The organism is Streptomyces sp. NPDC000151, from assembly GCF_040301705.1.
GTDB lineage: Bacteria > Actinomycetota > Actinomycetes > Streptomycetales > Streptomycetaceae > Streptomyces.
This window is the reverse complement of sequence record NZ_JBEPFC010000006.1, coordinates 56,193-112,803: the sequence shown is the minus strand read 5'-3', so window position 1 is coordinate 112,803 and position 56,611 is coordinate 56,193. Positions and strand designations below refer to the sequence as shown.

51 protein-coding genes, 1 tRNA gene and 3 pseudogenes (2 of these 55 only partly in view) are annotated in these 56,611 nt (G+C 69.2%); 23 read left to right on the top strand and 32 right to left on the bottom strand.

The features are described from left to right. The 4 genes in view from ABT381_RS03935 to ABT381_RS03920 are tightly spaced (at most 45 nt apart) and all read right to left on the bottom strand, a layout consistent with a single transcriptional unit that may run on beyond the window. Positions 1 to 827: the 5' portion of a glycoside hydrolase 5 family protein gene (locus tag ABT381_RS03935; protein WP_351587289.1), read on the bottom strand. 394 nt of this gene lie to the left of the window's left edge; the window shows 827 of its 1,221 coding nt (coding positions 1–827); its start codon is at positions 825 to 827; its stop codon lies off the left edge, out of view. 45 nt (positions 828 to 872) lie between these two features. Further along, positions 873 to 1,703 carry a carbohydrate ABC transporter permease gene (locus ABT381_RS03930; protein WP_351587287.1) on the bottom strand — a complete coding sequence of 277 codons (831 nt, stop codon included), beginning with the start codon at positions 1,701 to 1,703 and terminating at the stop codon, positions 873 to 875. Further along, positions 1,700 to 2,578 carry a carbohydrate ABC transporter permease gene (locus ABT381_RS03925; protein WP_351587285.1) on the bottom strand — a complete coding sequence of 293 codons (879 nt, stop codon included), beginning with the start codon at positions 2,576 to 2,578 and terminating at the stop codon, positions 1,700 to 1,702. Before ABT381_RS03925 ends, ABT381_RS03930 begins: the two co-directional genes overlap by 4 nt. 3 nt (positions 2,579 to 2,581) lie before the next feature. After that, on the bottom strand, positions 2,582 to 3,895 hold the full coding sequence (locus ABT381_RS03920) for an ABC transporter substrate-binding protein (RefSeq protein WP_351587282.1): 1,314 nt from the start codon (positions 3,893 to 3,895) through the stop codon (positions 2,582 to 2,584). 208 nt (positions 3,896 to 4,103) lie between these two features. On the opposite strand from ABT381_RS03920, the gene ABT381_RS03915 reads away from it, so the two are divergent. Further along, positions 4,104 to 5,219 carry a LacI family DNA-binding transcriptional regulator gene (locus tag ABT381_RS03915; RefSeq protein WP_351587280.1) on the top strand — a complete coding sequence of 372 codons (1,116 nt, stop codon included), beginning with the start codon at positions 4,104 to 4,106 and terminating at the stop codon, positions 5,217 to 5,219. Between the two features lie 306 nt (positions 5,220 to 5,525). Continuing rightward, complete coding sequence (locus tag ABT381_RS03910; RefSeq protein WP_351587278.1) at positions 5,526 to 6,857, top strand: formimidoylglutamate deiminase; 1,332 nt, start codon at positions 5,526 to 5,528, stop codon at positions 6,855 to 6,857. On the opposite strand, the gene ABT381_RS03905 is transcribed toward ABT381_RS03910, so the two are convergent. From ABT381_RS03905 to ABT381_RS03890, 4 genes and pseudogenes are all read right to left on the bottom strand, one after another. Next, entirely contained in the window at positions 6,835 to 8,250 is a 1,416-nt protein-coding gene (locus ABT381_RS03905; RefSeq protein WP_467753765.1) for a GH1 family beta-glucosidase, read from the bottom strand. The two genes, ABT381_RS03910 and ABT381_RS03905, sit on opposite strands and share 23 nt — an antisense overlap. Continuing rightward, the gene (locus tag ABT381_RS03900) at positions 8,247 to 9,110 is read right to left on the bottom strand and encodes a carbohydrate ABC transporter permease (protein WP_351587274.1); all 864 of its coding nucleotides are present in this window, start codon (positions 9,108 to 9,110) and stop codon (positions 8,247 to 8,249) included. Before ABT381_RS03900 ends, ABT381_RS03905 begins: the two co-directional genes overlap by 4 nt. Continuing rightward, positions 9,103 to 10,011, bottom strand: a pseudogene (locus ABT381_RS03895) (carbohydrate ABC transporter permease); the annotation flags it as partial. The pseudogene ABT381_RS03895 and the gene ABT381_RS03900, both read right to left, overlap by 8 nt. 16 nt (positions 10,012 to 10,027) lie before the next feature. After that, positions 10,028 to 11,344 (bottom strand): ABC transporter substrate-binding protein, encoded by a 1,317-nt coding sequence (locus tag ABT381_RS03890; protein WP_351587272.1) that lies wholly within the window; start codon positions 11,342 to 11,344, stop codon positions 10,028 to 10,030. Positions 11,345 to 11,485: 141 nt separating this feature from the next. Between ABT381_RS03890 and ABT381_RS03885 the strand changes: the two genes are divergently transcribed. Beyond that, the gene (locus tag ABT381_RS03885; protein ID WP_351587270.1) at positions 11,486 to 12,733 is read left to right on the top strand and encodes an ROK family transcriptional regulator; all 1,248 of its coding nucleotides are present in this window, start codon (positions 11,486 to 11,488) and stop codon (positions 12,731 to 12,733) included. 24 nt (positions 12,734 to 12,757) lie between these two features. Here ABT381_RS03885 and ABT381_RS03880 read toward each other — a convergent pair. After that, a tRNA-Met gene (locus ABT381_RS03880) sits at positions 12,758 to 12,831 on the bottom strand. A gap of 104 nt (positions 12,832 to 12,935) precedes the next feature. Further along, positions 12,936 to 13,856, bottom strand: coding sequence for an alpha/beta fold hydrolase (locus ABT381_RS03875; protein WP_351587309.1), 921 nt, complete (start codon positions 13,854 to 13,856; stop codon positions 12,936 to 12,938). A gap of 167 nt (positions 13,857 to 14,023) precedes the next feature. Here ABT381_RS03875 and ABT381_RS03870 point away from each other — a divergent pair, with 167 nt between their 5' ends. Then, entirely contained in the window at positions 14,024 to 14,689 is a 666-nt protein-coding gene (locus tag ABT381_RS03870) for a TetR/AcrR family transcriptional regulator (protein WP_351587268.1), read from the top strand. 38 nt (positions 14,690 to 14,727) lie between these two features. Here the strand turns inward: ABT381_RS03870 and ABT381_RS03865 are convergent, their stop codons facing one another. Then, positions 14,728 to 15,639, bottom strand: coding sequence for a LysR family transcriptional regulator (locus ABT381_RS03865; protein WP_351587266.1), 912 nt, complete (start codon positions 15,637 to 15,639; stop codon positions 14,728 to 14,730). A 73-nt stretch (positions 15,640 to 15,712) separates the two neighbouring features. Between ABT381_RS03865 and ABT381_RS03860 the strand changes: the two genes are divergently transcribed. Then, a complete protein-coding gene (locus tag ABT381_RS03860) occupies positions 15,713 to 16,558 on the top strand; it encodes an EamA family transporter (protein WP_351587264.1) in 846 nt (281 codons plus the stop codon). Positions 16,559 to 16,568: 10 nt separating this feature from the next. Here the strand turns inward: ABT381_RS03860 and ABT381_RS03855 are convergent, their stop codons facing one another. From ABT381_RS03855 to ABT381_RS03800, 12 genes and pseudogenes are all read right to left on the bottom strand, one after another. Next, positions 16,569 to 17,117 (bottom strand): hypothetical protein, encoded by a 549-nt coding sequence (locus ABT381_RS03855; RefSeq protein ID WP_351587262.1) that lies wholly within the window; start codon positions 17,115 to 17,117, stop codon positions 16,569 to 16,571. A gap of 72 nt (positions 17,118 to 17,189) precedes the next feature. Continuing rightward, positions 17,190 to 18,317, bottom strand: a complete 1,128-nt coding sequence (locus tag ABT381_RS03850) for an aminotransferase (RefSeq protein WP_351587260.1) — start codon at positions 18,315 to 18,317, stop codon at positions 17,190 to 17,192. Between the two features lie 117 nt (positions 18,318 to 18,434). Further along, positions 18,435 to 19,610, bottom strand: coding sequence for an RNA polymerase sigma factor (locus ABT381_RS03845; protein ID WP_351587307.1), 1,176 nt, complete (start codon positions 19,608 to 19,610; stop codon positions 18,435 to 18,437). A gap of 20 nt (positions 19,611 to 19,630) precedes the next feature. Next, on the bottom strand, positions 19,631 to 20,038 hold the full coding sequence (locus ABT381_RS03840) for a YciI family protein (RefSeq protein ID WP_351587258.1): 408 nt from the start codon (positions 20,036 to 20,038) through the stop codon (positions 19,631 to 19,633). A 159-nt stretch (positions 20,039 to 20,197) separates the two neighbouring features. Further along, entirely contained in the window at positions 20,198 to 21,115 is a 918-nt protein-coding gene (locus tag ABT381_RS03835; protein WP_351587256.1) for a helix-turn-helix transcriptional regulator, read from the bottom strand. A gap of 115 nt (positions 21,116 to 21,230) precedes the next feature. Further along, positions 21,231 to 23,417, bottom strand: a complete 2,187-nt coding sequence (gene helR, locus ABT381_RS03830; RefSeq protein WP_351587254.1) for an RNA polymerase recycling motor ATPase HelR — start codon at positions 23,415 to 23,417, stop codon at positions 21,231 to 21,233. 398 nt (positions 23,418 to 23,815) lie between these two features. Beyond that, complete coding sequence (locus ABT381_RS03825) at positions 23,816 to 24,343, bottom strand: DinB family protein (RefSeq protein ID WP_351587252.1); 528 nt, start codon at positions 24,341 to 24,343, stop codon at positions 23,816 to 23,818. Positions 24,344 to 24,509: 166 nt separating this feature from the next. Continuing rightward, positions 24,510 to 24,926, bottom strand: coding sequence for a tellurite resistance TerB family protein (locus ABT381_RS03820; RefSeq protein WP_351587305.1), 417 nt, complete (start codon positions 24,924 to 24,926; stop codon positions 24,510 to 24,512). Positions 24,927 to 25,157: 231 nt separating this feature from the next. Continuing rightward, a pseudogene (locus ABT381_RS03815) lies at positions 25,158 to 25,367 on the bottom strand (ArsR/SmtB family transcription factor); the annotation flags it as partial. Positions 25,368 to 25,560: 193 nt separating this feature from the next. Beyond that, on the bottom strand, positions 25,561 to 25,947 hold the full coding sequence (locus tag ABT381_RS03810; RefSeq protein WP_351587250.1) for a VOC family protein: 387 nt from the start codon (positions 25,945 to 25,947) through the stop codon (positions 25,561 to 25,563). After that, positions 25,944 to 26,237 carry an ArsR/SmtB family transcription factor gene (locus ABT381_RS03805; RefSeq protein ID WP_351587248.1) on the bottom strand — a complete coding sequence of 98 codons (294 nt, stop codon included), beginning with the start codon at positions 26,235 to 26,237 and terminating at the stop codon, positions 25,944 to 25,946. Before ABT381_RS03805 ends, ABT381_RS03810 begins: the two co-directional genes overlap by 4 nt. Positions 26,238 to 26,356: 119 nt before the next feature. Then, positions 26,357 to 26,818, bottom strand: coding sequence for a nuclear transport factor 2 family protein (locus tag ABT381_RS03800; protein WP_351587246.1), 462 nt, complete (start codon positions 26,816 to 26,818; stop codon positions 26,357 to 26,359). A gap of 113 nt (positions 26,819 to 26,931) precedes the next feature. Here ABT381_RS03800 and ABT381_RS03795 point away from each other — a divergent pair, with 113 nt between their 5' ends. Then, complete coding sequence (locus ABT381_RS03795) at positions 26,932 to 27,498, top strand: TetR/AcrR family transcriptional regulator (RefSeq protein ID WP_351587244.1); 567 nt, start codon at positions 26,932 to 26,934, stop codon at positions 27,496 to 27,498. A gap of 136 nt (positions 27,499 to 27,634) precedes the next feature. On the opposite strand, the gene ABT381_RS03790 is transcribed toward ABT381_RS03795, so the two are convergent. The 3 genes from ABT381_RS03790 to ABT381_RS03780 form a co-directional block, all read right to left on the bottom strand. After that, a complete protein-coding gene (locus ABT381_RS03790; RefSeq protein ID WP_467753756.1) occupies positions 27,635 to 28,312 on the bottom strand; it encodes a restriction endonuclease in 678 nt (225 codons plus the stop codon). Between the two features lie 164 nt (positions 28,313 to 28,476). Then, positions 28,477 to 29,880: a sensor histidine kinase gene (locus tag ABT381_RS03785; protein ID WP_351587242.1), complete on the bottom strand. Its 1,404-nt coding sequence runs from the start codon at positions 29,878 to 29,880 to the stop codon at positions 28,477 to 28,479. Between the two features lie 32 nt (positions 29,881 to 29,912). After that, entirely contained in the window at positions 29,913 to 30,602 is a 690-nt protein-coding gene (locus tag ABT381_RS03780) for a response regulator transcription factor (RefSeq protein ID WP_351587240.1), read from the bottom strand. 226 nt (positions 30,603 to 30,828) lie between these two features. On the opposite strand from ABT381_RS03780, the gene ABT381_RS03775 reads away from it, so the two are divergent. The 6 genes from ABT381_RS03775 (at position 30,829) to ABT381_RS03750 (ending at position 37,411) form a co-directional block, all read left to right on the top strand. Next, positions 30,829 to 32,148, top strand: a complete 1,320-nt coding sequence (locus ABT381_RS03775; protein ID WP_351587238.1) for a glycosyltransferase family 4 protein — start codon at positions 30,829 to 30,831, stop codon at positions 32,146 to 32,148. 82 nt (positions 32,149 to 32,230) lie between these two features. Then, positions 32,231 to 33,718 carry a hypothetical protein gene (locus ABT381_RS03770; RefSeq protein ID WP_351587236.1) on the top strand — a complete coding sequence of 496 codons (1,488 nt, stop codon included), beginning with the start codon at positions 32,231 to 32,233 and terminating at the stop codon, positions 33,716 to 33,718. A 143-nt stretch (positions 33,719 to 33,861) separates the two neighbouring features. Further along, positions 33,862 to 35,046 carry an MFS transporter gene (locus ABT381_RS03765; protein WP_351587301.1) on the top strand — a complete coding sequence of 395 codons (1,185 nt, stop codon included), beginning with the start codon at positions 33,862 to 33,864 and terminating at the stop codon, positions 35,044 to 35,046. A 200-nt stretch (positions 35,047 to 35,246) separates the two neighbouring features. Then, entirely contained in the window at positions 35,247 to 35,765 is a 519-nt protein-coding gene (locus ABT381_RS03760) for a COG4315 family predicted lipoprotein (RefSeq protein WP_351587234.1), read from the top strand. 553 nt (positions 35,766 to 36,318) lie between these two features. Further along, complete coding sequence (locus tag ABT381_RS03755; protein WP_351587232.1) at positions 36,319 to 36,861, top strand: hypothetical protein; 543 nt, start codon at positions 36,319 to 36,321, stop codon at positions 36,859 to 36,861. Between the two features lie 415 nt (positions 36,862 to 37,276). Then, entirely contained in the window at positions 37,277 to 37,411 is a 135-nt protein-coding gene (locus ABT381_RS03750) for a LuxR C-terminal-related transcriptional regulator (RefSeq protein WP_351587299.1), read from the top strand. Between the two features lie 19 nt (positions 37,412 to 37,430). Here the strand turns inward: ABT381_RS03750 and ABT381_RS03745 are convergent, their stop codons facing one another. After that, positions 37,431 to 38,084: a response regulator gene (locus tag ABT381_RS03745; RefSeq protein ID WP_351587230.1), complete on the bottom strand. Its 654-nt coding sequence runs from the start codon at positions 38,082 to 38,084 to the stop codon at positions 37,431 to 37,433. Continuing rightward, a complete protein-coding gene (locus ABT381_RS03740; RefSeq protein WP_351587228.1) occupies positions 38,081 to 40,078 on the bottom strand; it encodes a histidine kinase in 1,998 nt (665 codons plus the stop codon). The genes ABT381_RS03745 and ABT381_RS03740 overlap by 4 nt, the downstream gene beginning before the upstream one ends. 747 nt (positions 40,079 to 40,825) lie before the next feature. Between ABT381_RS03740 and ABT381_RS03735 the strand changes: the two genes are divergently transcribed. From ABT381_RS03735 to ABT381_RS03715, 5 genes are read left to right on the top strand one after another with little or no spacing between them, the layout of a single operon-like run. Then, the gene (locus ABT381_RS03735) at positions 40,826 to 40,954 is read left to right on the top strand and encodes a keywimysin-related RiPP (protein ID WP_351587226.1); all 129 of its coding nucleotides are present in this window, start codon (positions 40,826 to 40,828) and stop codon (positions 40,952 to 40,954) included. A 16-nt stretch (positions 40,955 to 40,970) separates the two neighbouring features. After that, the gene (locus ABT381_RS03730) at positions 40,971 to 42,827 is read left to right on the top strand and encodes an asparagine synthase-related protein (protein ID WP_351587224.1); all 1,857 of its coding nucleotides are present in this window, start codon (positions 40,971 to 40,973) and stop codon (positions 42,825 to 42,827) included. Between the two features lie 26 nt (positions 42,828 to 42,853). Then, the gene (locus tag ABT381_RS03725) at positions 42,854 to 43,090 is read left to right on the top strand and encodes a lasso peptide biosynthesis PqqD family chaperone (protein WP_351587223.1); all 237 of its coding nucleotides are present in this window, start codon (positions 42,854 to 42,856) and stop codon (positions 43,088 to 43,090) included. Further along, on the top strand, positions 43,087 to 43,599 hold the full coding sequence (locus ABT381_RS03720; RefSeq protein ID WP_351587222.1) for a lasso peptide biosynthesis B2 protein: 513 nt from the start codon (positions 43,087 to 43,089) through the stop codon (positions 43,597 to 43,599). Before ABT381_RS03725 ends, ABT381_RS03720 begins: the two co-directional genes overlap by 4 nt. Beyond that, positions 43,586 to 45,439, top strand: coding sequence for an ABC transporter ATP-binding protein (locus ABT381_RS03715; protein WP_351587220.1), 1,854 nt, complete (start codon positions 43,586 to 43,588; stop codon positions 45,437 to 45,439). Before ABT381_RS03720 ends, ABT381_RS03715 begins: the two co-directional genes overlap by 14 nt. A 665-nt stretch (positions 45,440 to 46,104) precedes the next feature. Here ABT381_RS03715 and ABT381_RS03710 read toward each other — a convergent pair. From ABT381_RS03710 to ABT381_RS03700, 3 genes and pseudogenes are all read right to left on the bottom strand, one after another. After that, positions 46,105 to 46,840 (bottom strand): annotated as a pseudogene (locus ABT381_RS03710) (transposase). Between the two features lie 190 nt (positions 46,841 to 47,030). Continuing rightward, a complete protein-coding gene (locus tag ABT381_RS03705) occupies positions 47,031 to 47,411 on the bottom strand; it encodes a hypothetical protein (protein WP_351587218.1) in 381 nt (126 codons plus the stop codon). Positions 47,412 to 47,937: 526 nt separating this feature from the next. Continuing rightward, positions 47,938 to 48,612, bottom strand: coding sequence for a response regulator transcription factor (locus ABT381_RS03700; RefSeq protein WP_351587216.1), 675 nt, complete (start codon positions 48,610 to 48,612; stop codon positions 47,938 to 47,940). 245 nt (positions 48,613 to 48,857) lie between these two features. Between ABT381_RS03700 and ABT381_RS03695 the strand changes: the two genes are divergently transcribed. The 5 genes from ABT381_RS03695 to ABT381_RS03675 all read left to right on the top strand — a co-directional run bounded on the left by ABT381_RS03695 (position 48,858) and on the right by ABT381_RS03675 (position 55,303). Further along, complete coding sequence (locus ABT381_RS03695; protein WP_351587214.1) at positions 48,858 to 50,840, top strand: ATP-binding protein; 1,983 nt, start codon at positions 48,858 to 48,860, stop codon at positions 50,838 to 50,840. A 764-nt stretch (positions 50,841 to 51,604) separates the two neighbouring features. After that, positions 51,605 to 52,507: a hypothetical protein gene (locus ABT381_RS03690; protein ID WP_351587212.1), complete on the top strand. Its 903-nt coding sequence runs from the start codon at positions 51,605 to 51,607 to the stop codon at positions 52,505 to 52,507. Positions 52,508 to 52,589: 82 nt separating this feature from the next. Next, a complete protein-coding gene (locus ABT381_RS03685) occupies positions 52,590 to 52,967 on the top strand; it encodes a hypothetical protein (protein ID WP_351587210.1) in 378 nt (125 codons plus the stop codon). After that, on the top strand, positions 52,964 to 53,632 hold the full coding sequence (locus tag ABT381_RS03680; RefSeq protein ID WP_351587208.1) for a response regulator: 669 nt from the start codon (positions 52,964 to 52,966) through the stop codon (positions 53,630 to 53,632). Before ABT381_RS03685 ends, ABT381_RS03680 begins: the two co-directional genes overlap by 4 nt. Before the next feature lie 570 nt (positions 53,633 to 54,202). Next, entirely contained in the window at positions 54,203 to 55,303 is a 1,101-nt protein-coding gene (locus tag ABT381_RS03675; RefSeq protein WP_351587206.1) for an NADH:flavin oxidoreductase/NADH oxidase, read from the top strand. A 97-nt stretch (positions 55,304 to 55,400) separates the two neighbouring features. On the opposite strand, the gene ABT381_RS03670 is transcribed toward ABT381_RS03675, so the two are convergent. Beyond that, positions 55,401 to 56,507 (bottom strand): alkene reductase, encoded by a 1,107-nt coding sequence (locus ABT381_RS03670; RefSeq protein WP_351587204.1) that lies wholly within the window; start codon positions 56,505 to 56,507, stop codon positions 55,401 to 55,403. Between the two features lie 86 nt (positions 56,508 to 56,593). Here ABT381_RS03670 and ABT381_RS03665 point away from each other — a divergent pair, with 86 nt between their 5' ends. Further along, positions 56,594 to 56,611, top strand: partial view of a MerR family transcriptional regulator gene (locus ABT381_RS03665; RefSeq protein WP_351587202.1) — the 5' end (the start) only. It continues 393 nt past the right edge of the window; 18 of the gene's 411 nt are visible here — the first part of the coding sequence; the start codon lies at positions 56,594 to 56,596; the stop codon falls past the right edge of the window.

The window sequence follows — 56,611 nt, the reverse complement described above, 5'->3', positions numbered from 1 at the left end:
CGTACGAAGCCGGGCGCGTGCTCGGCGGGAATGTGCGGCGCCGGCGCGCCCACCTCCTGGAGCCACACCGGCCGGCCCGTGTCCGCCGCCCACGCCTTGGACAGCTCGATGAGGTACGCGGCGTGCTGGGCCGTGGCCGTGGACTCGCGCCCGTACCGCTGTGCCGTCCCGTTGAACACCCACGCGTGCACGGCGGTCAGCGCGCCGAGCGTGGCGGAGTGACCCGGCGTGAACGGATGCCCGTCGAGGTACCAGGCCGCGTCGTACGAGGCATGCAGGTGCAGCCGGCCGGGTGCGCCGCGCTCGCAGGCCGCCAGCATTCGCTCCAGCCAGGCGGTGGCCTGCGCGGGAGTGATGCGGTCGGGGTCGGGGTGCGGGTCGCCGGAGAACTGGTTGGTCTCGTTGCCCAGGGTCATGCCGAGGAAGTTCGGCCGGTCGGCGAGCGCCGCGGCCAGCGTCTCCAGGTACGCCGCCTGGCCGTCCAGTACATCGGGGTCGCTGAAGAGGTTCCGCCGGTGCCAGGTGGTGGTCCAGGCGGGCACGAAGTCGAAGCTGGACAGGTGGCCCTGGAGGCCGTCGACGGCGACGTCCAGGCCGCGTTCGGCGGCCGCGTCGGCCAGGGAGACCAGCTGGTCCACCGCGCGCGGGCGGATCAGGGTGCGGTTGGGCTGGAAGAGCGGCCACAGGGGGAAGACCCGGACGTGGTCCAGGCCGAGGGCCGCGATGGAATCGAGGTCGGCCCGGACCTCGTCCAGGTCGAAGTCGAGCCAGTGGTGGAACCAGCCGCAGGTGGGCGTGTAGTTCACACCGAAGCGGAGCGGGGGCATACGGGTCCTGTTCGACGGAGAAGGGGGAGCGTCGCTTACGGCGGGTCAGCCCTTGACCGCGCCCTCGCCGACGCCGCGGAAGAAGTACCGCTGCAGGCAGGCGAACATCACGATCAGCGGCGCGACCGCGATGATCGTGCCGGCGGCGACCACGCGTGGCTTGTCGGCGAAGGTGCCGTGCAGGAAGTTCAGGCCGACGGTGAGCGTGAAGTGGTCCGGGTCGGAGAGCACGATCAGCGGCCAGAGGAAGTCGTCCCAGGCGCCCATGAACGCGAAGATCGCGACGACCGCGAGAGTGCCCTTGACCGACGGCAGCGCGATGCGCAGAAAACGCTGCCAGACGTTGGCGCCGTCCACGACGGCCGCCTCCTCGATCTCGTACGGGATCGCGCGGAAGGCGTTGCGCATCAGCAGCACGTTGAGCGCGCCGACGCTGCCCGGCAGGACGACGGCGACCAGCGTGTTGTTCAGGCCCAGGTCGCGCATGGTGGTGAACTGCGCGATGACGATGGACTCCAGGGGGACCAGCAGCGCGGCGACGAAGAGCAGTCCGGCCGCCGTACGGCCGCGGAAGCGCAGCCGGGCCAGCGCGTATCCGGCGAGCGAGGCGCCGACGCAGTTGGTCAGGACGTTGGCGGCGGCGACCTTCAGGGAGTTCAGCGCGTAGTCCCAGACCGGGATGATCCGGGCCACCTCGGCGTAGTTGGCGAGGGTCGGGTCGTGCGGGACGAACGACGGCGGCGAGGGATAGATGTTCTCGGCCGGGCCCTTGAGCGAGGTGGACAGCTGCCACAGGAAGGGCCCGACGGTGATCGCCAGCACGGCGAGCATCAGGAGGTAACGCACGACCCGCTCCGTGCGGCCGAGGCGGGTCATGCGGCGTTCTCCTTACGGTCGGCGCGCAGTACGAGCAGCATCAGCACCAGCGCGATGCAGAAGATGACGAGGGAGAGCGCGGAGGCGTAGCCGACCCGGCCCGAGAGCCCGGTGCCGGAGCGCTGGACGAGCATCACGAGCGTGCTGTCCTCCCCGGCCGGGCCGCCGGTCGGCCCGGCCAGCAGATACACCTCGGAGAACACCTTGAAGGCGGCCACCGAGGAGAGCGCGCCGACCAGCACCATCGTGGAGCGCACGGCGGGCACGGTGACGGTGACGAAGCGGCGCAGCGGCCCTGCGCCGTCCACGGCGGCCGCCTCGTGCAGCTCCTTGGGCACCTGTGCCAGCGCCGCCAGGTAAATGATCATGTAGTAGCCGAGGCCCTTCCAGACCGTCAGGGCCATCGCGCACAGCAGCACCAGCCAGGCGTCGCCGAGGAAGGACACCGGGCCCGCGCCCAGCATCTCCAGCATGCTGTTGAGCAGCCCGCGGTCGTCCAGCATCCACACCCAGATCAGCGCGACCACGACCACGGACGCGACCACCGGCGTGTAGAAGGCCGCGCGGAAGAAGACGACGCCCTTGAGCGGCTTCTCCACGAGCAGCGCGAGCAGCAGCGGCAGCAGGACCGTGCACGGCACGACGACCACGACGTACAGCAGGCTGTTGCGCAGCGCCGTCCAGAACTGGCCGTCCGCCAGCATCTCCTGGAAGTTGCGCAACCCCACCCACACGCCGGGGGTGAGGGTCCGCGCGTCGGTGAAGGCGTGCTGAACGGTGCTGAGGAAGGGATACAGGATGAAGGCCGCGACCACGGCCAGGCCCGGCAGCAGGAACAGCCAGGGACTGGCCGTGCGATGGGTCCGTACGCTCATGGCTCAGCCCTGCTGCAGCAGCCGGTCGCTCTGCGCGACCGCGTCGTCCAGCGCCTGCTTCGGCGACTTGTCGCCCTGCAGCGCCTTGGCGACCTCGTTCTGCAGGACGGTCTTCATCTCGTCCGTCATCACCACGGGCGTGTAGTTGACCGCGCCGTCCAGCATCTTGGCCGCGGCCACCCGCACCCGGCCCTCGTCGGTGCCGTCGTCCTTGGTCCAGTACGGCTTGTCGAGGGAACCCTTGGTGCTGGGGAAGACCGCGACCTCGTGCGCGAAGGACTCCTGGTTGCGCTGGTTGGTGACGAAGCGGGCGAAGGCGATGGCGGCGGCCTTGTGCTCACTGCGGTCGTTCACGCCGAGGCCCATCACGTACATATTGGGCTTGCCGGTGTTGGCCGGCGCGTCGGTGATGCCGAGGTTCTTGTAGAGCTCGGGCGCGTTCTCCTTGAAGTCCACGAGGTCGGGCGCGCTGCCCGGGTTCATGGCGACGCGCCCCTGGAGGAACTTCCGCCCCGCGCTCTCCGGAGTGGCGCTCAGCGCCTGCGAGTCCAGCCCGCCGCTCTTGAACAGCTTCTTGTACTCGGTGAGCAGCTCCACGCCGCGCGGCTCGTTGTACGTGAACTTCGTGGCGTCGGCGTTCATCAGCTTCACGCCGTACCGCCCGAAGTCCTCGATCGCGGGCACCCCGGCCAGCGTGGCGACCTTCCCGCCGGAGGACTTCGCCATCTTCCCGGCGTCAGCGAACAGCTCGTCGTACGTCGTCGGCGGCTTCTCCGGGTTCAGCCCGGCCTTCTTGAACAGCGCCTTGTTGTAGAAGAGCGGGCCGGTGCTGAGGTACCAGGGGAAGGCGTACGCGCCGTCCAGGCCCGGCAGTTCGTTGCCCGCCCAGGCTTCCGGCGTGTATGTGCTCTTCGCCTTCGCGGTGACCGGCTCCTTGTCCAGGTTCATCAGCAGCCCGGCCTTGGCCAGCGGATAGGACAGGTCGGGCGAGACGTTCACCACGTCGGGCAGGGTGCCGCCGCCGGCGTCCGCGCTGAGCTTCTCGGGGTAGTTCTCGGCCGGCTGGTCGATCCACTTCACCTTCGTGCCCGGGTGCTGCTTCTCGAACCGGTCGATGAGGCCGTTGAAGTAGTCCTTGTACTGGGCGCGCAGGTTCCACGTCTGGAAGGTGATGTGGCCGCTCACCTTGCCGTCGGCGCTGCTGCCGCCGGTGGAACCGCCGCCTCCGCCGCAGGCGCTGAGGACGAGCGCCGACGCCAGCAGTGGTACGGCGATCCGGGCGGATCTGGGCACACGGGTGCCTCGGGAAGTGCGCATGACCGCAGGGCTCCTTCGATCGGGCCGGAGTGGCGACCCAAAAGGTGCCCGCAGCCCCCGAGTTACGTCAACACTTTTCGCGCGAATTTCTTTTCTGCGTGCTGAAACCCCAGGTCACAGCGGTAAGTTCGGGCCTGTTGCGCGAAGTGCTAATGCGCTTTAGTCTCTCCGTACTCAAGCGCATTAGTAGCGAAGCGGAAGAGGGAGCATGCGCCCTACGCCGGCCCGGCGGCCGACCATGAAGGACATCGCCCTGCGCGCCGGGGTGTCCGAGAGCGCGGTCTCCTTCGCGCTCAACGACCGCCCCGGCGTCTCGCCGGTGACCCGGGACCGCATCCGCCGGGTAGCCGAGCAGCTCGGCTGGCAGCCGCGCGCCGCGGCCCGCGCGCTGTCCGGCGAGGGCTCGGCGACGGTCGGACTGGTACTGGCCCGGCCGGCCCGCACCCTCGGCGTGGAGTCCTTCTTCCTCCAGCTGGTCTCCGGCATCCAGGAGGAGCTGTCCCAACGCAAGCTGGGGCTGCTCTTCCAGGTCGTCGAGGGGCTGGACGCGGAGTGCGCGACCTACCGCCGCTGGTGGGCCGAGCACCGCGTGGACGGCGTCCTCGTCGTCGACCCGCGCCAGGACGACCCCCGCCCCGACCTGCTGGGCGGCCTCGGGCTGCCCGCCGTGATGATCGGCGCCCCCGCGCCGGCCGTCGTGGACGGTGAGAGCCCGGCCGTCTCCACCCTCGGCGCCGACGACGCGGGCATCATGGCCGCCCTCGTCGGCCATCTCCACGCGCTCGGCCACCGCCGCATCACGCACATCGCCGGACTGCCCGAATTCGCCCACACCCAGCGCCGGATCGCCTCCCTGCGCGCCGAGGCGGCCCGCCTCGGCCTCACCGAGGTCGCCTCGGTGACCACCGACTACTCCGACAGCGAGGGCGCGGCGGCCACCCGCCGGGTGCTGGACCACCCCCGGCCGCCCACCGCCCTGATCTACGACAACGACGTACTGGCCGTCGCCGGGCTGGGCGTCGCCGCCGAGCGCGGCATCCGCGTCCCCGACCGGCTCTCCCTCGTCGCCTGGGACGACTCGGTCCTGTGCCGCAGCGTCCACCCGGCGCTGACCGCACCGGTGCGCGACACCGCCGCCTTCGGCCGGCACGCCGCGCAGGCCCTCACCGCCCTCCTGGACGGCGCGCCCGCAGGGCACACCCAGGAGCCGCTGCCCCGGATCCAGCCGCGGGGCAGCACGGGCCCGGTCCCGGCCGCGGCGTCGGCTCCGGAGCCGGCCCCGGCGCCGCAAGAGGGCCCTTCCGGCCCACCACGGTCATCCTGAACTCGCCCATGGCACAGGCATCTTGACGCCACGTCCGCACGAGGCGTTCCCAGTCGTTCGGAGATCAACTACCGTTGACGGAGAGCTCCGTGGTCGCCGCGGTGCGTGACCGGTCGCGGCGGACCGTCGTCGGAGCCTGTGTCATGGCCCTGGTCGGATCAGCGAACGTCGTCTGGTGCGTGCGATCGCAAGGCGGAGGAGGGAGTCGACGCGGAGCGTCGGCGACCGACGACAACGCCGCGAGCGTGCGTGCCAGGCGGCGGGCGCCCGGCCGGGGCCATGACACAGGCTCCCTAGGGAGGCCGGATGACGTTTCATTGCGAGTACGCCTGGCTCGGCGGGGCCGGCGTCGCCGAGCAGGTCCTCATCGACGTGGCCGACGGCCGGATCACCCGCGTCACCGACAACACCCCGGCACCGCCCGGTGCCCACCGACTGCCCGGACTCACCGTACCGGGCCTGGCCAACACCCACTCCCACGTCTTCCACCGCGCCATCCGCGGCCGCAGCCAGAGCGGCGTCACCGACTTCTGGCGCTGGCGCGATGTCATGTACGACGCCGCGGGACACCTCGATCCCGACCGTATGTACGCCCTCGCCCGCGCCACGTACGCCGAGATGGCGCTGTCCGGCATCACCGCCGTCGGCGAGTTCCACTACGTTCACCACAACCCGGACGGCACACCGTACGACGACCCCAACGCCATGGGCCACGCGCTCGCCCGCGCCGCCGCCGACGCGGGCATCCGGCTCACCCTCCTCGACACCTGCTACCTCATGGCCGACATCGACGGCAGACGGCTGGAAGGCGTGCAGCGGCGGTTCAGCGACGGCAGCGCCGAGGACTGGGCCCGGCGCACGGGCGCCCTGCGGGACGGCGACCGGCTCCGCATCGGCGCCGCCGTGCACAGTGTGCGGGCCGTGCCGCGCGAGGCGATGACGTTCGTCGCCGCCGACGCCCGCCGCCGCGGCGTCCCCCTCCACGTCCACCTCTCCGAACAGCCCGCCGAGAACGCCGCCTGCCGCCAGCGGTACGGCCGCACCCCCACCCGTCTGCTGCACGAGAAGGGAGTACTGGGCGAGGGCGCGACGGCCGTGCACGCGACCCATCTGGACTCCGCCGACATCGCGCTGCTGGGCGGCTCCGGCACCGGCGTCTGCCTGTGCCCGACGACCGAACGCGATCTGGCCGACGGGATCGGGCCCGCCGGGCGGCTGGCGGCGGCCGGCACGCCGCTGAGCCTCGGCAGCGACGCGCACATGATGATCGACCTGTGGGAGGAGGCCCGCGCCATCGAACTGGACGAGCGGCTGATCAGCGGCCGCCGCGGCCACTGGACCGCCGCCGAACTGCTCACCGCCGCGACCTCGGCGGGCATGGCGGCGCTCGGCTGGAACGCCGGCGCGATCGCGGCGGGCCGGCTCGCCGACCTCGCCACCGTACGGCTGGACTCGCCGCGCACGGCCGGGGCGCGGGCCGGCGATCCGCTGGCCCACACCGTGTTCGCCGGCACCGCCGCCGACGTCAGCCATGTCGTCACCGGCGGCGAACTCGTCGTCGAGAACGGCCGGCACCGGCACATCGAGGACGTCGGCGGCGCGCTGGACAAGGCCATCACGACCTTGCTGGCCGATTGAACGCCACTCGTGGAACCGGGCCCACCCGGGCCCGGTGTGCGGCGATCAGGGCGGCGTACCGGTGTCCGCTGCTCTTGATCGTCCGCCGCTGCGTCCCGTAATCCACATGGACCAGCCCGAACCGCTTGTCGTAGCCGTACGCCCACTCGAAGTTGTCCAGCAGTGACCAGGCGAAGTAGCCCGCCAGCGGCACCCCTTCGGACACCGCGCGGGCGCAGGCCGCCAGGTGCTCCTCCAGATAGCGCACCCGCTCCGGGTCGTCGACCCGCCCGTCGGGGCCGACGGTGTCCGGGTAGGCGGAGCCGTTCTCGGTGACGTACAGGCAGCGCGCCCCGTAGTCCTCGGTCAGCCGCCGCAGCGTCGCGACGAGACCCTCCGCGTGGACCTCCCAGCCCATGGCGGTGCGGCGCGCGCCGGGGACGGCGGTCTGCCGGGCGTGCGGCACCGGGCCCGCCGGATCGTCGGCGACGACGTTGCGGAAGTAGTAGTTCAGGCCGAGCCAGTCCAGCGGCGCGGCGATGGTCTCCAGGTCCCCGGCGCGGGCCGGCGGCTCGGTGCCGTACAGCGCGACCATGTCCTCGGGATAGCCGCGGCCGTGCAGCGGGTCCAGCCACCAGCGGTTGGTGTGGCCGTCGGAGCGGCGCGCGGCGGCGTGGTCGGCCTCGCGCTCGCTCGCCGGCTCGCAGTGCGTGAGGTTGTTGACGATGCCGATCCGGGCGCCGGGCACCGCGGCCCGGATCGCCTGCGTCGCCAGGCCGTGCCCGAGGTGCAGGTGGAAGGAGGCGCGGACGGCGGCGGTGAGGTCGGTCAGGCCCGGCGCCATCCGGCCTTCGAGGTGGCCGATCCAGGCGGAGCAGAGCGGCTCGTTGAGCGTGGCCCAGTGCTGGACGCGGTCGCCGAGCCGCTTGGCGACGACCGCGGCGTACGACGCGAAGTGCTCGGCGGTCTCCCGGGCCGGCCAGCCGCCGCGGTCCTGCAGCGCCTGCGGCAGATCCCAGTGGTACAGGGTCGGGTACGGCGTGATCCCGGCTTCCAGGAGCGCGTCGGTGAGCCGGTCGTAGAAGTCCAGGCCCGCCTTGTTGACCGGTCCGTCGCCGCCCGGCACGACCCGCGGCCAGGCAACGGAGAAGCGGTACGCGTCCACCCCGAGGCGCCGCATCAGCGCGATGTCCTCGGGCCAGCGGTGGTAGTGGTCGCAGGCCACGTCCCCGGTGTCGCCCTTGTCGACCGCACCGGGGGTGTGGCTGAAGGTGTCCCAGATGGACGGCGCCCGGCCGTCCTCGGCGACCGCGCCCTCGATCTGGTACGCGGCGGTGGCCGTCCCCCACACGAAGCCGGCGGGGAGCGCGGCGAGCTGGCTGTCGGACACGGAAGTCCTTCCGTAAGGCGTCATTTGACGGCGCCGGCGGTGAGCCCGGCGACGAGATAGCGCTGGAGCAGCAGGAAGCCCGCGACGACGGGGACGCTGACCACGAGCGAGGCGGCCATGATCTGGTTCCAGTACACCTCGGTCTGGGTGGCGTAGCCCTGCAGGCCGATCGCGAGCGTGCGGGTGACGTCGTTGGTCATGACCGAGGCGAAGAGCACCTCGCCCCAGGCGGTCATGAAGGAGTAGATCGCCACGGCCACGATGCCCGGCACGGCCGCGGGCACGACCACCCGCAGCAGCGCGCCGAGCGGCCCGCAGCCGTCGACCTGCGCCGCCTCGTCCAGATCGCGCGGGATGGAGTCGAAGTAACCCACCAGCATCCAGATGGACAGCGGCAGGGTGAAGGTCATGTACGTGAGGATCAGGCCGCCGCGCGAGCCGTAGAGCGCGATGCCGGTGGCGTTCCCGATGTTGACGAAGAGCAGGAAGAGCGGGAGAAGGAAGAGGATGCCGGGGAACATCTGGGTGGACAGCACCGTCACCGTGAACAGCCGCTTGCCCCGGAAGGTGTACCGGCTCACCGCGTACGCCGCGAACACCGCGATCACCACCGAGCAGGCGGTCGCCGCGCTCGCCACGATGAGCGAGTTCACGAAGTACCGGCCCAACGGCACGGTCCGCCAGATGTCGAGATACGGCTGCACCGTCAGGTGGCTGGGGAACCACCGGAAGGCGCCGGTCACGTCCCGCAGCGGCTTGAGCGAGCTGCTCAGCATCACATACAGCGGGGTGGCCGTGAACAGGGCCAGCAGGGTGAGCAGCACGCGCCGGGTCCAGACGAAGGACCGGGGCGGCGCGGTGGGCGACTTTACGGCCTCAGCCATGCCCGCCCCTCCTTCCACGGCCGGTGACCAGCAGATATACGGCCGTCACCACGAGCAGGAACAACAGCAGCAGGACGGACATCGCCGAGCCCGAGCCGAAATTCCAGGTCTCGAAGGACGCCTGGTAGATGTGGATCGAGATCAGGTCGGCGGCCTCCGGCGCGGCCTTTCCGAAGAGTACGTACGGCACATTGAAGTCATTGAAGGTCCACAGAAAGAGCACCAGCACCAGCACCTGATTGACGGGACGGAGCGCGGGCAGCGTGATGTGCCGGATCTGCCGCCGGATCCCGGCCCCGTCCAGCTGCGCGGCCTCGTACGACTCCCGGGGAATGTTCTGCAGCGCCGCCGTCAGCATCAGAAAGGCGAACGGCCAGGTGCGCCAGACCGAGGTGACCACGAGCGCGAGGAAGCTGTTGTCGCCGACCAGCCAGAACGTGGGCGAGTCGGTCAGCCCGAGCTGGTCGTGCAGGACGTGATTCACCAGCCCGTTGTCCCGCTGGAGCAGGAAGGACCAGGTGATCACGGCGGTGTAGACCGGCAGTGCGTACGGGGTGAGGAACAGCGCGCGCAGCAGGCCGCGGCCCCGGAACGCGTCCTGCATCAGGATCGCGGCCGTCACACCGAGCAGCCAGGCCAGGCCCACGGCGAGCACGGTGAAGGCGCAGGTGACCGCGAAGGAGTGCAGCAGCGCCCGGCCGGCCGGCGCGTCGAAGTCGACCGCGAGCCGGAAGTTGTCCAGCCCGGCCCAGGGCGCCGCGCCCCAGTTGCCGATGTACTCCTGGGTGAGCCGCTTGAAACTCATCGCGATGCCGATGACCATCGGCACGAGATGGATGAGCAGTTCGAGAGCGAGCGCCGGGAGCAACAGAAGATACGGCAGGCCGCCGCGCCGGATACGGGCGATCATCGCCGCCTCACCGCTGCATCTGCTGCTGGGCCGCGGTCAGCCGGGCCCGTACGTCCGCCGTGGTGATCTTCTTGCCCGCGGCGGCGTCGGCGAACAGCTCCTTCATCGCCCCGCCGACCAGCGTCTCGAACTGCGCCTCGTCCGGAACCTGCGGCAACGGCTCCGCACTCTTGGCGAGTACGTCACGCAGCACGGCCTCGTCCGGCGTCCGCGGCGCGTGCTTCTGCACCGCGAGCACGGGCGACAGCGACCCGTACGCCGTCGTCAGCACATTCTGTTCATCCGTCGAAGTCATGAACTTCACGAACTTCAGGGCACCGTCGAGGTTGTCGGTGTTCTTGAAGACACCGATGTTGATGCCGGCGGCCATGGAGTTGATGTTGCGACGGTCGGCAGTGTCGGCGGACCGGAAGGGGACGGGCGCGACACCGTACTCCTCCGGCTTCATGCCGTGCGCGAGCAGCGAGGTGCGCGCGGCCTGCCACAGCAGCATCCCGGCCTTGCCGGTCGCGAAGTCCCGCACGGACTGGTTCTGGGCGTACTCGGCGTTGCCCGGCGCGGCGATCCGGTCGGCGGCGAGCAGGTCGATGTACTGCTTGACGGCCGCGACGTTCGCGGGCTTGTCGAACGTGGGCTTCCCGGCGGCGTCGAAGAAGTCGGCGCCGTGCTGCTTGCCGAAGACGAACGCATGGTGGGCGTTCTCCACCGGATTGCCGCCCTCGACGGCCAGCCCGTACGTCCCGCCCTTGGTCAGCTTCTTCCCATCAGCGACCAACTCCCCCCACGTCGTGGGTGGTTGAGCGATCCCGGCCTCCCGGAACATCTTCTTGTTGTAATAAAGCGCATACGTCAGGGAGTACAGCGGGACCGCCGCCGGGTCCTGTCCGGCGGCGCCGGTCGCGGCCATCGGCGCGGTCGCGAACCGGTCCTTGCCGCCGATTTTGGTGAACGCCTTGCCGTCGAAGGGCAGCAGTGCGCCGCTCTTCTGCAGCGAGGCGGACCAGGTGTTGCCGATGTTGAGCACGTCGGGCCCCTGCCCGGAGGAGGCCGCGGCGAGGATGCGGTCCAACAGTGTGGCCCAGGGCACGACTTCGAGATGAACCTTGATGCCGGTCCGCCGCTCGAACTTCTTCAGCTCGGGCGCCAGCACCTTCTTGTCGGCCTCCACGCTGGAGCCCTGGTTGGTCGCCCAGTACGTCAGCTCCTTCGGGTTGTCGTTGCCGGCCGCGCCGCCGGGCGCTGTGCCACCGCCACAGCCGGTGGCGAGGGCGGCGGTCAGTGCGGTGGTGAGCGCGGCGGCTGCCGCCATACGGATTCTGCGCATGGTCGTTGAGGCCCCTCTGGGAGGTGAGCGTCAAAGCTCTGAACGCGGCTCGGTCTTAACTCAAGGCGTGAGTTAAGTAGTGAGAGAAGGGGCCGTCAAGACGCCGGACGCCGGTAAGTTGGCGTGGAGGGAAGGAGCCACATGCCCGAACGCCACCGCAGGACGGTCCGCGATCTGCGCCGCGGCAACCGCGCGACACTGCTGCGCCGGCTGTACTTCGAGGGACCGCTGAGCCGTCAGGAACTGGCCGCGCACACCGGCCTGAGCTCGGCGTCCATCAGTAACGTCACCGCCGAACTGCTCGCGGACGGCCTGCTGGAGGAGGCGGGTTCCGTCGACTCCGACGGCGGCCGCCCGCGCACCCTGCTGCGGGTCCCGCCGGGCGCCGGCTCACTCATCGGCGTGGACGTCGGCGAAACCCGAATTCGCGTGGAACTCTTCAACCTCTCCATGACCGAACTCGCCCGCTCCGAACACCCGTTGAAGGACGGCGGTCATGACGTCACCCACGTCGTACGGCTCATCGCCGAGGGCCTGGAGGCGGTGCGCGGCGCGGACGTCCCGCGCGGCCCGCTGCTCGGCATCGGCGTCGGCGTCCCCGGCATCGTCGCGGAGGACCCGGCCACCGGCGGCGCCGTCGTGCACGCCCAAACCGTCGGCTGGGACGCCGCCCCGCTCGAATCCCTCCTCCGCACCACCGCCCAACTCACCTCGAACACACCACTGTTCATCTCCAACGGGGCCAAGACGCTCGGTCAGGCCGAGATGTGGTTCGGCGCCGGTCGAGGGGCACGCAACGCCGTCATCGCCCTCATCGGCTCCGGCGTCGGCGCCAGCGTGATCACCGACGGCAGCGCGTACGGCGGCGCCGCACAGGGCGCGGGGGAGTGGGGCCACACCACCCTGCAGCTGCGCGGCCGCCGCTGCCGCTGCGGCGCCCGCGGCTGCCTTGAGGCGTACGTCGGCGCCGAAGCGGTACGGGAACGCTGGCGGGAGGCGGGCGGCGGAGGCGCGCCCGGCGCGGACGAGGAGTCCGCGCTCGCCGCGCTGCTGGCCGCCGACGGTCCGGCCGCCGCCGAAGTCCTGGCGGAGACCGCCGAATACCTCGGCGCGGGCATCGCCGACCTGGTCAACCTCTTCAACCCCGAGCGGATCGTACTGGCCGGCTGGGCCGGCCTCCTCCTCGGCGCCCGCCTGCTGCCTGCCGTACGCGAGGCCACCGCGGCATACGCCCTCCGGTACCCGGCAGCCCGCGCCACGATCGAACTCGGCCGCCTCGGCACGGACGCGGTAACGGTAGGCGCCGCGACACTGCCCCTGAACCGCTTCCTCACCACAGGCGGAGCACCGGGAGCCCGTACACGCAAAAGCCCCGGGCCCGGCGGATGATATTCCGCCGGGCCCGGGGATCAGTAGCGGGGACAGGATTTGAACCTGCGACCTCTGGGTTATGAGCCCAGCGAGCTACCGAGCTGCTCCACCCCGCGTCGGTAGCTGCAACTCTACGCGGCCCGAGCCCGCACACCTAATCGGCGAGCGGCCCCGCATCCCGCCGGGACCGCAGCCAGGCCCGGCTTCGAGAACCGGCTGATCAGTCGACGGACTCCAGGAAGCTCAGCATCCGCCGGTTGACCTCCTCGGCATGGTCGATCTGCGGTCCATGGCCGGTGTGGGAGACGATCTCGGCCCGGGCGCCCGGTATCAGACGCGGGACACGCTCCACTTGCCGCTGCGGGTGCACGAGCAGGCTGCGCTTGCCGAGTATCAGAGAGAGCGGGGTGCGGATGCCGGACAGTTCGGCATCGGAGAGGGGCAGCGGCGCCGGGCGGCGGATGCGATAGGCGCGTACGCCGAGCCTGATCATCGCGCGGAGCTCCGGCACGACGAGCACCGGCTGCTCCAGCCAGGCCGCCAGCCGTGGCCGCAGCGCCTTCGGCGCGAAGGTCGCGAAGAGGCTGGCGAAGATCCAGACGAAGAAGCGCAGCCCCACCTTCTCCAGGCCGCCGGGGTCGAGCAGGGTGACCGAGGCCAAGCGGTTGGGCCCACGGTGCGCCTGGTTCAGGGCGAGCCATCCGCCGTAGGACGAGCCGACGAGGTGCACGCGGTCGAGCCCCAGCCCGGCGAGCGTTTCGTCCAGCCACTGGGCGGCGCGGTCGGGCTGGTGGATGGGCGCGCGCTGCACGCTGCGGCCGGGGTCGCCCGGCGTGTCGATCGCGTAGACCGGTCGCTCGGCGCTGAGTGCGGGGGTGTTGGGGTACCACATGGCGGAGCAGGAGCCCGCTCCGTGCACCAGGACGATGGGGGTGCGGCGGCGGGCGGCCGGGTCCGCCGGGCCGTAGCGGTAGACGTGCGTGGTGCCGAAGGACGTCGTGACGTCCTCTTCCGCCAGCGCGGGCGCCCCCAACGCGTAGACCGCGTCGCAGGCGGCGAAGTAGCGGTCGCGCCGGACGTCGCTCACATAGCGGCCGACATCGGCCTGGGCGCGGACTGCAGTGGTCTCGGGCACGGCCACCTCCGGGTAGTCGAACGTCGTAGTACGGACGTCGTGATACGAACGTACCACGATGGTGGTACGGCTGTATCATCAAGGGGGCCGCTGGAGCCCGCACCCATGCCAGCCCATGCCAGCCCCCGCCAGCCCATGCCAACTCATGCCAACGAGAAGCGGAGAGCCGGACGATGCCCAAGCGCGTGGATCACGCAGAGCGCCGGACCGAGATCGCCGAGGCGCTCGTCCGGGTCGCCGCCCGGCGCGGGCTGCATGCCGTGGGGATGCGCGACGTGGCGGCGGAGGCGGGGGTTTCGCTTCGGCTGGTGCAGTACTACTTCGAGACCAAGGAGAAGCTGCTGCTCTTCGGGCTGCGGCAGCTGACCGAGCGATTCGGCGAGCGGGTCGCCGCCAGGCTCCGGGCCGCCGGGGACCACCCGGGGCCGCGCGCGACGATCGAGGCGCTGCTGATGGCGGCACTGCCGACCGACGAGGAGAGCCGCACCTTCCACCACCTCTACACCTCGTACGCCGTCCTGGCCGTGAACGACCCGGCGCTCGCGGCCCAGCCGTTCATCAAGGACCCCGACGCCGCCGAGGCCGCCCTGGCCGGACTCCTCCGGCAGGCGCAGGAGTCCGGTCTGCTGCGGCCCGGTGTGGACCCCCGGGCGGAGGCGGTCAGCCTGCTCGCCATGTCCGCCGGGCTCGGCACCAGTATCCTCGTCGGCCAGCGCGGCCCGGACTCCGCCACCGCGATCTTCGAGTACCACCTGGACCGGATCTTCCGCCCGGACAAGCACCGCGCTCCGACTCGACAGACACGAAACGGTACGGGGAAGGGTGCGGCCAGGAGCTGAGCCGCTTCCTCGTATCCGTGTCCATCCGGGCCGTGGTGTCAGCCGCCAACAGCGTGGGTCGACGCCGCGTTGCGCAGCGCGTCCAGTCCGGCCTTGACGAGGGGGTGTGCGGCGCTGCCTCGCCGCACGGCGGTCAGCAATTGCCGCACGGGAGTCGGTTCGCCCAGCAACGGGACCCGCACAACGGCGTGTTGGGGCAGCGGAACAATTCTGGGCATGAGGCAGACGCCGAGCCCTTCGGCGACGAGTGAGGAGACTGCGTACCACTCCTTGACCTGGTGGACGATGCAGGGAGTGAACCCGGCCGCCGCACACGCCGCAGTCACCAAGGGGTAGGTGTCATTGTTGTGTTTCTTCACGATCCACGGCTGATCGGCGGCTTCCGCGAGTTGGACTCCCTCGGGTCGGGCGAGCCGGTGTCCCTCGGCGACCAGCAGGTCCTGGCGGTCGGTCGTCAGTGGTGTCTGCTCGAAACGGGCGTCGGTGACGGGCGGCGCGTCCGGGCCGGGCAGCACCAGGGCCACGTCCGCCTCGTCGGCGAGCAGCAGCCGGTAGCACTCGGCGCTCTCTTCCTCGAAGATCAGCGGCTCCACCAGCGGGTGCGTCTTCCGCAGCCGGGCCAAGGCCGGGGCTGCGAGCGCGGCCAGCGCGGAGGACACCCCGCACAATCGCAGCGTGCCCCGGAGGACAGTGCTCTGCTGAGCGAGTTCCGCCTGGGCCGCCTCCCACTGCATCCGCAACGTGTCGGCGTGCCGGAGCACGATGTGCGCGGCCGGTGTCAGCCGCACTCGCCGCCCCTCCGGCCGCAGCAGTTCCACCTCCAGATCACGGGCCAGCAGACGCAACTGCTGGGAGACGGCCGAGGGGGTCAGGTGCAGGACAGCGGCGGTCGCGGTCACTGTCCCGTGCTCGGCGAGCGTCCGCAGAACGTGCAGCCGATGGTCAATCATGCAGTCAAGCCTAAACAGTTACCTGCAAAAACCTTTGCTGGACCTGGATGCTCACGGCGCCGAGCCTGGAGCCATGACGAAGCCTCCCGCTCCCGCGCTGATGCTGGGAAGCGTGCTGAGCATCCAGTTCGGGCAGGCCATCGGCAAACAACTCTCCGGTGCGGTCGGCGCGCCGGGAGTCGTGACCTTGCGTCTCGGACTGGCCGCGGTATTCCTGCTGCTCCTGTACCGGCCTTCGCTGCCGCGCAGCCGTACGGACGCATTGGTGGTACTCGGCTTCGGCACGGCCATCGCGGGGATGAACTTGATCTACCCCGCGTTGCTCCTCCTGCCCCTGGGCCTGGCCAGCGCTCTCCAACTCCTCGGACCGATCACCCTCGCCCTCCTCACCTCGCGCCGCCTGCGTGACGCGGGCTGCGCTGTCCTGGCCGGAGGCGGCGTGTGGCTCTTCCACACCCCGCACGGCACCCACTTCCCGCTCGCCGGCGTGCTTCTCGCCCTGGCCGCAGGCGCCTGTATGGCCGCCTACCTGCTACTGAGCAAGAAAGCGGGTGCCGGCAGTACGGGAGGGGGCCTACTCGCTCTTGCGGTCGCCTGGGCAGCCGTGCTGACGGCACCGCTGGGCGTGCTGCGTCAGGGGACGGAACTGCTTGCCCCGCGAGTGCTGTTGACCGGAGTGGTGGTGGCGATGCTCTCGGCGGTACTCCCGTACTCGCTGGAGCTGGCGGCCCTGCGGCGGCTGCCGACGAGGACGGTGGGCGTACTGACCAGCCTGGAGCCGGCGAGCGCGGGCCTTGCGGGAGTGCTGGTCCTGGCGGAACACCTGAGCGTGGTGCAGTGGGTGGCCCTGGCCTGCGTGGGCACGGCGAGTGCCGGGGCGGTGGTCGGAGGGGATGAGGAGAGAGCCCGTCCGTTGTGAATCCGCACGGTCAGCGTGGGATCAGCGAGCCCTCTTTCGTGACCGTCAGGTGTGCCTGATGGTTACCCGGTGCGCAGTCGCGGCCGTTGGGATAGGTGGGCTGCGGGGTGGTAGTGATCTGTCGGTCGAGCACGGTGGCGCCGCGCTGATTCTTGAATACCAGCGTGATGTGTACCGGCTGTGTTGGCAGGTCGCGTATGGCCGCGAAGCCAGGCCAGGTATGGGGCTCGGGGGGTTGGGAGGCGGCCCCGGTCGCGGTGGCAGTGGCAGTGGCGGTCTCCGTGGTCATTACCGGGTTCCCCGGGGTCGCCGGTTCTTCCGGCCGGGTTCCCCGCAGCCACAGCGTGCGCTTCCGGCATGTGCCGTCCCAGCAGGCCGTGAGGGTCGCGTCGGCCGTCCGGTTCGCCAGTTCCGGGGGGACCTTGACCTGGATGCCGGCGAGCGTGCCCCTCAGGGTGCAAGGGTGGGTGTTTCCCGTGGATCCCCCGCACGCGGTGAGCAGTGCCAGAGCACATGCCAGAGCCGCCAGGGGCAGCGCAATTCCGACGCTCTGTCTCACGTGGGCTCCTCGGTGACAGTCCGACCACCCATGCTCGCACGGCAGCCGCACCACGGAGCTCGCCCTGGGGCGTTACGCCAGGGGGAGTTGGTCGAGGAACTGGCCGAGCAGGTGCAGGCCGGTGCGCAGTGTGTCGGTGTCGTCGGCGAATCCGATGCGTACGGTGTGTTCGATGTCGAAGGCGGCGCCCGGGGTGAGCATGACTCCGGTCTCCTTCAGCAGGCGGATGCAGAATTCATAGGAGTCGAGAGGGGCGTTGTAGCGGAGCAGCGCGGTGGTGCCCGAGGACGGCTTGACGTAGCCGATGTCGTCGCGGCCGGTGATCCACTCGTCCAGGACGGCCAGGTTGGTGCGGGTGATCCGGTGGGAGCGGGCCAGGATTGCGTCCTTGTTCTCCAGCGCGACGCAGGCCAGGAGGTCGTCGACGCGTCCGACGCTGATCGTGGTGTAGTCGCGGTGGGTGGCGACCGCCTGCAGCAGGCCGGTCGGGCCGACGATCCAGCCCAGGCGCAGACCGGCCAGGGAGTACGGCTTGGACATGCTGCCGGTGGAGATGCCGCGCTCGTACAGGTCGGCGATCGAGGTGGTGAATCCGGCACCGTCCTGGTCCACGCCCCGGTAGACCTCGTCGCACAGCACCCACGCCCCGACGCGCTCGGCGATCTTGGCGATGCGGGCCAGCCCGGTGGCGTCGATGAGCGCGCCGGTGGGATTGTTGGGGTTGTTGACCGCGATGAGTTTGGTGTCCGGGGTGACCAGGCGGTCGAGTTCGTCCAGGTCGGGCAGCCACCCGTGCTCCTCACGCAACGTCAGGTGGTCGACGCGGGCGCCGTAGCTGTCCGGGATGGAGTAGTGCTGCTGGTAGGTGGGGACCACGGCCACGACGTGGTCGCCCGGATCGACGAGGGTGGCGTGCACGAGTGCGTTGGCGCCGATCGCGCCATGGGTGACCAGGACGTTGTCCGCGTCCTGAGCCGAGTACAGGCCCGCGACCAGCCCGCGCAGGCGGGGGCTGCCCGGGATCGGCCCGTAGGTGAGCGGGGTGGCTGCCAGCTCGGCCAGTACCTCCTCGCGTCGGCCGGACAGGTCCAGCAGCTCCCCGGTGGTGAGCGAGCGGACGCAGGTCTCGGCCAGGTTGTACCGGCAGGACTCCTCGTACTCGTTCATCCACTGCTCGACCGCGAACTCACGGATCTTCACCGGGGCTGCCCTTCGTCGTCTCGTCGTCTCGTCGTCGCTCTGGTGGTGATGGTAGGAGGAGGGCCAGGTGACCGTCGCCTCTGGCCGAGTGCCGCGGGAACGTCCGAGCGCGCCTCGTCAGTCACGCCGGCGGGCGTTGAGGCGGGCGGCCTGGCGGGTCAGGTGGTCGCGTTCGGCGAGGTTGGGTGCCTTTTGGGCCGCCTCGGCGTACAGCCGTGCCGCCGTCGCCAGGTCGCCGTCGCGCTCGTGGAGGTACGCCGCCACCGCGGCGCGGCGGGGTATGGGGGATCCCTTGCCCGAAGAGCTCGGGCAGGCGTCGTCCAGCGCCGCGAGCGCCGCCAGGCCGGCGCGCGGTCCGTCGGCCTCGCCGACGGCCACCGCGCGGTTGAGCCGGACGACCGGGCTGTCGGTCAGGCGCGCGAGCTCGTCGTACCACTCGACGATCTGCGCCCAGTCGGTCTCCTCGGCGGTGGGCGCGTCGGCGTGGAGTGCCGCGATGGCGGCCTGGGCCTGGAATTCGCCCAGCCGGTCGCGGGCGAGGGCCGCCTGCAGGATCTCGACGCCCTCGGCGATCGACTCGGTGTCCCACCGGCCGCGGTCCTGCTCGGCGAGCGGTACCAGGCTGCCGTCGGGCGCGGTCCGGGCGGCGCGCCGGGCGTGGTGGAGCAGCATGAGGGCGAGCAGCCCCGCCACCTCGGGGTGGTCGATCGCGGCCGCGAGCTGCCGGGTGAGCCGGATGGCCTCGGCGGCGAGGTCGACGTCGCCGGAGTAACCCTCGTTGAAGACCAGGTAGAGGACGCGCAGCACGGTGGCGACGTCGCCGGGCGTCTCGAAGCGCACGCCGGTCACGGTGCGCTTGGCCCGGCTGATGCGCTGCGCCATGGTCGCCTCGGGCACCAGGTACGCCTGGGCGATCTGGCGGGTCGTCAGCCCGCCGACGGCGCGCAGCGTGAGCGCGACCGCGGACGACGGCGTCAGCGACGGGTGGGCGCACAGGAAGTACAGCTGGAGCGTGTCGTCCACCGCGGGCGCGGGCCCGGCCGCCGGCTCCTCCTCGACGAGGTCCTCGCGCCGACGCCGGGCGGTGTCCGCCCGGGTCGCGTCGAGGAACTTGCGCCAGGCCACGGTGACCAGCCAGCCCTTCGCGTCGCGCGGAGGGTCGGCGGGCCACACGCGGACCGCCTCGACCAGCGCTTCCTGCACGGCGTCCTCGGCCGCCGCGAAGTCGGCTCCGCGGCGGACGAGGATCCCGAGCACGCTCGGCGTGAGGCTCCGGAGCAGGGCCTCGTCCAGCTCTGAGGTCACCTCGGAGATCACTCCGTGACGGTGGGCGACACGCCGTAGAACGGGCGCAGCTCGAGCCACTCGTGGATCGGCTTCCCGCCCGCACCGGGAGCGGCCGACAGCTCCCCGGCCAGCTCGACGGCGCGCTCGTAGCTGTCGACGTCGATCACCATCCAGCCGGCGATGAGGTCCTTAGTCTCGGCGAACGGTCCGTCGGTGACCGGCGGACGCCCCTCACCGTCGTACCGGACCCACGTCCCCTCGGGGGCGAGCGCCTGACCGTCGACGAACTCGCCGGTCTTCTCGAGCCGGTCCGCGAAATCCTGCATGTACTGCATGTGCGCCGAGATCTCCTCCGGCGTCCACTTGTCCATGGGCACGTCGTTGACCGCAGCCGGGGCGCCACGGTAGTGCTTGAGCAGCAGGTACTTGGCCATCGTGAGTCTCCTCGATGCTGGTGCGACCCATTGTGGTCGCATTCACTGCGGGGACGGAGCCGGTCACGGGTTCTCGACATCATCGTCCGAAATATTTTTTGGCATGAGCATCGATGAGGCTCGATCGGTCGTCTCGGAGGCGTGTCCGGCGCAGGTGGCTCAGTGCAGCTCGTTGGTGGGCTCCGTTGCCCGGGACCGGGTCGCTGCCAGGCTGGCGAGGAGCTTGAGCCGGTCCTCGGAGGTGGTGCCCGGTTCGGCGGTGTAGAAGGTCAGGTCGTGCACCGCCCGGTTGGGCAGGGGAAGATCCAGGGACTGATAGGTCAGCTCCAGGCGGCCGACTTCCGGGTGCTGCAGGCGCTTGATGCCGTCGTGGCGGGTGCGGACGTCGTGCGCGGCCCACATCGTACGGAACTCGGGGCTGAGTGTGGACAGCTCGCCGATGAGTTCGCGCAGGGCCCGGTCATGGGGTTCGCGCCCGGCTTCGGCGCGCAGCAGCGCGACGGTGGCGTTGGCGGCGGCGTCCCAGTCGACGAAGAAGTGGTGGGCCCCGGGGTCGAGGAAGTGGTACCGGGCCATGTTGGCGCGACCGCGCTTGTCGGTGGTCTCGCTGTCGAACATCGGCGCGTGCAGGGCGCGGGCCAGCGGGTTCGCGGCGACGACGTCCATGCGGCCGTTGCGTACGAAGGCAGCGGACATGGTGACGGAGTCGAGCAGCCACTGGACGGGTGGTGGGGCCTCGACATTCTTGCGGCGGGACTGCGTGCGGTGGGCGGGCCGGGCCGCGCGGGCCAGGTCGAAGAGGTACGTGCGTTCGGCGTCGTCCAGCTGGAGTGCCTCGGCGACCGCGTTGAGTACCTCTTCGGACACGCCGCTGATGTGGCCCTTTTCCAGCCGGGTGTACCACTCGGTGCTCACGCCGGCGAGCACGGCGACTTCCTCGCGCCGCAGCCCGGGAACCCTGCGCCGGCCGCTGGTGGGCAGCCCGACCTGCCCCGGTGTGATCTTGGCGCGCCGGCTGGCGAGGAAATCCCGGATCTCGGAGCGGTTGTCGGTGCGGTCGCCGGGTCGGTGGTCCATGCAACCCACGGTATCCGCGAACGGCCACGGAGGGAGGTTGAGCTTGTACCCCCCATAAGCATCCGCCGCCCGTCAGGAGCTCATCGAGACTTGTCAGGAGCTCGTCAGGAGTTCATCAGGCGCTCGTCAGGACGACGAGTTGCTGGGTCGCGCGGGTCATCGCAACATAGCGGTCGACGGCTCCTTCGATGCCTTCGCCGAACGTCTCCGGGTCGATGAGGACAACCAGATCGAACTCCAGCCCCTTCGACAGCTCCGGCGTCAGCGACCGCACGCGGGATGACGCCCGGAACGTGCCGACCCCCGTGTCACCAGCGCCGATGACGCAGGCGATGCCGTCGTCATGCGCAGCGAGCCAGGTGTCGAGGACCGTGTCCAGCTCCGCGAGAGAGCCGTGTACGACGGGGATGCCGTTGCTGCGGATGGAGGTCGGCACATTGGCGTCCGGCAGCGCAGCGCGGATGGCCGGCTCGGCTTCCGCCATGACCTCTTCCGGCGTGCGGTAGTTGATGCTCAGGGAGGCCACGGTGATCCGGTCGAGCCCGACCCGCGCCAGCCGTTCCTGCCACGACTCCGTGAACCCGTGCCTGGCCTGGGCGCGGTCACCGACGATGGTGAAGCTCCGGGACGGGCAGCGGAGCAGCAGCATCTGCCACTCGGCGTCGGTCAGTTCCTGAGCCTCGTCCACGATGATGTGCGCGAACGGGCCGGCGAGCAGGTCCGGTTCGGTGCCGGACAGCGCGCCCTCGTCGATCAGAGTGTCCTGCAGGTCCTGTCCGCGCAGCATCCCCACCGCGCCTTCGCTCTCGTCGATCTCGGTGTCCTGCAGGATGCCGTCGATGACATCGGCCCTGCGCGCACGTTCGGCGGCGACAGCGGCTTCGTGCCGACGCTTGCGTACGGACGCCTCCGGGTCGCCGAGCCGCTGCCGTGCCGCGTCCAGGAGCGGCAGGTCGGACACCGTCCAGGCCTGGGCGTCCGCGCGCTGGAGCTTCCGTACCTCATCGAGGCTGAGCCAGGGAGCGCATTTACGCAGGTAGGCAGGCACCGACCACAGGTCTCCGACGAGGTCGGCCGCTTCGAGTATCGGCCACGCACGGTTGAGGGTCCTGATCAGCTCCCGGTTCTGCAGCAGCGACCTCCGGAGCAGCTGGGGCGAGACCGCGCCGTCGTCCTCGTACTCCTCCGTGTGCTTGTCCATGAGGATCGTGAGCAGCTCCTCGCGGATCTGGTCGCGCGCCTCGTTGTGCGGGGTGCCGGGCTCCACGGCCGCGAACGCCGCGGCCCAGTCCTCGGCGCTCAGCCAGACGTCGGACCAGTGACTGGAGACCGTCATCCCCTCGGTGGGCGGCTCCTCGTAGATGCCGACGGCCGGCTCGATCGCCTTCACCAGGTCCGCGGACGCCTTCAGCTGGGCCACGCTCGGGTCGGTCTCGACCGCCGCTCCGGCCCCCTCGGTGACGAGGTCGCGCACGGTGCAGGTCTGCACGCCCTCCTCGCCGAGGCTCGGCAGGACATCGGCGACATAGGCCAGGTAGGGCCGGCTCGGACCGACGAACAGCACACCGCCCCGACGGTGACCGAGGCGCGGGTCGGCGTAGAGGAGGTGGGCGGCGCGGTGCAGAGCGACGACGGTCTTGCCCGTACCGGGACCACCGTCGACGACGAGGGCGCCGCGGGAGCCGGCCCGGATGACGGCGTCCTGGTCGGCCTGGATGGTGCCGAGTACGTCGCGCATCCGGTCCGACCGGTTGCTGCCCAGGCTGGCGATGAACGCGGACTGGTCGTCGAGCGCGGCGTGCCCTTCGAGCCCGTCGGCGGTGAACACCTCGTCCCAGTAGTCGCTGACCCGGCCGCGGGTCCAGCGGTACCTGCGGCGGCTCGCCAGGCCCATCGGGTTGGCGTGGGTCGCCGCGAAGAACGGCTCGGCCGCGGGGGAACGCCAGTCGAGCAGCAGCCGGCGCCCCGTGCTGTCGGTGAGGCCGAGGCGTCCGATGTACACGGGCTCGGGGCTGTCCGCACGGACGATGTGCCCCAGGCACAGGTCAAGACCGAAGCGACGCAACGCGCGCAGGCGGGCGGCCAGCCGGTGGATCTCCGCGTCCCGGTCCATCGCCGCCCGGCCGATGCCGCCGGGCGCCTTGCGCTCGGCATCGAGGCGGTCGGACAGTTCGGCGATCGTCTGCTCAAGGCTCTCCGCGATGGCCGCGAAGTGCTGCTCGTCGCCGTCGATCAGCGTCGGGTCCGCCTTGGGGGAGAGGCGGTCGGGCAGGTCGAACGCGCTGGTGGCCAGGGGATTCATGTCATCAGCTCCGGTCCGGGGTCGCTGCCGCGACGGCCGACGGCGCGCCCGCCCGCGCCTCAGTGCCGAGCGCCCGCACCCGCAGCGCGCGTCCCCTCACCGGCCCGACGACGTCACCGCATGACTCACAAACCGACAACACCACACGCACTTCGTGAATCTCCAATTTCGGCAGGTTCTGGCCTCGGCCCGCGATTCTGCCCCACGACCGGGGCCTTGCGGCAAGCCCCCCAGTGCGCTATAAGTTGAGAGTGGCAAGGAGTGGGTATTCCTCTTTGCCTTTCTCTTTGTGACGACAGGCCCTACCTCACACTTTTCGGCCCGTCGCGGGGTCCGCAGCCGACGATGGTGGCAGCGACTGCGGGGTGCCGGCGTGGTCTGTTCCCGCCGGCGCTGCGCTACTCGCCGGTGACCCCGTCGGCGAGTTCGCGGACCACGTCGAGCTGGCCGACGTGTCGGGCGTACTCCTGCAGCACGTGGAACAGGATCCAGCTCAGCGCCGGGTGGTGGTCAGGGGGATTGAAGCCGCCACCGCTGCGTGCGGGTTCCTGCAGTTCGGCGCCCGCCACGATCTTGCGGGATCGCGCGCACTCGTCCAGGAAGAGGTCTCGGATCTCTTCTGTCGATTCCTCGGCGCCGACCTGCCATTTTCGTGTGTCCGGGTCTTCATCGCCCCAGACGGCATCCACTGATTCGGCGGCGAACCCCCAGCGGAACCATCGCCGTTCCACGAACGCGAGGTGCTTGAGCAGAGCGAGCGGGGCCCAGCCGGACGGGAGCCTGCTGGTACGCAGGTCCTCCTCGGACATGCCGTCAAGCTTGCGCAGCAGCGCGGCACGGTAGTAGTCGAGGTAAGCGAGCACCAGCTCGCGGGGGTCGGTCAAGGTGTCCGGCGGCTCTACCGCGGGCTCGGGGGAAGCGATCATGCGCCGGAGGGTAGCGCCGGGCGGGCTCTGCGGCCTACCCGGTATCGCCGAGACAGCGGGCCTCCTACGGTCCGCGATCTTCACCGGGTTGTCTCAGGCCGCCTCGGCGAGCGGGTGGCCTTGGAGCACTGATGCAGGGCGGCAGCCTTGAGGGCCACGCCCGGAATCACAGGTCGAAGTCCTGCGGGGCCAGCCCGAGTGCATGGCAGGCTTCGCGGACGACGGCCTGTTCACTTTCGATGAAGGCGCCGTCCGCGCCGCCGATGATGATGCCGATCTGGATGACGGCGCGGGCTTCGGTGGGTTTCCTCTTCGCCTTGCCGACCTCGTGCAGGACGGTGGTCTTCCCGTGGTCGAAATTGAGGGCCAGCCGGTCGAGGTTGTCTTCGAAACGGCGCTGCAGGTCGTCCGCGGCGAAGTTCTGCAGTACCTCGTTCGTGGCGATGAGTTGAGCGACCCGGACCTGCTCAGCGGGGTCGATGATGCCGTCGGCGGCAGCGACCAGGGCGCACATCGCCATGCTCGCGTCGCGGAACGCGCCGCTCCGCAATTCGTGCTTGCGCGCGACCAGTTGGGCCTGCATCGCCGAGGCGGATGCCTTGAGGCGGTCCCAGACCGCTACCCGCCCTCCCGTGGCCGGGTGATGGGTGCCCGCCTGCCGCTGCCGGGTCGACGTCCTGTCCGTGAGGCTCCGCTCGCCCGAGCCGGCCTCCTGATGGCTGTCGGCGCAGGCGTCGGTACCGTCCGGAAGGGCGGGTGGCAGGCGGCAGTGATCGAGATAGTCCTGCAGAGCGGAGAGGCGCTGGTCCAGTGTGACGTCGGCGACCCGGTAGTAGATCTGCTTCCCGTCCTTACGGGCGTCGATCAGACCGCCGCGATGGAGGAGGCGCAGATGTTCGGAGGCGGTGGAGGGGCTCAGGCCGTTGCGCTCGGCTATCTCGCCGGCGGTGAGTTCGCCGGTGCCCGAGAAATGCGTCAGCATCCGCCGCCGGGTCTCGCTTGCCAGTGCCTTGAGGAAGACCACCGTTTCCTCGTCCAACGGTGTCTCCTGCACCTGCACCTGCACCCTGCTCACGACCACCTCCGGCCAGTGCGCTGACGCCTCGATCGACAGTCGCGTAGAAGCACTCACTTTCTCACAGCGCCGAAGCCGCCTCGCTGCCGGTCCGGCCCCGGCCGGCGCCAGTGGATCGCGGCCGGTGCCTGGGGGGGGCGCCTTACTTGGTGTGCATGATCTGGATCAGGTTGCCGCAGGTGTCGTCCAAAACCGCAGTGGTGACCGGGCCCATCTCCAGCGGGTCCTGCGTAAAGCGCACCCCGAGCCCGCTCAGCCGGTTGAACTCCGCTTGTACGTCGTCCACGGCGAAAGCGGTGGCCGGGATGCCGTCCTGGACCAGCGCCGTCTTGTACGGCTGTACCGCAGGATGGCCGGAGGGCTCCAGTACCAGTTCGGTCCCGTCGGGATCTTCCGGCGAGACCACGGTCAGCCACCGGTCCTCACCCAACGGAACGTCGTGCTTCTTCACGAAGCCCAGCACGTCCGTATAGAAACGCAGGGCCTTCTCCTGGTCATCGACGAAGACGCTGGTCAGGTGGATCCTCATGGTGTGCTCTCCGGTGCGTCGGGCCTGAGCCATCGGGTCGCGATGCGCTCAAGAGGTTCGGTGTTCAGATCGTGGAACTTGTAGCGGCCCTGGCGCCGCGAAACGACCAGACCCGCGGATTCGAGTACGGCCAGGTGCTGGCTGATCGCCTGGCGGGACAGCCCCAGGCCGTGCTTGGTCACCAACCGTGCGCATATCTCGAACAGGGTCTGGCTGTCCCGTTCCACCAGCTCATCAAGGATGCGCCGACGGGTTGGGTCGGCGAGTGCCTTGAAGACATCCTCCGTCATAATCATCCACCATAGGCAAGTGGCGGCTTGCCTATCAAGTCGGGCGCTCTGACGGCGTTGCCTGATCGAAGAGAGGTGGCGTGGCGGCGGGCCACCTTGAGGTGGCGTGGTGGCGGGCGCTATCGGAGTGGGATGTCGATCCCGTACTCGTCCATGGGCCGGGGGCCGTGAATGCGCCTGTCGGCTTCGGTGATGGCGATGTCGTTGATGCTCGCCTCGCGGCGTCCCATCAAACCGCGCTCCTCGAACTCCCACAGCTCGTTTCCGTAACTGCGCCACCACTGGCCGTCGGCGTCGTGCCACTCGTACTGGAAGCGGACGGCGATCCGGTTCTCGTGGAAACTCCAGAGGCTCTTGCGCAGCGCGTAGTCCTGTTCGCGCTCCCATTTCTGCGTCAGGAAAGCGACGATTTCCTCGCGGCCGCTGACGAACGTGTCCCGGTTCCGCCACGTCGAGTCCGGCGTGTAGGCGAGTGCCACGCGTTGGGGATCGCGCGTGTTCCACGCATCCTCGGCCGCCTGGACCTTCTGCAGGGCTGTCTCCCGCGTGAATGGCGGGTAGGGCGGGCGTTCTTCCGGCACTGCGACCCCCTCGGGGTGAGACCTTCTCAGGGTGAGACCTGGCGAGAACGTGCGTTCTCCACCGGTAAGGCATAGGCTAGAGAACGATCGTTCTCAACGTCAAGGAGCCCCGGATGCCAGCCCCGATCACCGAGGAACGGAGCCGCCAGGACCGTGAGGCACTGCTCGACGCAGCGGAGAGGCTCTTCTATGAGCGAGGCATACAGGCGGTCGGAATGGATGAGGTCCGCGCAGCGTCTGGTCTGCCACTGAAGCGGATCTACCGATTGTTCGCGGCGAAGGAGGACCTCGTCGTCGCGATGCTCAAACGCCGCGACCAACGATGGAGGGGAGACCTGGCCGCCCATGTCGATCAGGTCCCGGATCCTCGCGAGCGCGTACTCGCGATCTTCGACTGGCTTGCGGAGTGGTTCGCAGAGCCGGGTTTCCGTGGCTGCGCCTGGGTCAATGCCCATGGCGAACTCGGCCCGACGTCCGAGGCGGTACTGGTCGAAGTCCGGTCGCACAAGCAGGAGTTCCACGACCAGGTTGCGGCGTGGGTCCACGCCACTGGGGTGCCGGTGGCTGAACCGGTCTTCCTGCTCGCCGAAGGAGCCATTGTGACCGCCGGCATCAGCGGCGACCCAGCCCCAGCCCGCCATGCACGCGCAGCCGTCGAGATGTTGCTCGGGACGCCTTGACGCCTGGCCACACGGTCAACGATCTGGTGGCCCACAGCAATTAGAGCCCCAGCAACACGGCGACCGTCTCCAGGTCGACCCAGAAAGTCGGTACGGCTTCTGGCTCTGGCGCACATACGAGGCACGAGTGACAGGGCTATGGCAGTGAGTCGGGCTTGCGTGGTGCGGGCAGTCGGGGGAGGAGCTCCCACAGGGGGCGGGAGCCTGCCGCCCAGGTGGCGAGTGTCTGGCGGTCGACCAGGTGCAGCCGTTGGGACTTCGCCAGCGGGGGGCACTTGGCGGTGAACCGGCCGTTGGTCACCAGGACCACCACGTCCGCGCCGTGCAGCTGCCGCGCGGTGCCGTTGAGGACGTGCAGGTCAGGGGTGCCGACGGGGGAGCCGGCCGCGCCGGCGCTGCGGTGCTTGCACTGGATGACCCACCGCCTCCCGTACGGGTCGGTTGCTTTCACATCGGCGCCGTTGTCGCCGGCCCCGCCGACCTGTACCGCATCCCGGCAGCCGTCGCGGTGCATCAGGTCCCGTATCGCGTGCTCGAACTGCCGGTGGTGCAGGGCGTCCAGTTGCGCCAGCTGATAGCGCAGCCCCTGCATCCGGATCCGCTCCCACCGTGCCTGCTGGGCCCGGTGGTGCAACCAGTAACCGCCGGCCGCCGCAACGATTACCGCGAGCAGGAGAAGCAGCCACCAGTGGAGGAGCAGCCACTGGACGACCGCGATGAGCACGGTGGCCGCTATGACCAGGCACGCGATGGTCGCCAGCTGCTGATTCTGCCGCGCCGCCTTACTGCGGCGACGCGCCGGCCGCCGCGTCACGGCTTCGCCCTGTGGACGCCGGCTCGGCCTCCACCGACCGCTGCGGTTGCGGTTGCGGCTGCGCTCGGTCACGTGGCCCCCTTGTTCGGTGTGACATTTTGTTCCGTGTGACGTCGCTCAGTACAGAACGTGCCGCGCTCACCGGCCCCGCTCACCGGCCCCGCTCAGCGCCGTACCGCCGTGCCGAGCGTGAAGCCGATGGTGGCGCCGCCGTCCGGGCGGTTGTGGGCGAAGGCTGTGCCGTTGTGGGCGGTGGCGACCTCGTGGACGATGGCGAGGCCGAGGCCGGAGCCCGGCAGGCTGCGGGCGGCGTCGGCGCGGTAGAAGCGGTCGAAGACCCGGGGGAGGTCCGCTTCGGGGACGCCGGGGCCGCGGTCGCGTACCTCGATGCGCGGGCCGGTGACGACGACCTCGACGGGGGCGGTGCCGTCCGCGTCGAACTTCGCCGCGTTCTCAAGGAGGTTGGAGATGGCCCGTTGGAGGGCTCCGGGGCGCGCTTCGGCCACGGTGTCGTCGGCCTGGACGACGATCTCCCGGCCGGTGCGGCGCCGGGCGCGTGCCGCGGCCTTTTCCGCCACCTCGCTCAGCGCGGTCTCTACCGGTTCCTCGTCGTTGCGGTGTCCGGCGGCCAGTTCGACGAGCTCGTTGACCAGGTCGGTCAGCTCGCGCGCCTCGCCCGCCATGTCCTCAACGAGCTCCTCCCTGGCCCGCGGCGGCAGTTCGGAGAGGCGGCGGAGCAGGGCGATGTTGGTACGCAGGGAGGTCAGCGGGGTGCGCAGCTCGTGCCCGGCGTCCTGGACCAGGCGCCGTTGGTCCTCCTCGGAGCGGGCGAGGCGGCCGAGCATGTCGTCGAAGGCGCGCCCGAGGCGACCCACCTCGTCGGGGCCGGCGACCGGCACGGCCATGTCGAGGCGTCCGGTCTCCGCGACCGTCTCCGCGACGCCGGTCAGGCGTACCAGGCGTCCGGTGATCCGGCGGGCCAGCCACCAGCCGGCCAGGCCCGTGGCGAGCACGACCGCCACCGTGAGCGCGGCGGTGCGCCGTTGCAGGTTGTCGAGCAGGTCCTCGGTGTCGCTGAACTGCTGGGCGACCTGCACCGCGCCGCGTCCTCCGCCGAGCGCGACGGTGGCCACGCGGTACCGGTCGTCGCCGAGCTCGGTCACGTACCGGCGGGTGGTTCCGGCCGTGTCGTGGGCGGCGGCCTCGCGGTCCTCGGCGAGGACCGGCAGCGCCGGGCTGCCGTGGTCCTCGACGCCGCCGCTGGGACCGAGCACCTGGACATCGGTGCGGATCCGCCGGGTCAGGTCGTCACGGGGCCCGTCGTGGTCGGGGTCGGAGCCGTAGTAGTCCCGCGGGGTGAGGTGCTGCTGTTCGACCTGTTGCCGCAGGTCGTGGACGACCCCCTGGAAGACGTCGTGCTCGTCCACGCGCACCATGCGGGCGGCCGCGTCATAGCTCAGGAAGCCGACGAGCACGGTCACCAGGGCCGCCATGGCCGCGAAGGAGACGGCGAACGCGGTGCGCACGCTGCGGCGCGGCGACGGCAGGCGGCGCAGCAGCGTACTCATGACGGAGCGCCTCGTCGCGCCCGAGGACATGGTCACACCTCTCTGAGGGTGTAGCCGACACCGCGTACAGTATGGATGAGCGGCGGCCGGTCCGGCAGGTCGACCTTGCGCCGGAGATAGCCGATGTACACGGCGAGGTTCTTCGAACCGGGTTCGAAGTCATAGCCCCAGATCCGCTCGTAGATCGTGGTGTGGTCCAGCACGATGCCGGCGTTGCGGGCCAGCAGCTCCAGCAGGTTGAACTCCGTACGGGTCAGATCCAGCTCCCGCTCGCCCCGCCAGGCCCGCCTCGCGTGGGCATCGAGCCGCAGGTCGGCGGCCTCGACCAGGCCGTCCTCCGTCGGTGGGGTGTCGGGGGCCGCCCGGCGCAGCAGCGCCCGCAGCCGCGCGAAGAGCTCCTCGATCTCGAACGGCTTGGCGACGTAGTCGTCCGCTCCCGCGTCCAGGCCCGCCACCCGGTCGGCCGTCTCCACCCGCGCGGTGAGCATGAGCACCGGCGTGCGGTCGCCCTCCGCGCGCAGCACCCGGCAGACCGCCAGCCCGTCGATGCCCGGCATCATCACGTCCAGAACGATCATGTCAGGGCGGTCCCGGTGCACGGCGGCCAGCGCCCCGACGCCGTCGGGCACGACGAGGACCCGGTAGCCCTCCAGCGTCAGGGCGCGTTCGAGGGAGGTACGGATCGCTCGGTCGTCCTCGGCAAGCAGCACGGTGTTCGTCACCCGGCCAGTGTGCCAAGGCCACGGCTCTGCGGTGCTGTCACAGAAGACGTCACGGGAGGCTGTCGCAGAAGACGTCACGGGAGGCTGTCACAGAAGGCGTCACGGAGGGCGTCACGGACGCTGTCACAGAAGTCCGACCGTCTTCTTACCCGGCTCTCACCCTCTCCCTGCCGACGGCTTACCTCCACCGATCATGGTGGTGGCCGAGTCGGCTGGAAGGGCACCAATGAAGATCGTTTTTCTGCTGCACAACGCCTACGGCATTGGCGGGACCATTCGCACCACCCTCAACCTCGCCGCCGCCCTGGCCGACCGGCACGAGGTGGAGATCGTCTCGATGATGCGGCACCGCGCGCACCCGCGCTTCGCCCTCGACCCGCGGGTCGGGCTCGTCCCGCTGGTGGACACCCGGGCGGACAGCGCCGACCTGCGGAATCCGCAGTACGCCGAGCCCTCGCGGGTGTTCCCCGCGACAGAGAAGCGCTACCGGCAGTACAACCGGCTCATCGACACCCGGGTCGAGGAGTACCTGCGGCACAGCGACGCCGACGTGATCTTCGGTACCCGGCCCGGCATCAACGTCTACCTGGCCCGCTTCGGCCCACGCCGCGCACTGCGCATCGGTCAGGAGCACCTCAGCCACGACGTCCACAGCAAGCGGCTGCGCGCCGACCTGGCCCGGCACTACGGCGGCCTGGACGCGCTCACCACCACGACCAGGGCGGACGCCGCCGTATACCGGGCCAGGATGCCGCTGCCGGGCGTCCGCGTGCTGGCCGTCCCCAACAGCATCCCCGAGCCGGCCGTCCGCCCGTCCGACGGCACCGCCAAGGTCGTCGCGGCGGCCGGGCGCCTCGTCCCCGGCAAGCGCTACGACCTGCTGATCGAGGCGTTCGCCCAGGTCGCGGCCAAGCACCCGGACTGGCGGCTGCGGCTGTACGGCGGCGGCGCCGAGCACGACCGGCTCGCCCGGCTCGTCGACGAGCTCGGACTGACGGGAACCGTACGGCTCATGGGCATGCACTCGCCGATCGAGGACGAGTTCGCGAAGGCGTCGATCGTCGCGGTCTCCTCCGACGCCGAGTCGTTCGGCATGACGATCGTGGAGGCGATGCGCTGCGGGGTACCGGTGGTCAGTACCGACTGCCCGCTCGGCCCCGCCGAGATCATCCGTGACGGCATCGACGGGCGGCTCGTACCGGTGGGAGACTCGGACGCGCTCGCCACCGCGTTGTGCGAACTCATCGCGGACGACGCGGAGCGCCGGCGGATGGGCGCGGTCGCCCTGGAGGCCTCCGCCCGCTTCGACCCGGTGCCGATCGCCCACCGTTACGAGCAGCTCTTCGCCGAGCTCGCGGAAACCCGCCGCGAGCGTGCCAGGGAACGCGAACGTGCCGCCGCCCGCGCGCGGCTGCGGAGCCTCGCCGGCCGTCTCCGGCTGCTGGGCGTGGCCCGTACGGCGCTGCGGGCGGCACGTCGGCTCTCCCGCCGGTCCCTCACACCGGCCACAGCGCTCGCCCCGCCCGCACCACGAGCGCCGCGGTGACCTGCATACCGCGGCAGCCGCCCCGAAAGCAGTTGCCCCGAAGGCAGTCGCCTCGAAGGCAGCCGCCCCGAAAGGGGAGGACATGACCGCGCTGACAGCCGTCCGACCGCCGCCGCACAGCCCGGCGGAGCGTCGGCCACCCCGTACCGTCCCGTGGCTCGTCCTGGTCGCCGTCGGATACGCCGCGCTCCAGCTCGCACTGGCCGTCCCGCACCTCGGCCTGGGCTGGGACGAGACCGTGTACGTCTCGCAGGTCGACCCGCGGAATCCCGCCGCCTGGTTCAGCGCTCCGCGCTCGCGCGGCATCAGCCTGCTGGCGGCGCCCCTGCTGGCGGTGTCCGGCTCCACCCTCGCCCTCCGGGTCTTCCTGGCGCTGCTGTCCGCGGCGGCGCTCTACGCGGCCTTCGCGGTCTGGCGGCCGCTGCTGGGGGCGCACCGCACCGCGCTCGCCGCCCTGCTGTTCGGCAGCTTGTGGATCACAGTGCTCTACGGCCCGCAGGCCATGCCGAACCTGTGGGTGGCGCTGGCCACCGTGGCCGCCGTCGGCTGGTTCCTGCGTGCCACCTCTCCGGTGGCCTCGCGGCGGTGCACCCTCGTCGGCCTCGCCGCCGCCGTGGCGGCCGCGACCCTCTTCCGTATGCCGGACGGCGCCTGGCTGGCCCTGTCGCTGCTGGTCGCCTGGGCAGTGGTACCGGGCTGGCGGCGACGCCCGGCGCCCGCCCTCGCCCTCGTCGCGGGAGCGGCACTCGGCAGCGCCGAATGGGTCGTCGAGGCGTACGCACGGTGGGGCGGCATCGGCGCGCGGCTGCACGTCTCCAGTGCGACCGAGGGCGGCATGGGCGCCCACTGGGCGGGTGGCTACGCCCTGCGCAGCCTCAACGGTCCGCTGCTGTGCCGCCCCTGCCATCCCGGCCCGCCACCGCACCCGGCCCTCACCCTGTGGTGGCTCGCTCTCCCGCCCCTGGCCGCGATCGCCTGCGCGGTGGCGTTGCGTACTCCCCGCCCTTCCACCACCCTCTTGCCGGTCGCCTGCGCCGCCGCCGTCAGCGTCCAATACCTCCTCCTCATCGACTACTCGGCGCCGCGCTTCCTCCTGCCCACGTACGCGCTGCTCTCCCTACCGATCGCCGCGCTCGCGGCCCGTACGATCGGAGCAATCCACCACGCCCCAGCGCGCGTTCTCGTCGCCGCCCTGCTCACCGCGCTCTTCGCCGCGCACCTGGCGGGCCAGTACGCCGTACTGCGCCACAACGCCGACGACGCCCGCATCACCGCAGCCCGCTACGGCACCGCTGCCGACCGCCTGCACGCCCTCGGCCTGCGACCCCCCTGTCTGATCACCGGCAAACACGCCCTGCCCGTCGCTTACTACGCGGGCTGCGCCTCCGCCGAGACCGTCGGCAACAACCGCTCCACGACCACGCACGCCCTCCTGCGGCGCGCCACGCACGAACCCACCGCCGCGCTCCGCCCCACAGGCCACGCACCCCCTCACTACGCCCACGGCTGGACCGCGCACCGCCTCCGCGGGACCGGCTGGACGGCCTACCTGCCGCAGCCGGGCCAGTAAGTTGGGAACAGGCGGAACGGAACTGGTCTTCCGCGCCTGCACGGGACTCCGGAGGACAGCTGATGCGCAAGAAGCCGGCGAAGCCGAAGCCGGGGGAGTCGGTGCCGGGAAAGCCGAAGCCGGGCAAGCCGGTGCCGGGCCGGATGCTGTGGCCGCTGTACGCGGCCGCGTTCACCACCGCCTTCGGCGCGCACGGCATCGCGGCCAACCTCGGCGGCTTCTCCGGGGACGCGGTGACCTCACTCATGGTCCTCGGGGGGCTGCTCGCGCTCTATGACGGCGCTGAGGTACTCCTCAAGCCGCTCTTCGGAACCCTCGCGGACCGTATCGGCGCGCGCCCCGTACTCCTCGGCGGACTGCTCGCCTTCGCGGCGGCCTCGGCGCTGTACGCGGTGGCGGACAGCCCCGGCATGCTCTGGGCGGCCCGCCTCGGGCAGGGAGCCGCCGCCTCCGCCTTCTCACCCTCGGCCTCCGCGCTGGTCGCCCGGCTCAATCCGGCCGCCAAGCACGGCCGGGCGTTCGGCAGTTACGGCTTCTACAAGTCCATCGGCTACACCCTGGGTCCGCTGCTCGGCGGCGTACTGGTCCGGGCCGGCGGGCTGCGGCTGCTGTTCACCGTACTGTCGCTGCTCGCCGCGGCCGTCGCGGTGTGGGCCGCACTCGTCGTACCCCACGTGCCGCCGCTGCCGCGCACCCGGCAGACCGTCGCCGACCTGGCCAGGCGTCTCACCGACCCGGTCTTCCTGAAGCCCACCGCGGCCCTGGCGGGCGCGACCGCGGCGCTCTCGGCCGGAGTCGGTTTCCTGCCCGTCTCCGGCGCGGCGGCCGGTCTGGGCACCGTCGCCACCGGCGCGGCGGTCTCCGCCCTTGCCGCCTGCGCGGCGATCGTCCAGCCCAGGGCCGGACGGGCGCTGGACGCCGGTCGCCTCACCGCGCGCACCGGCATCGGTATCGGCCTGCTGACCACGGCTCTGGGCCTGGCTTGCGCGATGCTGCCCGGACTGGCCGGCATGTTGCTCGCCGCGGCACTGATCGGCATCGGCACCGGCCTGATCACCCCCCTCGGCTTCGCCGCCCTGGCTACGTCCACACCTCCTGAACGCCTGGGCCAGACGATGGGTTCCGCCGAACTCGGCCGCGAACTCGGCGACGCGGGCGGCCCCCTCCTCGTCGCCACGATCGCGACATGGGCCACCCTCACCTACGGCTACGCGGCCCTCGCCCTGCTCCTGGCGGTCGGACCGATACTCCTGGCGGTGGGCCCGATGGCCGTACTCATCACCGGTCGCCGCACACCACACGCACCCGCGGACGACAGCCAAAAATGAACACCCCGACAGCTCGGCCAGCGGCCCACTCGTCACGGACCGCGCGGCGGCCGTCAGTACGCCGTGGCCGGGTTGTTGCCGTCCGGCATGCTGAATGGCCCACCCGGATTGACAGACGCGTTGGGCTGTTCCGTAGTAGAAGAAGCGCACCGCCGTCCGGGCGGCGCCGCCCGACGACAGTCGGCGACGGAGGAACCCTCATGAAGCGCATCGCCATGGCGGCCACGTGCGCAGTGGCCGCAGCCTTGCTCACCGCCGGCACCAGCGGCTGTTCCAGTGGCAAGGGCGAGAAGCCGTCCGCCACGCCTACGCACGCCACGAAGGCCAGTACGGCTGCTCCCAGTGGCACGCCAAAGGGCCCGGCCACCGTGTCGCTCGGCTCCAGCAAGTACGGCAAGATCCTCACGGACGCCAAGGGCCGCACGCTCTACCTCTTCGAGGCCGACAAGTCGAAGAAGTCGACCTGCACGGGCACCTGCGCGGCCGCGTGGCCCCCGCTGACCACCGCCGGCGAACCCCACGCCGGAAAGGGCATCAAGGCCGGGCTCCTCGGTTCGACCAAGCGCTCCGACGGCACCACCGAAGTCACCTACAACAACCACCCGCTTTACTACTACGCGGGCGACAAGAAGCCCGGTGACACCAACGGGCAGGAACTCAACCAGTTCGGCGCCGAGTGGTACGTCCTGACCGCCTCCGGCAAGAAGACCGAAGGCTGACACACCTCTCGCCCACGGCCCCTCACGGGCTCGGGGGTCTGACCGGCCACTCGGTGAACCTGCTGATCGTGGACGGACGAACCGCACAAGGGTCGCGCTGACGCCGAGTCGCAGGCCGCGTGCAGCGCGCTGCACGAGTGGTACTCGTCGACGGCGCCTACGCGTCTACAGCCCGACCGGAACGCCGTCGTGGCGATCCGGACCAGGTGGCACCCGGACGACTTTGCCGGCCGACGGCTGCAGGAGGAGGGCCGCGCCGAGGACGGCGGCCGGTGGAAGGTCGTGCACCTGCCCGCGTTCGCCGACCCCAAGTTCGGGCCCCATCCACTTGTCCGGGAGCACGGGGAGCCGCTGTCGCACCCGAAGATCCCCACCCGGGGCAAGCCGGCGCTACGGACGTGGTGGTCGGGCTTGAAGAAGACGTCCATCAACCGGGTACCGGCACGCCCTGTACCAGGGCGACCCGCAGCCCGCAGAGGGCGCGCTGGTCTCCGAGGAGCTGCTGCGCCTGCTCCTGGACACGAGCAGCAAGGTCGAGGCTCAGAAGATCGCTGTGGCGATCGACCCGTCCGGCGGTGGCCGCGACGTCGTCGGCGTCGTCGGTGGCTTCCTCGGCGACGACGGCCGCGTGTGGGTCACGCGCGAGGTATCGGCGCCGGTGTCGTCGGCCGACTGGTCCACCGCGGCCTGTCTCCTCGCGCACGAGACGGACGCGGCGATCATCTACGTCGAGTGGAACTTCGGCCGGGACATGTGCGGTCTGGCCATTCAGACCGTGTGGGAGAAGCTGCAGAACGACGGCGAGATCCCGAAGGAGAAGCTGATGCCGGCGGTTCAGCCGGTGCGGGCCAAGCAAGGCAAGCTGCTCAGGGCGGAGCCGGTCGCACAGTTGATGGTCCAGGACAAGATTCGGTTCCGGGGCGTATTCACCGACCTCGAACGCGAGTGGATCACGTGGATGCCCACCGACCCGGCCCCGCCGGGCCGGATCGACGCCTCCGCGATCCTCGCGTACGGCCTGATCCCCGAGGCGAATAAGAGTGCCATTGTGCACGCGCCGCTCGCCCAGGCCCCGCAGCCGTCCGGCCGGCCCTGAGGGAGGGGCGCAGCGTTGGTGTACGGCCGCCGTATCGGAGGGTGAGAGGTGGCGGGACGGTGCACCTCGGACAATAACCAGCGAATACGCCCGGCCGCCGCGGCCCTGGGCGCTCGAACGTTGCGTATGACTCGGCGCGTGAGGGCTCGCGGTCGTAGTCGGTGCCCTGCTGTCCCGCTGACTGTGCCTTCCAGGAGGGCTTGAGGCACTGCGAGCGCGGTGAAACCCTCGTGGGAGCAGGCGTTACTGCGCCTGGCCTACGGCGCCTTTCTGCGCCGCGCCGGCAAACGCCGTGCAGCGGTCCGACAGCTCGAAGCCGCCCGGGAGACGTTCCACCGACTTCAACCCACACCGTATGTGGATCGGTGTGAAACAGAGCTGACGGCCCGCGGCCGAGCGACTCGCAGCGCGCGGGCTGTCCAACCGCCAGATCGCCCGGGAACTCGTCCTCAGCACCAAGACCATCGAGTATGACCTCAGCAACGCCTATCCCAAGCTCGGCATCAGCTCCCGTATGGGGTTGCTCTTCCGGCTCCCACCGGAGTCATGACGCACTGCGCAGGAGCCGATCACGTGAGGCCGGCGTCCCGGGCTCGTGCCACGACGGCGGCTCGGCTGTTCACGCCGAGCTTGGTGAGGATCACGGAGACGTGGTTGCGTACGGTCTTCTCGGACAGGTACAGCTGGCGGGCGATTTCGTGGTTGCCGCAACCGGTGGCTATCAGGCGCAGTACCTCCCGTTCGCGTTCAGTGAGCTCGGGGAAGACCTGGGCGGCGTATTCCTGTTCCGCGCTCGTGAAGAAGGCGGCGATGCGGCGGGCCACGGGCCGCCCGTAGACCGCGTTGCCCGCTGCGATGGCCAACACGGCACGGATGATCTCTTGGCGGTCAGCGCCCTTGAGGAGATACCCACCGGCTCCCGCGCGCAGAGCGCCGAACAGAGCTTTGTCCTCCTCATGCATGGTGAGGATGAGCACGCCGGTACTGGCATGGCGGGCGAGTATTCGAGCCGTCGCCGCAGCCCCGTCCAAGCCTGGCATGGCCAGGTCGGTGATCACGACATCCGGAACGGTACGGTCAACAACGAGAAGCAGGTCGTCACCCGTGGCCGCTTCGCCGATGACCTCGACTTCAGGAGCCGCGGCCAGAGCCGCCGCCAGCCCGTATCGGAACATGGGGTGGTCATCGGCGATGACCACGCGCACGGCAGGGTGTTCGGTCATGTCGCCTCCAGCGGCAGAACGGCGGTGACCACGGTTCCAGGCCAGCCGGCGTCGACGGCGAACGTGCCGCCGAGCGCCGCGGCTCGTCGCCGCATGGACGTCAGACCGACGCCCGGAAGCGCGTCACCTACTCCGGTGCCGTCGTCCGCGACGGTGATGTGCAACGAAGCTCGGTCCCCGGCCTCGGGATCGGCGGATACCGCGAGCGTGACGACAGCACTGTGGGCGTGCGCGTGGCGGACGCAGTTGGTCAGGGCTTCTGTCACGATGTGGTAGGCGGCGGCCTCCACATCCCGTGGCAGGTCGGGAAGTTCCTCCGCGAGGACTTTGACGGGCAGGGCTGGTTCTATTGTCCCGGCCTGGCGGTGGATGGCGGCGACGAGCCCCACCGCGTCCAGCACCGCCGGTCGGAGACCGTCGATTATGCGGCGGATCTCCTGCACTGCGGCGTCCACTTCGGCGCGGATACGGAGCAGCAACACCTGGCACCGGGAGTCGTCCTTGCTGTTGAGGAGGTCGGTGACCGCCTGCAGCCCGAGGCCGACGCCGGACAATGAGGGGCCGAGTCCGTCATGCAAGTCGTGACGGAGTCGCACGCGTTCGCTGCGAACGGCTACGTACACGCGGTCCCGCTCGTGTTTGAGAGCCTCCGTCAGGCTCAAGGCCAGTACGAGTACGGCTATTTGGGAGGAGAGCGCCTGGAGTAGCTGTCTAGCCGAGCGAGTGTAGTACCTACGCGCGTACGGGGGATCCAGGCGCAAGGTGCCGACGTCCCGCCCGCCGACGCGCAGAGGGAGAGCCTGCCCGGTCGCGGGGCTCCCCACGGCGCTCAGCAACCGCCCGTCAGGCGCCAGGACGGCGACTCCCGACGAGCGTACCGACTGCATGATGGCGACGAGCGCGGCCGGCAAGAGGTCGGTCTCTTCTGCTGCTGCGACACGTCTGCCCAAATGTGTCATGGCACGCAGAGGATCTCTGTGTGCGCCGTACACGAAGCGCTCGACAGCCCGTTGCAGCCGGTCCCGAGCCGGCGCGAAGAGCATGGTGACCAGAGTGGCGCACACGACACCGGGCAGCGGCCGCCGGTCGAAAGCGGCGCCCACCAGGGCGCTGATGGCCATGTACACAAGGATGATGGCGGCAGTCAGCAAACCGTAGACCAGACCGCGACGCAGCAGGATCTCGACGGCGGACATCCGGTAGCGCAGCATCCCGATGGCCACCGCGACCGGCAAGAAACAAGATAACGCGGCGAGTACGAGCGCCGCTTCCTCGCTCAGCCGCCCCACTGTGATGGTGCTGGCGAGGGAGGTCGGTGCGGCCGCACTCACCAAGAGGGCCAGTCGCTGACGGTGCGGCGGCTGCGCGCGCATCAGGCGCAGCAGCGTTGCCGCCCAAATAGTGACCATGGATACGGCCACCAGAGGCAGGCACACGGCCATCAACAGGACGGTGATGGTCGGCCCGGGCAGGCGGACCGGCGGTTCGAGCCCCGGAAAGAAATATCGGTAGGTGCTCGGATCGAAGGCGGCGGTGACCGTCAGCAGGGCCGTCCCCATCAGCGCCCCGGCAACCGGCCATCGCCACCAGCGTGCCGGCAGCCGGCCGTCGGGATACACGGCCAGCAGCACCGACTGCGGTATCAGCCAGCCAGGAACGAACAGCCCGCAGGTGAGGAAGGCGGATGCAGAGGCGCCGGGCCAGGGCGGATCGGCCACGATCGCTCCGTAGCCACCATATGCTGCGGGCCCGAGGACCAAGGCAGCGTTGCTGCCGAGCACGATCCACCCCACGACATTGTGCGGGCGGAGGGTGGCGAGGACGGCACCCGTCACAGCCCACAGCAGGGCCGCGGTGCCCACTACCGCCACATACCGTGTGCTCGTGGCGGGCCCGACCGCGCCGGCTCCGGGCAGGGTACTCACCCAGAGCGCGAAACCCACCGCAGCAGCGCTCAACAGCGCCGCCGTCCATGCCACAGCACGGGCCGTCATCTCTTCAGTTTGCCGTTCTTCCGCTCCCTGGAGCCATACACAATGTCCCGGGCGCTTCGGGAAAAGTGCCCGACCGGTACAGGACTTCGGTTCTGAAGGGGTTCATGGAAACCAGGACTCGAACGGCGGCAAGGGAGGCGCACGCAGGGCCGCCGAAGAATCTGTTGCACGAATCAGAGCGCCAGCCGTGATCGCGCATCTTCAACTACCGAACCCGCGCATGGGATAGGCATCGCGCCGTGCTCACTGCCGTACTGAGAGCACATCGATCCCGAATGAATCCGTCAGACCCAGGCGCGCCGGGCGCTCGCTGCTGAGGCACGGCGCCAGTTTGTGAACCGGTGCCGGCTTCTGCCATTGGCGGCCGGGCGCCGAGGCCATCTCATCGGGCAGCTCGGCGCCCCGCCGTAATCCCAGACTGGTGCGCCTGGTCGGCGGGCACATGGGGCAAGGGTCCTGACCGTCGCAGGCACTTCTCCCGGAGCCACGTCAGCCCTTGCAGGCAGGTACCGAACAAGCGGGCGGTAGCCAGAATTTGAGCACCCGCTCAGGGCCCCGCTCTTCCGGGCAATGTCCCTCGTCACTCGGGACCTCCGCCTCATGCGGACGGGTAGCTGGGCGATGGACAGTGGCTTCGCACAACAGGCCGCCCACCAGGACCGCACACACGGCGGCGCGGGGGGAAGCGCAAGCCCTGCGGCCCTGGTGCAGCGGCCCCCGGCCGAGATCGAAGGAGGGAGGTGCACGATGCGCAACTCAACGTACGAGATCCCGACGCTGGTGAAGGTTGGTTCCTTCACCAAGCTGACACGAGGCCAGTACCACTGCTGCCACAGGGACTCCTGCCACGGCGGCTACCGCAAGGACAGCCACTGAGCTCGATAGGAACGCAATGACCCATATCTCTGGGTCGGTGCACGGCGAGGTGTGGTTCGTGGCCCTACCCGACCACGACGCCACCCTCGCCGTGTCCAAATCACCGACCATGTCCGACACCCGGCGAGTCGACTACGCTTCCGGCCGACCCTGGCTTCTGGGCCAGTGGAACGACGAAGCCGTCACCCTCGCCGACACTGGCTCCGTGCGGGTCGCGCTGGTCGGCCGCTGTTCCGTGACCAGCGCGGAGCTGACCGAGGCCATCCGGCCCCTGCACAGCGTGCGCGCCCTGGATCGGCTGCTGCCCCGACTGTCGGGGTCCTGCCATCTCGTGGCGGCTGATGCGAGCGGGTTACGAGTCCAAGGAACGATCACCGGTATCCGGCGCGTCTTCCATGCGCGGGCCGGGGAGGTCGATCTTGCCGCCAGCCGCGCCGACGTTCTCGCCCGTCTGGTGGGAACGGGGATCGACGAGCGCCAGCTGGCGACCCGACTGCTGGTCCCCGACGGCCCGTACCCGCTGCAAGGCCAGTCCCTGTGGACCGGCGTCGATGCCGTGCCGGAGGACGCCTACGTGCACATCAGCGGCGCCCGGCCCGGCACGGTAGTGCCATGGTGGCAGCCGCCCACCCCCGACCTCTCCCTCGCGAAGGGAGCCCTGCGGCTACGCGAAGCCCTCGATGCGGCAGTCACCGCCGCAACACGCGGTGGCGGGAGGCTGAGCTGCGATCTGTCCGGGGGGATGGACTCCACCTCCCTCTGCTTCCTGGCGGCACGCCGGGCGGACCACCTCACCGCCTTCACCTTCTCCACTACCGATCCCACCGATGACGACCCGTACTCGGTGAAAACGGCACTGGCGGCCCTGCCCGAGGTGGAGTGGATCTCCGTCTCCGACGACGAAGCCCCGATGCCGTTCGACGGTGTCAGCGCACCCGGTACGGCAATGGACGAGCCGTTCCTGGGGCTGGAGGACCGCAGCGCCAATCTGGAGGTCGCGCGGCGTCTCTCGGGGCGCTCGCGGATGCACCTGACCGGCCACGGTGGCGACGAGGTATTCGAGTGCCCGCCGAACTATCTGCACGATCTCGCCCGCACCCGTCCTCGCCTGGCCTGGAACCATCTGCGAGGCCACCGATACGCCTACCGCTGGCCGCTGCGCAGCGCGCTGACCGCGCTGGCGGATCGCCAGAACTACGCCCAATGGCTCACCGCCACGATGTCCCGCCTCACCCAACCGCAACCACAGCCCAGCGCGACCGAGGACCTGGCCTGGGGCCTGTCGTCCCGCCTGCCTCCGTGGGCCACCCCACGGGCCGCTGATGCGGTCCGTTCACTTGCCGCCGAGTCCGACGGTGAACCGCTCGCGGACCGCCGCGGAGAGCACGAGACGCTGGAAGGCATCCGCCGCAGCGGCCGGGACGCCCGGCTGCTGGCCTGGCTGATGGCGGACAACGGCCTGCCGATGACCGCACCCCTGCTGGACGACCGTGTGGTCGAGGCATGCCTGGCCGTACGGCCGTATGAGCGCACCACACCCTGGCGTTTCAAACCGCTCATCACCGAGGCGATGCGGGGCATCGTCCCTCACGAGATCCTGCGGCGTACGACCAAGGGCGGCAGCGGCGCGGACGAGCTGGAGTACAAGGGCCTGCGCACACACCGCGCGGAGCTGCTCACGCTCACCCACGACTCCCGGCTGGCCGCCCGGGGACTCATCGACCCCACGCTGTTGCGCCGCATGTGCGCCAGTGGTTTCCTGCCCGGCCTTCCGCCTGCGGCCTTGGCACGCACCATCGCCTGCGAGGCATGGCTGCGCGATGTGGAGGCCGCCGCCAACCGACCGTCAACACACTCAGAAGGGCCGACATGACCACTCGGCTGTCCCCGCATGTATCCATGACGAAGAACGACGACGGAGTCGTGCTGCTCGATGAACGCCGCGGTGACTACTGGCAACTCAACGGCACTGGCGCCGCGGTCCTCGATACGCTGCTGGAGGGCGGCACCACGGCAGACGCGGTCCGCCTGCTCTCCGCGCACCACCGCGTCCCGGCCGATCAAGCGGGTGCCGACGTGAGGCAGCTGATCGCCTCGCTGCGCGACGCACACCTCGTGGAGGTGGAGAAGCCATGAGCGAACCGGACCGGCTCGTGTCCGCTGCCCCCGCCACGACGGTGCGCCCCGCCGCCCCGCAGCACGACCGGAGCGCCATGGCGCTTCACCACAAGGTGGCGGCACGCGCGGCGGTGGGTGCGGCACGCTTACTGGCACGGCAGTCGCCCGCACGTATGCGTGCTGTCCTCATGGTGTTGCGCCACGGTGCCGCTCCCGCCACATACCAACAGGCCGGCCGCGCCAGGCGGGACGTGGTGGCAGTGAGCCGAGTGTGCGCGGGGGAGGGGTGCGTGCCCCGTTCACTCGCCACCGCTCTGCTGTGCCGGGCCCGGGGCGTATGGCCCACGTGGTGCGCCGGGACACGGACCTATCCCTTCAGCGCACACGCTTGGGTCGAAGCCCAGGACCGGCTCGTGGACGAGCCGCCCGGCACCGATCGCTACCGCGTCATCATGCGCGTCGCAGCACACCGTCCCGACCGAGCTGCGTCGCCGACGAACGCGGAGGCGAGCAATGCCCGGTCTTGACAATGGGCACCCGCACGAGGAGGTGGGCACACGTGGGCCGAACGCCGACAGCGGGCTCGCAACGCAGCGCAGCGCTGTTGATCTTGTGCCCCTCCGGACACTTCTCGCCACCGCGCGCGGCCACGGCAGGGTCATCCTTCTCGCCCTGGTGCTCGCGCTGGCCGCCTCCGCGTTCACCTTGGCTCAGCCGGTGCTGGCGATGCGTACCGTCGACGCCACCCGCACCGGCGACGGCCTCGGCCCGCTCATAGCGCTGCTTGCCCTCGTATTCCTGGCGCAGGCAATCACTGAGGCCGTCGCGCACTACCTGCTGCAGCGCGCCGGCGAAGGCATCGTCCTGGGGTTGCGGACCGGACTCGTTTCTCGTCTGCTGCGGTTGCGGATGCGGACGTACGACAACCACCGGGTCGCCGACCTGATCTCCCGCGTCAACGCCGACACCACCTTGTTGCGCGACGTGGTCGCCTACGGATCGGTGGACGTGCTGTCCGGGATGCTCATCGTGACCGGGACGACGATCATGATGCTCTGGCTCGACCCCGTCCTCTTCGCTTGCGTCTGCGCCGTGGTTGCCGTCGCGGCCGGTGTCACCGCACTGGTGCTCAGGGGAGTCCGGACTGCCACCGAACAGGCGCAGGACAGCATCGGCAGCATGGCGGCCGACCTCGACCGGGCCATGTCCGCCATCCGCACCGTCAAAATCAACCACGCCGAGGCCCGCGAAACCCGGCGCATCACCGAACAGGCGCGCGCAGCCTGGTGCGCGGGGGTGCGCGTCGCCAAACTCGATTCCGTGGTGAGTCCCGCGATCGGACTCGCCGCCAACGGCTCCTACATCCTTGTCCTGGTCGTGGGCGGTGTGCGGGTCGCCCACGGCACGCTCTCGCTTTCGCAGCTCGTGGCGTTCCTCCTGTATCTCACCTATCTCGCCTTACCGTTGACCGACCTCTTCGGGGCCGCGAGCCTGATGCAAAGGGGCCGTGGCGCGCTCAAACGCATCGAAGACACGGCCCGTCTGCCTGTCGAGGACGGTCCGGAACCGGCCGTTCGCCATGCCCTTCCCCGCCCCAACGGTGCTGTAAGGGCGCAGGTGTTGGATGGGGCGAGCGGGTCCGTATTGGAGCTGCACGACGTTCACTTCGCGTACCGTGACCGCCCGGTCCTGCAGGGCGTCTCTCTCACCGTGCCGCACAACTCCCGCACGGCCCTCGTCGGTCCGTCCGGAGCCGGGAAGTCGACCATCTTCGCCCTCATCGCCCGCTTCTACGACCCCGACCGGGGCACGATCTTCCTGGACGGGCAGGACACCAACAGCACCCTCACCCGAGCCGGCTGTCGCGCCCGCATCGGCCTGGTCGAACAGGACGCCCCTGTCCTCCACGGCACTTTGCGCGACAACCTCAGTTACGGCGTCCCGCAGGCCACCGACGCCGAACTACTTCGCGTCATCGAAATGACCAACCTGGACGAGCTGGTCCGCAGGCTGCCGGCCGGTCTCGATACCCCGGTCGGCGACCGAGGAGCGCTCCTGTCCGGCGGTGAACGCCAGCGCGTGGCCATCGCCCGCGCGCTGCTGCCCCGGCCTTCCCTGCTGCTTTTGGACGAACCCACCTCACACATGGACTCCGTGAACGAAGCCGCACTGGCCGAGACCATCGAGCAGGTAGCCGCCGACGCGGCCCTGCTCATCATCGCCCACCGCATCTCCACGGTCAGCTCTGCGGACCGTATCGTCGTCCTCGACGCCGGACACGTCCGTGCCATAGGCACCCACCAGGAGCTCCTCCGTACCAGCGACCTCTACCACCGGCTGGCCCAGGGACAGCTCTTCGATGCCTAGGAGATCCGACCTGGGCTGCTTGTACGGGTGGCGCCCCAGGCACGGGGGCGGTCCCACCGAGAGACAGGGACTGCGGGGCCGCCGTTCCTGGCCGTACGCAACGGCACCGCCCCCGGTTTTTGCCTGCGGCCTGCTTGCCCGGTGAGATCTCGACGACATGACTGCCTGGGCGGCCGACCACGGACACGAGGCCTTGGAAGCGGCCGCTGGCTCACGGGTAATTGCCCGGGTAGCGGGCGGAGTGGAGCGGCTTGGCTGAGTCGCAGTGTGGCCGGTGATCGACTGCCCAGGGATTGCCCATCTCGGCCAGGAGCCGACGCAGTTCGCCAGTCGTACACGGTACGTCAACACGGGCTGCTTGCCGTATTCGTCGTAAGTCGACCCCACATATGTGGGTCATCGGGTGGGAGCTGGGAACACGGGGGCGCTGGTTCAAATCCTGTCGTCGCAGCGATGTTGACCATCGGGTTTCCGGCAACGCCCGACCTGCTGGCGTCATTTGCCGCCAGGCGATGGCAGGCGGTCCGTCTGCCCGGTCCCTTGCCATCCGAGCTCTACCTGGTGGCGCTATGCCAGCGGTTCGCGTGGTTCCACCGCAGCAGGCGCACCGCGACGGGCTAACTGCGTGTTTCGCTCTGGGGGGTGTGTTTGCTTTGCTCCCATGGTTAGGTGTCGCGCCAGTTGAGGGTGGTTGCGCCAGTGAGGCGGTGGGTCATGAGGTCGATCATCGTGAGGTAGGTCACGGCTTCGGAGCGGTGTGGGTGGGTCTCGTAGTCGCGGGCGAGACGGCGATGGTGCATGGGCCGGCCGAAGGTGCGCTCGATGGTCCATCTGCGGTTGGATGACCGTGAATCCGCGGATGCCGGAGGGCCGCTGGGTGGGGTGGACGTCGATGACAAGGCGGGTGCTGTGGTTGATGGCGGTGATGCGGTACAGCAGATGGGTGCCGGCGGCGGTGTCAGAGACGCTGGCGGCGGTGACGAGCACGTTCAGCAGTAGGCCGAGGATGTCTGTTCCGAGGCGGCGCTTGCGCCCGATGATGCGCTTGCCTACATCGGTGTCCTGGTCGCGGCGAGGCACGTTGGCGGAGGTCTTGACGCCTCTGGGAGCCTAGGAGACAGGCCGACGGTTCGCCGCTGCGGCCGTCGGTCTCGGGGACCAGGCGTCGCAGCAGGCCGGTGAGCTGCTCGAACACCCCGTCTTGTTGCCAGTGGGCGAAGTAGGCGTAGGCCGTCTGCCAGGGCGGGGAGTCGTGAGGCAGGTACCGCCAGGGGATGCCGGTGCGTTCCACGTAGAGGACGGCGTTCAGTAGGGCGCGCAGGTCGCGTTCGGGCGGCGGCCGATGGCCAGCCTGCGGCGGCGGCGCTTGGCCCACCAGGCGGTCAGGACGGGCTCGATCAGCGCTCAGCGGGCCAAGGCCCGCAGGTTGGCCGGTTTGGGGGCCAGACAGGACGAGCCGGACCGGAAGCGACTCCCTCCTGCCGCACCGCATGCCGAACTCCTGACCCGTCCCACCGGCCTCAATCTCTGAGCGGGAAGAACCGCAATGCTTCTCACCTTTCATGGGTGAAACGCTCAGTTAGATGTTGTTTCACAACTGATTCGTATGCAGTTCACGCAATCCCCAACCCTCCCGCTCTCCCGGCTCTCCGAACCGCACTGCACCAGATCGCACGAGAAGCTGCCGTAGGTGATTGTCATCGAAGCCACCGATACGTGCCTTTATTTGTTGAAATGACCGCTTCTTCCATTTGGGGTGACAGAGAAGATTCTGGATCGCTTCCTCTGCCATGAATTCCGTGCGCAATTCCATGCGCAGTCGGTTTTCATGAGCTTGCATCTCCCGCTCCAGCCGCTCTCTCTGGCTGACGAGCTCACTCCGGAGGCGAACCCGGTTCATGCGGTAGGAGAGCCAGATCCCGAATGTGGACACTGCAGCTGCGATGAGCGCCGCTATGATCTTGTCGTCCATGTGCCGCTCTTCCTTCAGCAAGCGGGAAAGCCAGGAACTCCAGGGAGTTGCTTGCGCAGGGGCATGCGAATGGTCTGAGGTGCCGCACCAAGCGTGCAGTAGAACGCCCTTGACCGTGGCTCTCGCGAACCCCTACAGAGCCACAAGTGCTTGGTCGCCGTCGAGTGCAGCGCCCAGAGCTTCCCGCAGGCGGGTCCGACCGCGTCCGGAATAGGTACCCCGTTCTCGCGAACTTGCGTTCCGAGACGATCGGGGTCGATGCCGGATCACAGGGAGGTGGGAAATACCTGTGCCCGTGTCCCGAAATCCTCATGCTAAGGGATAGTTTCAAGAACCATCGGTCGCGACCCATCGCATCCCCCCTAATGGTCGAACTTCCTCTGTAGTCATCGTCGGATAAACGCACTGGCTTGGGTAGGGATGAAGAGCGCTCAGCAGGGTCACCGTGGATGCCGCTACCCGGCATATCGTTGGCACCACCTGCCGGGTACTCGATGTCGCCGCAGGCGCGCACGCCTGGCGGCGGTCAGGAAGATCGCGGACTGCCAGGGTGTCCGCGTCCGAGGCCGGCCTCGCGGGCCCGGACGATAGCTTGTGCGCGATCTGCCACCTGCAGTTTCGCAAAGATACTTGAGATTCGATTGCGCACGGTTTTCGGCTGCAGTGAAAGCCGTTGAGCTATGTCGGTGTTCTTCAGCCCTCCCGCCATCAAGTCGAGCACTTCGCGCTCTCGACCGGTAAGTTCTGGGAACGGATGAATCAGGCCACTGCCAACCGCTGTCGAGAAGTAGCTGATGACGCGTTGAGCAATGCCCGATCCAAAAAGCACATCGCCGCTTGCCACAGCCCGGATGGCATGCAGTATGTCGGCCCGCTCGGCGTCCTTGAGTAAGTATCCTCGCGCCCCGGCTTGCATCGCAGTGAATACCCATTCGTCATCTTCGAACATGGTGAGAACAAGGACTTTCGCCTGCGGTAAGGAACTTGCGATGTGCCGAGTTGCTTCTACCCCATCACCATCCGGCATGTGTAAGTCCATAATGATGACATCCGGAGACAGTGAGGTCGCATATTTAACTGCTTGCTCTCCGGTTCCTGCTTCGCCGACCACCTCAAGATCCGGGGCTGATGCGAGCAGGCATCGCAGCCCTTCGAGGAACATCGGATGGTCATCTGCGAGTAGGAGCCTGACCCGATCCATGCCGCCCCCTGACTGGCCCGATTCTCTCTGCGGTCTCCGCAGGTACTTGGTCTATCACATGCCCGGCAATATAGTGGGCTGAGCGCCATACGCACGCTCACATCTTTCACTTACCCGCATCACGATCCTTGCGTGTCAGTGCTCTTGTGCGCCGACACATGCCTGTGATGCGGATGTGGGGACGTCTGGATGAAGGTCACCACATGTCTCGCAGGATGCCTGCTTGGCTCGTCTGGACAGGCTGCTTGCTCATCGCAACGCTCATTGTCTCCACGCTGGTCCTCGACGTTCCCGGACGGCCCCACGATGATCTGCCGGTTCGGTTAGGCAGGGTGACGTACATCGGTACCGCCGTACCGAGCACCTTGATCGGCGCAATCATCACAGCCCGCCGGCCGGGAAATCGCATCGGTATTATGATGATCGGCGCTGGTTTCGCGATCGCGCTGGATCAGTTTTCTTGGAACTATTTCCTGTACGGACATGCGCATGATTTCCCAGGTGCGAACATCGCCGGATGGTTGGGGAATTGCATGTGGACAGTCCCGGTGGCGCTGCTCCTTGCCGCTTTACTGGTCTACCCCAATGGGCATCTTGTCTCCCCCCGCTGGCGGGCACTGGCCTGGGCCACCGGAGCATGGACGCTGGTGTTGCTCTTGCTTGCCGCGCTGGGCGAGGGAGTTTACAGTGGCCCGGCCCTCGTGCCCGCACGGTGGTGCGATAAGTTACTTCCCGAGGCATGGGGAGATCTGGCATCGAAAACCTTCTATGCTTTCCCAGTCCTCTTGGCCGGTGCGGTTTCCTCGGTGCTGGTGAGATACCGTCAGGCCGACGGAGAGGAGCGCGCCCAAATCAAGTGGCTCGCCTATGCAGGCAGCCTAGTGGTGACGGTGTGGTCGTTTCCGCCCTCCCAGGAACTGGGCAGCTGGGCTCGCGTCGTAGCGAATATGGTGCTGTGGACCATCTCGATCGCAATCGGTGTAGCAGTCCTGCGATACCGGCTCTACGACATTGACCGTATTATCAACCGCACTATCCTCTACAGTGCTCTGACCGCTTGCATTGGAGGTGTATACGTTCTTGTCGTCGCGCTACTGGGTGCACTGTTCAAGCAGAGCGAGCGAGGGGCGTTTCTTGCCGCCACGACGGTGATAGCGGTGATCGCCACTCCTCTACGCGCTCGACTGCAACGGGGCGTGGATCGCCTGTTGTACGGTCAGCGCGGTGAACCGTATGCCGTCATCTCCGAACTCGGGGTGCGACTTTCCGCCGCTTTGGCGCCGACTGCCGTCTCGCCGATGATCGTTCGGACAGTTGCCCGCACTCTGAAGCTTCCCTATGTCGCCATCGAGCTGCGTCAGCAGGACGGCTTTCACACAGCGGCCGAGCACGGCACGCTCGGCACGGAGCCGGTGCGGCTCCCCCTCTCCCATCACGGCGAACTGCTGGGCCGGATGGTTCTCGGGCCTCGAGCACCTGGCGAAGAATTCTCCGCCGCGGAGCTCCGCCTGCTTCAGGACCTGACCCGGCAGGCTGGGCTAGCCCTACACAGTGCCCGGCTGACGGCGGACCTGCAACGCTCCCGGGAGCGGCTGGTGGCCGCGCGCGAGGAAGAGCGCCGCCGACTGCGCCACGATCTTCACGACGGCTTGGGGCCGACCCTTGCCGGCGTGGCGTACAAGCTCGATGGCGCTCGCATCACAGTGGAGAACGACGTTCCCCAAGCAGTAGGCCTGCTCGAGGGGTTGAGTGCAGACGTGCGACAAGCCATCGCCGAGATCCGCCGACTGGTTGATGGCCTGCGCCCTCCCGCCCTGGACGAACTCGGTCTGCTCAGGGCCATCGAGACCCATGCCGCGCTGTACACAACGGCCTCGCACAGCTTCCACCCCTTGGCGAAGCGCATTGAGGTGGAGGTGTGCGCCCCGCAGGAATTGCCACCCTTGTCCGCGGCCATCGAGGTGGCGGCATACCGCATCGTGACAGAGGCCCTGACGAATGTCGTTCGCCATGCAGGCGCCGAGCACTGCCGCATCGTACTCGGGCTGGGCAACGACGCCGACTTGCAGCTGGAAATCACCGACGACGGGAAAGGCTTGGCAGTCGACAACTCCCCGGGCGTGGGCCTGACGTCGATGCGGGAACGTGCGGCCGAACTCGGCGGGAGCCTCACGGTCGGGCCCGGCCCTGCAGGTGGCACGCGCGTGGCGGTGTACCTGCCGCGGTAGGAACGGCAGGTACACCGCAGTGACACCAAAGGAGCGTCCCCGACAGCTTCCCGACCAGTTGAGGGCACAGGTCACCTGACGCCGGGACCAGAAGCCACCCACACTACGAGCGCTGGGGCCCCACGGGGGAAACAGAGGGGCCCCAGTGCCCGCGTGAAACCGCAGAAGAACGCGGAGATCCAGGAAAGACAGGCAATGCCGTACAGGCCGGACGCAGGGTTTCGCCGAGCTGGGCGGCCTCGGGATATGCCTGGAAGGTGGCTGGTTTCGGGGCGGCGAAGTGGACGTGGCCGCGTGGGCCATGGTGTGTGGTCAGCCTGTCCCTACGGCATGGATCCTATCGGGCACTCTTGAGCGGCCCTCGTGCGCTCGACATCGGACCACCGGTGCGGGACAGCCGGTGATCGGAAAGCACCGGGCCAGCCCACTTCCCCAACCGAGCCTATTGGGGCCTGCCCGATCGGCGGAACACACGAGGCTCCTCCGTGGTGATGCCCGCGTCACCGGCGACCTCTTCGTGCTCGTGCACCCGTCCGTGGATAGTGCCGTATTCAACGTCGGGGCGGCGCTCTTCGAGATAGTGGACTGTCGCGTTGCGGATGGGCGTGCAACTAAAGGTTGTAGAAGTCGACCAGTTCGGCGGTGGGCCGCTACCCGTGCCCAGCGCGTTCTCGAGCGCTCCTGAGAGTGGATCACCCCGGCACTGCGCAGCAGGTCCCGCGCTTGGTCTTTACAGACCATGAACACAGGACTTGTCTAGGCGCATGACGCAGACATGGCTAGGCATGCCAACTCCACTCGCCAGCGCACTGATCTCTGCTGTGGTGGCACTGGTCGTTTCCATCCTTGGCCCATCACTCAAATATGGATTCGACAAGCGCTTTCATCGGCGTAAGCTCGATATCGAATACGCTTACGAGCAACAGAAAGAGCTACGCAACCGAATCGCCCTCTATAAGGGGCTACTGCTTGAAACAGGTGGTTCCATGAGTAATAGGTTGTGGAATTTTTTTCGACACGAAGGGCATGGGTGGCTCCGGATGAACGGCTCATGCGCCGCGTCTGGCTACTACATCCGGTCCTTTGCGTATCGCATCTTGTGTCTGATTGCTGTCTGTCGCCTCATTGAGCGTCAAGCACTGTTCGTGGACAGTGTTGTTGCGGCAGGAGCAGACAGGAAGTTCATGGAAGCGATGAAGCTGAACATCGCTGTATGGATCAAGGTCGATCTCTACGATGGCCTTGAATACGATGGCGGCAGGGCTACTGATCACTTTCTGCGTGACCGACTGGCCGACATGGCGGATACTTTGTACATAGGTGGGCACCTACTCTCGCTCAGGGAATTTCGCAACCGCTTGGCGGCGGATGATGCCGAATACTGCGTGATCTTCAATTTTCTCGATGGTGCCCGCCGACAGGAGGAGGGGCGCTTTCGTTTTGATCGACTCGTCGCAGTTCAACTGTCTCTGCTCGCCACTCTCAACCGGTTCGGATATGAATACCAGCATGTGCTGCCAGAAACGTTCACCTCAGCTGCTGAGCAGTGCGAGCACCCAGTCATTCTTGTCAATCTCTGTGCTTTGGTGAAGCGCTATCGACTGGAACACGAGGAAGGGTTCCGCGAGATGGTCGCAGCGGCGAGCGCTGCCAGTGCCAGCCGTTGAGTGAAGGGGAAGGCTGGCGCGCTCGTTGGTAGTCCGGTCAACGACTCGCTCCCGCCATCGAACGGCCGGGCGGTCACCGCCATTGCGCAATGAACTGGCCGCGCACGACAGGTCAGCCGCCCCCTCGCGGATGGGCACCGGGTCCGATGCGGCCGGGGTGCTCGCCCGGGCGGCGGCCGAACTGCGCGAGGCCAACCGTGAGCTGCGTACGCTCGCCGAGGGGCTGATGAATGTGTACCGGCACGCCCGAGCCGCGAGTGCCGCGGTCAGGGTGGCTCGCTCCCTGCGAACGCTGGATCTGGAATTGTGGGACAACGGCCTCGGCGGAGCTGACCCCATGGCGGGAACGGGACTGCGCGGATTGAAGGACCGGATCGGCGCGCTGGGCGGCACGTTGACGCTGGATAGCTCGCGGCATGCGGGGACCAGGCTGGCCGTGGAGCTGCCGTGCGCGTCATGATCGCCGACGACTCCGGCCTGCTGCGCCAGCTACTTGCTCAGGTACTCATCAGCCGGGGCTTCGTCGTGGCCGGCCTCGCAGGCACCCCCACGGAGCTTCTTAACCTGGTTGCAGCCGAGCCGCCCAATGTGGTTCTGCTAGACATCCGTATGCCGCCGGGCTACCGAGACGAAGGGATTCGGGCCGCGGAGGCGATTAAGGCCGATCGTCCCGATGTCGGTCTGCTGGTGCTGTCCCACTATGCTGAGACGTCCTATGCGATGCGGCTATTGGAAGCTTCCAACAGAGCGGTCGGCTACCTGGTCAAGGATCGGGTGCAGGACACTGACCGGCTTGTCGAGGCCATCAACAGGGTCGCTGCTGGGGAAATCGTCATCGATCCGGACGCCGTCCAGCGGATGTTGATGCGCCGGAGAACCGTCGATCCGCTGGAGTGTCTGACTGACGGCGAGCGGGACGTTCTGGTGCTAATGGCAGAGGGACTGTCGAACTCTGCCATCGCACGGAAGTTGTGCTGTCGTCCCAAGACGGTCGAGAAGCGGGCCACGGCGCTGTCCCAGAAGCTGAGGTTGCCGCAAGCCGACGCCCCGGAACGGGCCGACGTCAACTTGCGCGTACTTGCCGTCCTCACCTTCCTGCGCAGCGCCGGGGCCGGAGTCGAGTGACGCCTTCGAGTCTCGTTGCTCTGCTCTCCCTTGTACAGCTTGCTCTGTGAGTGCCGATGGTCTTCTTTATCGGTCAATCGGCCTGCCGATCTGTATGGAGGACGTAGCCGAGTCGGTCGCGCCGACGGACGAAAAGGCGAGCGATGTGGTTCTGTCAGGTTGAGACTCTCGGCGCCGGATGCGACCCACCTAGCGTGACGGGTTGGCGGGGAACGATGGGGCGGCGCCGGGAACCGCGGGGACGCACCTGAGCGGCGGGGGTGTCGCTGCTGCGGCCTGAGGAGCAGGCATTCCAGGCATTGCTGGACAAGCTGGCGTAACCAGCAGTCGGGACGGAATCCAGCCTGTCGATCATCAACGGCCGTGAGTGGAAGGTGCAGGCGTTCGCTGTAGTTCAGGCGGCCACGCTTCCGCGCCAGACCGGCGTGACCCGCCTCACCAGGTTCTGTGGTGACCCATAGCGCCCTCGTACGAGAAGTGTCGTAGTTTGACAACCTCCGTACTACGATGGGTATCGTATAAGCCCGGCTTCATTCGGAGCCCCGCCCCGTTCACGTACAGGAGTCTGCTGTGAGCGCACTGTTCGAGCCGATCACCCTTCGCTCGCTGACCATTCCGAACCGCCTGTGGATGGCCGCGATGTGCCAGTACTCGGCGGCTCCGGACGGTGCCGAGCAGGGTGTGCCCAACGACTGGCACTTCCAGCACCTGGCGGCGCGCGCCGTCGGCGGCACGGGCCTGATCATCACCGAGGCCACCGCCGTCAGTCCCGAGGGTCGCATCAGCCCGTACGACCTGGGACTGTGGAACGACACCCAGACCGCCGCCTTCCGCCGCATCACCGACTTCGTCAAGGCGCAGGGCGCCACCGTCGGTATTCAGATAGCGCACGCCGGGCGTAAGGCTTCGACGGAGCGCACGTGGGTGGACCGGGGTGCGCCGATCGCTCCTGGTGAGGGGCATGGCTGGCAGCCGGTCGGGCCGAGTGCACTCGCCTTCGATGAGAAGTCGACGGCTCCCGAGGAGCTGTCGGTAGCGCAGATCAAGGAGATTGTGGAGCAGTTTGCGGCGACCGCGCGGCGGGCGCTGGAGGCCGGTTTCCAGGTCGCCGAGATTCACGGTGCGCACGGCTACCTGATCAATGAGTTCCTGTCGCCGTTCACCAACCGGCGCACCGATGAGTACGGCGGCTCGTACGAGAACCGGACGCGGTTCGCGCTGGAGGTCGTGGACGCGGTGCGTGCGGTGTGGCCCGAGGAGCTGCCGCTGTTCTTCCGGATCTCGGCGACCGACTGGCTGTCGGAGAACGCGGAGGATGAGCGGGAGGGGTGGACCGCCGAGGAGACCGTGCGGTTCGCGGCCGAGCTCAAGGAGCACGGTGTGGACCTGCTGGACACCTCCACGGGTGGCAACGCGCCGGACGCGAAGATCACGGCGGTGCCGAATTACCAGGTGCCGTTCGCCGCGCAGGTGAAGAAGGAGACCGGGCTGGCGGTGGGTGCCGTTGGTCTGATCACTGAAGCGCAGCAGGCCGAGAAGATTGTGGTGGATGGCGAGGCCGATGCGGTGCTGATCGGTCGGGAGCTGCTGCGGAGCCCGTACTTCGCGCAGCAGGCGGCCCGCGAGCTGGGTGCCACTCCGCACGTGGCACAGCAGTACCACCGCGCGTAAGCGGTCTGAGTGATCTGAAACAACAGTGCATGCGGGGGTCGGCGCCTGAAGGGCGTCGGCCCCCGCTTTGCCGTGCGTCAATTTGCCGTGCGTCAAGTCAAGTGGTGGGCAGTGGCGGGTAGTCCGTGTAGCCCGTCTCGCCGCCTACGTACATCAGGTACTTGTCGCGTACGGGGTTGAGGGGGGCGTGGGTGTGGAGGCGGTGGACGAGGTCGGGGTTGGCGAGGAAGGGGCGGCCGAGGGCGATGAGGTCGGCGCCTGCTGAGAGGAGGCGTTCGGACTCGTGCCTGCCGCCGTCGGTGGGGAGGGGGTCGGGGAGTATCGGGTTGGCGATGAGGGTGCTCGGCCAGTTTTTGCGGATGTGCTGGTAGACCGGCTGGTCGGGGTCGGCGAAGGCGACGTGCAGGTAGGCCAGGCCGGCCAGGCCGCTGTCGGCGAGTGCGGTGATGAGTGCCGGGTAGATGTCGTCGGTGTCGCCTTCCTGGACGCCGTTGACCGTGTGGCCGGGGGAGATGCGCAGGCCCACTCGGTCGGGGCCGATCGCGTCGGCGACGGCCCGGACCACCTCGGTCACGAAGCGGATGCGGCGGGCCACCGGGCCGCCGTACGCGTCGGTGCGGTGGTTGGTGTTCTTGGCCAGGAACTGGTGGAGGAGGTGGCCGTTGGCGCTGTGCACCTCGACCCCGGCGAAGCCCGCGGCGCGGGCGTTGCGTGCGGCGGCGGCGAAGTCGGCGACGGTGGTACGGATGTCGTCGGTGGTCATCTCGCGGGGGACGACCGCGGGCCGGCGGCCGCTGGGCGTGTGGATCGTTTCCGGGAGGGGGATCGGCGAGGGCGCGAGGGGCGTCAGGCCGCTGGTGTCGGGATGGCCGACCCGGCCACCGTGCTGCAACTGCAGGAACATCCGGCCGCCCGCGGCGTGCACGGCATCGGTGATCTGCCGCCAGCCGGCCACGTGGGCCGCGTTGTGGATCGCGGTGATGTTCGGGTACGTCTGGCCGACGGCATTCGGCGTGGACGCCTCGGCGATGATCAGCCCGGCGGAGGCGCGCTGCGCGTAGTACGTGGCCATCAGCGGGGTGGGTACGCCGTCGGCGGTGGCGCGATTGCGTGTCAGCGGCGCCATCACCAGGCGGTTCGGCAGGTGGAGGGTGCCGAGGCGGGCGGGGGCGAAGAGGCGGGAGCCGAGTGTTGTGTGCGTCATGCCGGAACGGTAGAAGTTGACATTGGTGTCAGGTTCAAGTCATCGAGGTGGGGGAGAGTGCGCGATGCGGAGGGGGAGGGTGCGCGATGAGGATCGGTGAGCTG

Bases quoted from the DNA above. Each gene is read 5' to 3' on its own strand.
- helR (WP_351587254.1), bottom strand. From the start codon at position 23,417: ATGAATCCCCTGGCCACCAGCGCGTTCGACCTGCCCGACCGCCTCTCC.
- ABT381_RS03690 (WP_351587212.1), top strand. From the start codon at position 51,605: ATGACGCAGACATGGCTAGGCATGCCAACTCCACTCGCCAGCGCACTG.
- ABT381_RS03775 (WP_351587238.1), top strand. From the start codon at position 30,829: ATGAAGATCGTTTTTCTGCTGCACAACGCCTACGGCATTGGCGGGACC.
- ABT381_RS03890 (WP_351587272.1), bottom strand. From the start codon at position 11,344: ATGCGCAGAATCCGTATGGCGGCAGCCGCCGCGCTCACCACCGCACTG.
- ABT381_RS03735 (WP_351587226.1), top strand. From the start codon at position 40,826: ATGCGCAACTCAACGTACGAGATCCCGACGCTGGTGAAGGTTGGTTCC.
- ABT381_RS03720 (WP_351587222.1), top strand. From the start codon at position 43,087: ATGAGCGAACCGGACCGGCTCGTGTCCGCTGCCCCCGCCACGACGGTG.
- ABT381_RS03865 (WP_351587266.1), bottom strand. From the start codon at position 15,639: ATGATTGACCATCGGCTGCACGTTCTGCGGACGCTCGCCGAGCACGGG.
- ABT381_RS03835 (WP_351587256.1), bottom strand. From the start codon at position 21,115: ATGGACCACCGACCCGGCGACCGCACCGACAACCGCTCCGAGATCCGG.
- ABT381_RS03805 (WP_351587248.1), bottom strand. From the start codon at position 26,237: ATGACGGAGGATGTCTTCAAGGCACTCGCCGACCCAACCCGTCGGCGC.
- ABT381_RS03760 (WP_351587234.1), top strand. From the start codon at position 35,247: ATGAAGCGCATCGCCATGGCGGCCACGTGCGCAGTGGCCGCAGCCTTG.
- ABT381_RS03930 (WP_351587287.1), bottom strand. From the start codon at position 1,703: ATGACCCGCCTCGGCCGCACGGAGCGGGTCGTGCGTTACCTCCTGATG.
- ABT381_RS03825 (WP_351587252.1), bottom strand. From the start codon at position 24,343: ATGATCGCTTCCCCCGAGCCCGCGGTAGAGCCGCCGGACACCTTGACC.
- ABT381_RS03915 (WP_351587280.1), top strand. From the start codon at position 4,104: ATGCGCCCTACGCCGGCCCGGCGGCCGACCATGAAGGACATCGCCCTG.
- ABT381_RS03765 (WP_351587301.1), top strand. From the start codon at position 33,862: ATGCTGTGGCCGCTGTACGCGGCCGCGTTCACCACCGCCTTCGGCGCG.
- ABT381_RS03705 (WP_351587218.1), bottom strand. From the start codon at position 47,411: ATGGACGACAAGATCATAGCGGCGCTCATCGCAGCTGCAGTGTCCACA.
- ABT381_RS03900 (WP_351587274.1), bottom strand. From the start codon at position 9,110: ATGGCTGAGGCCGTAAAGTCGCCCACCGCGCCGCCCCGGTCCTTCGTC.
- ABT381_RS03680 (WP_351587208.1), top strand. From the start codon at position 52,964: ATGATCGCCGACGACTCCGGCCTGCTGCGCCAGCTACTTGCTCAGGTA.
- ABT381_RS03725 (WP_351587223.1), top strand. From the start codon at position 42,854: ATGACGAAGAACGACGACGGAGTCGTGCTGCTCGATGAACGCCGCGGT.
- ABT381_RS03885 (WP_351587270.1), top strand. From the start codon at position 11,486: ATGCCCGAACGCCACCGCAGGACGGTCCGCGATCTGCGCCGCGGCAAC.
- ABT381_RS03870 (WP_351587268.1), top strand. From the start codon at position 14,024: ATGCCCAAGCGCGTGGATCACGCAGAGCGCCGGACCGAGATCGCCGAG.
- ABT381_RS03700 (WP_351587216.1), bottom strand. From the start codon at position 48,612: ATGGATCGGGTCAGGCTCCTACTCGCAGATGACCATCCGATGTTCCTC.
- ABT381_RS03905 (WP_467753765.1), bottom strand. From the start codon at position 8,250: ATGACGCCTTACGGAAGGACTTCCGTGTCCGACAGCCAGCTCGCCGCG.
- ABT381_RS03820 (WP_351587305.1), bottom strand. From the start codon at position 24,926: ATGCAGGCCCAACTGGTCGCGCGCAAGCACGAATTGCGGAGCGGCGCG.
- ABT381_RS03925 (WP_351587285.1), bottom strand. From the start codon at position 2,578: ATGAGCGTACGGACCCATCGCACGGCCAGTCCCTGGCTGTTCCTGCTG.
- ABT381_RS03770 (WP_351587236.1), top strand. From the start codon at position 32,231: ATGACCGCGCTGACAGCCGTCCGACCGCCGCCGCACAGCCCGGCGGAG.
- ABT381_RS03795 (WP_351587244.1), top strand. From the start codon at position 26,932: ATGCCAGCCCCGATCACCGAGGAACGGAGCCGCCAGGACCGTGAGGCA.
- ABT381_RS03715 (WP_351587220.1), top strand. From the start codon at position 43,586: ATGCCCGGTCTTGACAATGGGCACCCGCACGAGGAGGTGGGCACACGT.
- ABT381_RS03910 (WP_351587278.1), top strand. From the start codon at position 5,526: ATGACGTTTCATTGCGAGTACGCCTGGCTCGGCGGGGCCGGCGTCGCC.
- ABT381_RS03670 (WP_351587204.1), bottom strand. From the start codon at position 56,507: ATGACGCACACAACACTCGGCTCCCGCCTCTTCGCCCCCGCCCGCCTC.
- ABT381_RS03860 (WP_351587264.1), top strand. From the start codon at position 15,713: ATGACGAAGCCTCCCGCTCCCGCGCTGATGCTGGGAAGCGTGCTGAGC.
- ABT381_RS03785 (WP_351587242.1), bottom strand. From the start codon at position 29,880: ATGAGTACGCTGCTGCGCCGCCTGCCGTCGCCGCGCCGCAGCGTGCGC.
- ABT381_RS03840 (WP_351587258.1), bottom strand. From the start codon at position 20,038: ATGGCCAAGTACCTGCTGCTCAAGCACTACCGTGGCGCCCCGGCTGCG.
- ABT381_RS03740 (WP_351587228.1), bottom strand. From the start codon at position 40,078: ATGACGGCCCGTGCTGTGGCATGGACGGCGGCGCTGTTGAGCGCTGCT.
- ABT381_RS03745 (WP_351587230.1), bottom strand. From the start codon at position 38,084: ATGACCGAACACCCTGCCGTGCGCGTGGTCATCGCCGATGACCACCCC.
- ABT381_RS03730 (WP_351587224.1), top strand. From the start codon at position 40,971: ATGACCCATATCTCTGGGTCGGTGCACGGCGAGGTGTGGTTCGTGGCC.
- ABT381_RS03810 (WP_351587250.1), bottom strand. From the start codon at position 25,947: ATGAGGATCCACCTGACCAGCGTCTTCGTCGATGACCAGGAGAAGGCC.
- ABT381_RS03920 (WP_351587282.1), bottom strand. From the start codon at position 3,895: ATGCGCACTTCCCGAGGCACCCGTGTGCCCAGATCCGCCCGGATCGCC.